The organism is Pseudomonas sp. NFACC13-1, assembly GCF_900104425.1.
Lineage (GTDB): Bacteria > Pseudomonadota > Gammaproteobacteria > Pseudomonadales > Pseudomonadaceae > Aquipseudomonas > Aquipseudomonas fluorescens_AA.
This window is the reverse complement of record NZ_FMXV01000017.1, coordinates 57,672-115,342: the sequence shown is the minus strand read 5'-3', so window position 1 is coordinate 115,342 and position 57,671 is coordinate 57,672. Positions and strand designations below refer to the sequence as shown.

The 57,671-nt window shown below is 62.3% G+C and carries 46 protein-coding genes and 1 pseudogene (2 of these 47 cut by a window edge); 27 read left to right on the top strand and 20 right to left on the bottom strand.

The window, feature by feature from the left end; genetic code table 11:
* On the bottom strand, positions 1-616 hold the beginning of the coding sequence (locus tag BLQ55_RS20415; RefSeq protein ID WP_092256396.1) for an acetolactate synthase large subunit. It extends 926 nt beyond the left edge of the window; the window shows 616 of its 1,542 coding nt (coding positions 1-616); its start codon is at positions 614-616; its stop codon lies off the left edge, out of view.
* A gap of 274 nt (positions 617-890) precedes the next feature.
* On the opposite strand from BLQ55_RS20415, the gene BLQ55_RS20410 reads away from it, so the two are divergent.
* Positions 891-1,643 (top strand): IclR family transcriptional regulator, encoded by a 753-nt coding sequence (locus BLQ55_RS20410; RefSeq protein ID WP_092256394.1) that lies wholly within the window; start codon positions 891-893, stop codon positions 1,641-1,643.
* Positions 1,644-1,857: 214 nt separating this feature from the next.
* On the opposite strand, the gene BLQ55_RS20405 is transcribed toward BLQ55_RS20410, so the two are convergent.
* The 4 genes from BLQ55_RS20405 to BLQ55_RS20390 all read right to left on the bottom strand — a co-directional run bounded on the left by BLQ55_RS20405 (position 1,858) and on the right by BLQ55_RS20390 (position 7,579).
* Positions 1,858-3,183, bottom strand: a complete 1,326-nt coding sequence (locus BLQ55_RS20405; RefSeq protein WP_092256389.1) for an alginate export family protein — start codon at positions 3,181-3,183, stop codon at positions 1,858-1,860.
* An 82-nt stretch (positions 3,184-3,265) separates the two neighbouring features.
* Entirely contained in the window at positions 3,266-4,615 is a 1,350-nt protein-coding gene (locus BLQ55_RS20400) for an aminotransferase class III-fold pyridoxal phosphate-dependent enzyme (protein ID WP_092203607.1), read from the bottom strand.
* Between the two features lie 11 nt (positions 4,616-4,626).
* A complete protein-coding gene (locus tag BLQ55_RS20395) occupies positions 4,627-6,048 on the bottom strand; it encodes an aldehyde dehydrogenase family protein (protein ID WP_092256386.1) in 1,422 nt (473 codons plus the stop codon).
* Positions 6,049-6,130: 82 nt separating this feature from the next.
* Entirely contained in the window at positions 6,131-7,579 is a 1,449-nt protein-coding gene (locus BLQ55_RS20390) for an APC family permease (protein ID WP_092256384.1), read from the bottom strand.
* Between the two features lie 370 nt (positions 7,580-7,949).
* Here BLQ55_RS20390 and BLQ55_RS32945 point away from each other — a divergent pair.
* The 4 genes and pseudogenes from BLQ55_RS32945 to BLQ55_RS20375 form a co-directional block, all read left to right on the top strand.
* A pseudogene (locus BLQ55_RS32945) lies at positions 7,950-9,143 on the top strand (HAMP domain-containing protein); the annotation flags it as partial.
* A gap of 102 nt (positions 9,144-9,245) precedes the next feature.
* Positions 9,246-10,001: a methyl-accepting chemotaxis protein gene (locus tag BLQ55_RS32940; RefSeq protein WP_371128546.1), complete on the top strand. Its 756-nt coding sequence runs from the start codon at positions 9,246-9,248 to the stop codon at positions 9,999-10,001.
* Positions 10,002-10,102: 101 nt separating this feature from the next.
* Positions 10,103-11,269, top strand: a complete 1,167-nt coding sequence (locus tag BLQ55_RS20380) for an efflux RND transporter periplasmic adaptor subunit (RefSeq protein ID WP_092256378.1) — start codon at positions 10,103-10,105, stop codon at positions 11,267-11,269.
* A 3-nt stretch (positions 11,270-11,272) separates the two neighbouring features.
* On the top strand, positions 11,273-14,368 hold the full coding sequence (locus tag BLQ55_RS20375) for an efflux RND transporter permease subunit (RefSeq protein ID WP_092256376.1): 3,096 nt from the start codon (positions 11,273-11,275) through the stop codon (positions 14,366-14,368).
* Positions 14,369-14,574: 206 nt separating this feature from the next.
* On the opposite strand, the gene BLQ55_RS20370 is transcribed toward BLQ55_RS20375, so the two are convergent.
* From BLQ55_RS20370 to BLQ55_RS20355, 4 genes are all read right to left on the bottom strand, one after another.
* Positions 14,575-15,423 (bottom strand): ureidoglycolate lyase, encoded by an 849-nt coding sequence (locus BLQ55_RS20370; RefSeq protein WP_092203596.1) that lies wholly within the window; start codon positions 15,421-15,423, stop codon positions 14,575-14,577.
* 30 nt (positions 15,424-15,453) lie between these two features.
* Entirely contained in the window at positions 15,454-16,194 is a 741-nt protein-coding gene (locus BLQ55_RS20365; protein WP_092203594.1) for an SDR family oxidoreductase, read from the bottom strand.
* Positions 16,191-17,570 (bottom strand): MFS transporter, encoded by a 1,380-nt coding sequence (locus BLQ55_RS20360; RefSeq protein WP_092256373.1) that lies wholly within the window; start codon positions 17,568-17,570, stop codon positions 16,191-16,193. Before BLQ55_RS20360 ends, BLQ55_RS20365 begins: the two co-directional genes overlap by 4 nt.
* A 304-nt stretch (positions 17,571-17,874) precedes the next feature.
* On the bottom strand, positions 17,875-18,813 hold the full coding sequence (locus tag BLQ55_RS20355; protein ID WP_092203590.1) for a LysR family transcriptional regulator: 939 nt from the start codon (positions 18,811-18,813) through the stop codon (positions 17,875-17,877).
* A 115-nt stretch (positions 18,814-18,928) separates the two neighbouring features.
* On the opposite strand from BLQ55_RS20355, the gene BLQ55_RS20350 reads away from it, so the two are divergent.
* The 3 genes from BLQ55_RS20350 to BLQ55_RS20340 all read left to right on the top strand — a co-directional run bounded on the left by BLQ55_RS20350 (position 18,929) and on the right by BLQ55_RS20340 (position 22,298).
* Positions 18,929-20,110: a fumarylacetoacetate hydrolase family protein gene (locus tag BLQ55_RS20350; RefSeq protein WP_092256371.1), complete on the top strand. Its 1,182-nt coding sequence runs from the start codon at positions 18,929-18,931 to the stop codon at positions 20,108-20,110.
* 47 nt (positions 20,111-20,157) lie between these two features.
* Complete coding sequence (locus tag BLQ55_RS20345) at positions 20,158-21,942, top strand: IlvD/Edd family dehydratase (RefSeq protein ID WP_092256369.1); 1,785 nt, start codon at positions 20,158-20,160, stop codon at positions 21,940-21,942.
* A gap of 137 nt (positions 21,943-22,079) precedes the next feature.
* Positions 22,080-22,298, top strand: coding sequence for a tautomerase family protein (locus BLQ55_RS20340; RefSeq protein WP_003200762.1), 219 nt, complete (start codon positions 22,080-22,082; stop codon positions 22,296-22,298).
* A 204-nt stretch (positions 22,299-22,502) separates the two neighbouring features.
* Here BLQ55_RS20340 and BLQ55_RS20335 read toward each other — a convergent pair whose 3' ends face one another.
* From BLQ55_RS20335 to BLQ55_RS20325, 3 genes are all read right to left on the bottom strand, one after another.
* Positions 22,503-24,725, bottom strand: coding sequence for a TonB-dependent receptor (locus tag BLQ55_RS20335; RefSeq protein ID WP_092256365.1), 2,223 nt, complete (start codon positions 24,723-24,725; stop codon positions 22,503-22,505).
* Between the two features lie 111 nt (positions 24,726-24,836).
* The gene (locus BLQ55_RS20330; RefSeq protein ID WP_092256362.1) at positions 24,837-25,241 is read right to left on the bottom strand and encodes a ParB N-terminal domain-containing protein; all 405 of its coding nucleotides are present in this window, start codon (positions 25,239-25,241) and stop codon (positions 24,837-24,839) included.
* Between the two features lie 26 nt (positions 25,242-25,267).
* A complete protein-coding gene (locus tag BLQ55_RS20325; RefSeq protein WP_092256359.1) occupies positions 25,268-26,158 on the bottom strand; it encodes an HpcH/HpaI aldolase/citrate lyase family protein in 891 nt (296 codons plus the stop codon).
* A gap of 600 nt (positions 26,159-26,758) precedes the next feature.
* Here BLQ55_RS20325 and BLQ55_RS20320 point away from each other — a divergent pair.
* The 15 genes from BLQ55_RS20320 (at position 26,759) to BLQ55_RS20250 (ending at position 45,325) form a co-directional block, all read left to right on the top strand.
* Complete coding sequence (locus BLQ55_RS20320) at positions 26,759-28,153, top strand: type III PLP-dependent enzyme domain-containing protein (RefSeq protein ID WP_092256356.1); 1,395 nt, start codon at positions 26,759-26,761, stop codon at positions 28,151-28,153.
* A gap of 14 nt (positions 28,154-28,167) precedes the next feature.
* A complete protein-coding gene (locus BLQ55_RS20315) occupies positions 28,168-29,211 on the top strand; it encodes a PLP-dependent cysteine synthase family protein (RefSeq protein WP_092256353.1) in 1,044 nt (347 codons plus the stop codon).
* Positions 29,212-29,239: 28 nt separating this feature from the next.
* Positions 29,240-30,388 carry an NAD/NADP octopine/nopaline dehydrogenase family protein gene (locus tag BLQ55_RS20310; protein ID WP_092256349.1) on the top strand — a complete coding sequence of 383 codons (1,149 nt, stop codon included), beginning with the start codon at positions 29,240-29,242 and terminating at the stop codon, positions 30,386-30,388.
* 45 nt (positions 30,389-30,433) lie between these two features.
* Complete coding sequence (locus tag BLQ55_RS20305; RefSeq protein ID WP_092256347.1) at positions 30,434-32,281, top strand: IucA/IucC family protein; 1,848 nt, start codon at positions 30,434-30,436, stop codon at positions 32,279-32,281.
* A 16-nt stretch (positions 32,282-32,297) separates the two neighbouring features.
* Complete coding sequence (locus BLQ55_RS20300; protein WP_092256343.1) at positions 32,298-33,542, top strand: MFS transporter; 1,245 nt, start codon at positions 32,298-32,300, stop codon at positions 33,540-33,542.
* A gap of 14 nt (positions 33,543-33,556) precedes the next feature.
* Positions 33,557-34,741: an aminotransferase class V-fold PLP-dependent enzyme gene (locus BLQ55_RS20295; RefSeq protein ID WP_092256340.1), complete on the top strand. Its 1,185-nt coding sequence runs from the start codon at positions 33,557-33,559 to the stop codon at positions 34,739-34,741.
* A gap of 456 nt (positions 34,742-35,197) precedes the next feature.
* Entirely contained in the window at positions 35,198-35,713 is a 516-nt protein-coding gene (locus BLQ55_RS20290) for a sigma-70 family RNA polymerase sigma factor (RefSeq protein ID WP_092256337.1), read from the top strand.
* The gene (locus tag BLQ55_RS20285) at positions 35,714-36,691 is read left to right on the top strand and encodes a FecR domain-containing protein (RefSeq protein WP_092256335.1); all 978 of its coding nucleotides are present in this window, start codon (positions 35,714-35,716) and stop codon (positions 36,689-36,691) included. It abuts the gene before it with no gap.
* Between the two features lie 100 nt (positions 36,692-36,791).
* Complete coding sequence (locus tag BLQ55_RS20280; RefSeq protein ID WP_092256332.1) at positions 36,792-39,203, top strand: TonB-dependent receptor; 2,412 nt, start codon at positions 36,792-36,794, stop codon at positions 39,201-39,203.
* A gap of 63 nt (positions 39,204-39,266) precedes the next feature.
* A complete protein-coding gene (locus BLQ55_RS20275; protein ID WP_092256330.1) occupies positions 39,267-40,454 on the top strand; it encodes an ABC transporter substrate-binding protein in 1,188 nt (395 codons plus the stop codon).
* Positions 40,451-41,512, top strand: a complete 1,062-nt coding sequence (locus BLQ55_RS20270) for a FecCD family ABC transporter permease (RefSeq protein WP_092256326.1) — start codon at positions 40,451-40,453, stop codon at positions 41,510-41,512. The genes BLQ55_RS20275 and BLQ55_RS20270 overlap by 4 nt, the downstream gene beginning before the upstream one ends.
* Entirely contained in the window at positions 41,506-42,261 is a 756-nt protein-coding gene (locus BLQ55_RS20265; RefSeq protein WP_092256323.1) for an ABC transporter ATP-binding protein, read from the top strand. Before BLQ55_RS20270 ends, BLQ55_RS20265 begins: the two co-directional genes overlap by 7 nt.
* 217 nt (positions 42,262-42,478) lie before the next feature.
* Positions 42,479-43,276, top strand: a complete 798-nt coding sequence (locus BLQ55_RS20260; protein ID WP_092256320.1) for a MipA/OmpV family protein — start codon at positions 42,479-42,481, stop codon at positions 43,274-43,276.
* Positions 43,276-43,962 (top strand): response regulator transcription factor, encoded by a 687-nt coding sequence (locus BLQ55_RS20255; RefSeq protein WP_092256317.1) that lies wholly within the window; start codon positions 43,276-43,278, stop codon positions 43,960-43,962. Before BLQ55_RS20260 ends, BLQ55_RS20255 begins: the two co-directional genes overlap by 1 nt.
* Positions 43,955-45,325, top strand: a complete 1,371-nt coding sequence (locus BLQ55_RS20250; protein WP_256326621.1) for a sensor histidine kinase — start codon at positions 43,955-43,957, stop codon at positions 45,323-45,325. The genes BLQ55_RS20255 and BLQ55_RS20250 overlap by 8 nt, the downstream gene beginning before the upstream one ends.
* Positions 45,326-45,355: 30 nt before the next feature.
* On the opposite strand, the gene BLQ55_RS20245 is transcribed toward BLQ55_RS20250, so the two are convergent.
* The 5 genes from BLQ55_RS20245 to BLQ55_RS20225 all read right to left on the bottom strand — a co-directional run bounded on the left by BLQ55_RS20245 (position 45,356) and on the right by BLQ55_RS20225 (position 52,063).
* Positions 45,356-46,612, bottom strand: coding sequence for an MFS transporter (locus BLQ55_RS20245; protein WP_092256451.1), 1,257 nt, complete (start codon positions 46,610-46,612; stop codon positions 45,356-45,358).
* A gap of 207 nt (positions 46,613-46,819) precedes the next feature.
* Positions 46,820-48,073 carry an OprD family porin gene (locus BLQ55_RS20240; protein WP_092256311.1) on the bottom strand — a complete coding sequence of 418 codons (1,254 nt, stop codon included), beginning with the start codon at positions 48,071-48,073 and terminating at the stop codon, positions 46,820-46,822.
* Between the two features lie 93 nt (positions 48,074-48,166).
* Positions 48,167-49,471 carry a CitMHS family transporter gene (locus tag BLQ55_RS20235; protein WP_060742757.1) on the bottom strand — a complete coding sequence of 435 codons (1,305 nt, stop codon included), beginning with the start codon at positions 49,469-49,471 and terminating at the stop codon, positions 48,167-48,169.
* A 142-nt stretch (positions 49,472-49,613) separates the two neighbouring features.
* A complete protein-coding gene (gene dctA / locus BLQ55_RS20230; RefSeq protein ID WP_092256308.1) occupies positions 49,614-50,939 on the bottom strand; it encodes a C4-dicarboxylate transporter DctA in 1,326 nt (441 codons plus the stop codon).
* Positions 50,940-50,980: 41 nt separating this feature from the next.
* Entirely contained in the window at positions 50,981-52,063 is a 1,083-nt protein-coding gene (locus BLQ55_RS20225) for a 4-oxalomesaconate tautomerase (RefSeq protein WP_092256305.1), read from the bottom strand.
* A gap of 168 nt (positions 52,064-52,231) precedes the next feature.
* On the opposite strand from BLQ55_RS20225, the gene BLQ55_RS20220 reads away from it, so the two are divergent.
* Positions 52,232-53,122 (top strand): LysR family transcriptional regulator, encoded by an 891-nt coding sequence (locus tag BLQ55_RS20220; protein ID WP_003200706.1) that lies wholly within the window; start codon positions 52,232-52,234, stop codon positions 53,120-53,122.
* Here BLQ55_RS20220 and BLQ55_RS20215 read toward each other — a convergent pair.
* On the bottom strand, positions 53,047-54,453 hold the full coding sequence (locus BLQ55_RS20215) for an MFS transporter (protein WP_371128545.1): 1,407 nt from the start codon (positions 54,451-54,453) through the stop codon (positions 53,047-53,049). The genes BLQ55_RS20220 and BLQ55_RS20215 overlap by 76 nt on opposite strands.
* Before the next feature lie 125 nt (positions 54,454-54,578).
* On the opposite strand from BLQ55_RS20215, the gene BLQ55_RS20210 reads away from it, so the two are divergent.
* Complete coding sequence (locus tag BLQ55_RS20210; protein WP_072405025.1) at positions 54,579-55,037, top strand: winged helix-turn-helix transcriptional regulator; 459 nt, start codon at positions 54,579-54,581, stop codon at positions 55,035-55,037.
* Between the two features lie 7 nt (positions 55,038-55,044).
* On the opposite strand, the gene BLQ55_RS20205 is transcribed toward BLQ55_RS20210, so the two are convergent.
* Positions 55,045-55,920 carry a LysR family transcriptional regulator gene (locus BLQ55_RS20205; RefSeq protein ID WP_092203578.1) on the bottom strand — a complete coding sequence of 292 codons (876 nt, stop codon included), beginning with the start codon at positions 55,918-55,920 and terminating at the stop codon, positions 55,045-55,047.
* Positions 55,921-56,062: 142 nt separating this feature from the next.
* On the opposite strand from BLQ55_RS20205, the gene BLQ55_RS20200 reads away from it, so the two are divergent.
* A complete protein-coding gene (locus tag BLQ55_RS20200) occupies positions 56,063-56,932 on the top strand; it encodes an NmrA/HSCARG family protein (RefSeq protein WP_092256302.1) in 870 nt (289 codons plus the stop codon).
* A 42-nt stretch (positions 56,933-56,974) separates the two neighbouring features.
* On the opposite strand, the gene BLQ55_RS20195 is transcribed toward BLQ55_RS20200, so the two are convergent.
* The gene (locus BLQ55_RS20195) at positions 56,975-57,373 is read right to left on the bottom strand and encodes a YceK/YidQ family lipoprotein (RefSeq protein WP_256326619.1); all 399 of its coding nucleotides are present in this window, start codon (positions 57,371-57,373) and stop codon (positions 56,975-56,977) included.
* 139 nt (positions 57,374-57,512) lie between these two features.
* On the opposite strand from BLQ55_RS20195, the gene msuE reads away from it, so the two are divergent.
* Positions 57,513-57,671, top strand: partial view of an FMN reductase gene (gene msuE / locus BLQ55_RS20190; protein ID WP_092203573.1) — the 5' portion only. Its footprint extends 405 nt past the window's final position; the window shows 159 of its 564 coding nt (coding positions 1-159); its start codon is at positions 57,513-57,515; its stop codon lies beyond the right edge, outside the window.

Below are 57,671 nucleotides of genomic sequence, written 5' to 3'. Positions count from 1 at the left end.
CGATGATAAACACCAGGCGCCGACCATCACGCAGTGCCTGGGCGACCGCCTCGATCCGGTCACCGGCAAAACGCCGGACCGGAGCCTGCAATGCCGTGAAGGTTTTCTCGTGCTGCACGGTGTTGGCTTGCAGGTCCATCGGCAGGATCAGGCTGGCGATCTGGCCGTTGGCTTGCCAGGCGGCACGCACCGCCTCCTGGAAATCCTCACCGACGCCCAACGCCGTGCGCGAGGTCCGTACCCACTTGGAAACGCTGCCGGCCAACGCCTGGATGTCACTGGCCAGCGGTGGATCGTAATTGACGTGCCAGGACGCGTGATCGCCGATGACGTTGACGATCGGGGTGTTGGCGCGACGTGCGTTGTGCAGGTTGGCAATGCCATTGGCAAAGCCTGGGCCGAGGTGAGTCAGGGTCATCGCCGGCTTGCCGGCAATCCGGCCGTAGCCATCCGCCGCACCGGTGCATACCCCTTCGAACAAGGACAACACCGGCTTGAGGGCTGGCGCGCTGGCCATGGCTGCCACCAGGGGAATTTCAGTCGTTCCGGGATTGGCGAAGCAGTATTCGATACCGCTTGCCACCGCCGCCTTCACTATCAGTTGCGCACCATTCATTTCCAGCCCTCTTCATCGAGCGTTTGCAGTGGCTGAGATTTATCACACAGCACAATCGACAAAACAAGCTATTTTTCTGCATTAAAATCATATTTTGAGATTAATGCATATTTTGCGAAGGCAAACGACTGAAAATCCGCTTGTATTTCTCAAGCATTGAGTTACCGTGGCGACGCGCTCCTGAGCGAGTGCGCGGGCTTTTCATCAGCGCCGCGGCTACCTATAGTGCTCACCCAACGACCCCCTACGCGCCATTCCCCCCTTTAGGAGCGAAATGAGCAGTCTGAGCAAAATGCTGAGTGTGCTGGACCTCTTCGGCCCGGCCACATTGAAGATCGACCCCGAGACCATCGCCGAGCGCATGGGCCTCTCACGGGCGACCGTGTACCGCTACGTCAAGGACTTGTGCGATGCCGGCCTGCTGGTGCGGGTGGATGCCGGCAGCTATGGCCTGGGGCCACGCATCATTGAGCTGGACTGGATGATGCGGCAGTACGACCCGATCCTCGTGGCAGGCCGCGAGTTGATGCACGAGCTGTCCGACGCCACTGGCCTGGCGGTGTTCGCCAGCGTTTTCTACGACGGCCGAATCATCAATACCTACATCGCCGAACCCAGTGACACCTACCAGTTCTCATTCGGCCGCGGCCAACCACTGCCGTTTTTTCGCGGTGCGCAATCCAAGGTATTGATCGCCTTCCAGAAGGGTCGGCGCCTGCAACGCCTGTTCGAAGAACACCTGGCCAACGACCCCGACAGCGACCATGACTGGGCAAGCTTTTCCAAGGCCACGAAAAAAATCCGCAAGGATGGCTATTGCATGACCCACGACGAACTCAACCTGGGCCTCACCGGTATCGCCGCGCCGATCGTCAACCCGGAGCTCGACGAGGTGGTGGGCAGCCTTTCGGCCGTGGGCAGCACCCACAGCTTCAAACTGCTGCGCCAGGAAACCGTGGTTGAAATGGTGATGGACACCACCCGGCGGATTGCCGAGCGGATGCATACCCTGCCCGCCGTCGGCTAGAAACCGGAGGTGCAGCCATACCAGTGCCCTACGGCGAGGGAGCTAACCGCTCTGGGCCGATTTTCGGGATGACCGCAGGATTTGAATTCCCCCAAATTCCCTGTGGGAGCGAGCTTGCTCGCGATTGCGGTGGATCAGTTGAGATGGATGTTGATTGGGCCGCCGTCATCGCGAGCAAGCTCGCTCCCACAGGGTTTATCGAACAACTCCTGCCTCAGAACGGCACGGCCACTGTCACCTGGCTGTACACATTGGTGCCATTGCCCGTCACTTGATTGCCCCCCGTCGTCGCATCCCGATCCGGCTTGTAGAGGCCGATCAGCGGTGTGACGATCAGATGCTCGTTGACGGCCCACTCGGCATACACATCCAGCTCACGGGCATCCAGGTTCAGGGCGTTGTCTTTACGTACGGTGTTGTAATCGAAGTACAACGCACCGAGGGTCAGGTTCTCCAACGGCGTGGCTGTCAGGCCGACATGATGAATGCCCGTGTTGCTGTTGAAGGGCCCGGCATAATTGCCCGCGACCTCACCCTGGAACCACGTGCCATAACCCGTGCTTTGCCCGGTGAACAGCGAATCCCACTTCTGCGAATAGCGGGTGTAGCGGTACGTCAGCTTGGGTGCCCAGGCGAGATCGGCAAAGGTGTAGCCGGCCTCGGCGTACCAAGCGTTCTGCGGGCCCGCGTCCTTGTCCTGCCAGGCGTATTCGAATGCCAGGCTGGCGTTCTCGATGCCCGCGTCGCCTTCACCACGAATGCTGTAGACATCCATGCCCTCGCGTTGCTTCTGGAAAGCGCTGGCCCACTGGTCGCTCACATCCAGGCCATGGATCCAGGTCAAGCCCAATGTCCCGGCCTTGGCGGTGTAGTCCAGCGTGCCAGCGGCCAGTTCGGTTTCGGCCTGGGCACGGTTGTCGGACTTGAGCCAGACCGCACTGCCATGCAACCCCTCCTGCCCGCCCAGACGCAATACGGCGGTCTGGTCGAAGGCGTGCCGGGCGGCCAGGTAATAGGCACCCCCGCGATTCAAGCGCCCATCGGCAGGCCCTTTGCCCAGGTTCGGCCCGTCATCGTTGATCAAGAACCCCCTGCCCAGCTTGACCACCTGGCGGCCGCCGGAGATATCGACACCGTCCTGCCCCAGCAAAGGAAACAGATCGGCGGAGCGCCAGCCCAGGTAAGCGTCTTCGATCTTCGTGGTGCGCTCGCTGCCCAGTGTATTGCCGGCCGCGTCGCCATCGCCCCAGGTGGCAGAGCTGACCAGGCTGAACGCACCGTAGGCGCTGCCATGGCCGGCCAGGCCCTGGTCGCCGCTGACGCCATACTTGATGAAGCCTTCGCGCCAAGTTGAACCGCCAGGCCTGCCGTCGTAGTTCTTGCGACTGTTGAAGTGGCCGAACACCGCCAGCATGTCGGCGTTGAGGTGAGTGTCGTCATCGGCATACAACGCATAGGCCTGGACCTGACTCGCGGCGCAGAGCGCCAGCGTACAGGCAAGGCCACTGCCGAAAAATTCCATACGCGACAGGTTCCGCATGGCGGGAGCTCCTTGTGGTGCGCCTTTGAAGGCTGTCTTTATATTCAGGAGCCGGCGCAGCACGCTGCGCCGGCGGGCCGGGCTAGCGGCAATCGGCGAGCGCGCCGTCCAACGCAGCGACCATCATGGCGGCCTCGTCGGAGGTGAGGGTCAGCGGTGGCGACATCACGATTTTGTTGCCTATCGGGCGCACCAGTACGCCGGCGCGGCGCGCCTGCTCGGCGATGCGCGAGGCCAGGCCGTTGGCCGGGTCCAGCGGCTCGCGGGTGACCTTGTCCGCCACCAGGTCCACGGCGATCATCAAGCCCTTGCCGCGCACTTCGCCCACCACCGCATAACGCTCGGTCAGCGGCTGCAGTTGCTCCAGCAATTGGGCACCGACTTTCCCGGCATTGCCCGGCAAGTCCTCGGCTTCGACGATGTCCAGCACCGCCAGGGCCGCCGCACACGCCGTCGGGTGACCGCTGTAGGTGTAGCCATGCATGATCACGCTGCTGAAACCCGGACCGTTCTCGATGGCATCGGCGATACGCTGGTTGAACACCGTCGCACCCATGGGGATGTAGCCGGCGGTGATGCCCTTGGCCAGGCACAGCACATCGGGCGCGACGCCCCAGCCCCGGCTGCCGAGCATGCAGCCGGTGCGGCCGAACCCCGTGACCACTTCATCAGCGATCAACAAGATGCCGTGGCGATCACAGACTTCACGCAGCCTCTTCCAGTAATGCGCCGGCGGCACGATCACGCCACCGGCACCTTGCACCGGCTCGGCGACCAACGCGGCAATGGTCTGCGGACCCAGCAGCGCGATCTGGTCTTCCAACTGACGAATGCAGTGAACGGTCAACTCCTCCGGATCGCGGCAGTCCCATGGGTTGCGGTACAGCCACGGCGTATCGAGCAGATGACAGCCGGCCAACAGTGGCCCGTGGTTGTAGTGATAGACCCCGTTGCCGCCCACGGAGGTGCCGCCCACGTGCACGCCATGGTAGCCATTGCGCAACGACAGGAAACGCGTGCGCCCTGGCTCGCCGCTGGCGATCCAGTATTGGCGGGCCATTTTCAGGGCCGTCTCGACCGCATCGGAACCGCCGGAACTGAACAGCACCCGCGCCATGTTTTCCTGGGCGAACATCGACGTCAGCCGCTCGGCCAGGTCGAACACCCGCGGATGGGCGATGCCGTCGAAGGTCTGGTAATAAGCCAGTTCGTCCAGTTGCGCGGCGATGGCCGCCTTCACCGAAGGCCGGTTATGGCCCACGTTCACGTTCCAGAGGCCGCCCACACCATCGAGCATGCGATGGCCCTCGATATCGGTGATGTAGTTGCCGTCGCCACGGGCGATGATCAAGGTCTTGGAGCGGTTGGCTGGCGCCGAAGAACTCATCGGGTGCCAGAACTTTTTCTGTGCTGTCTTGTAGTGCTCGTACATGGTTTCAGTCCTCACTCTGTTTCACGCTTGCGTACGTACAACAGCTGCTGGCCGGTAAACTCCAGCAGCCCTTCAAGGCCGAACTCGACGCCGAACCCGGACATCTTGCTGCCACCAAACGGCGTGTTCGGCTGGATCTGCGCATGGCAATTGACCCAGGCCATGCCACATTCCAAGCGACTGGCCAATGCCTGTGCCTGCTCGCTGTCGCTGCCCCAGACCGACCCGCCCAGGCCCATGTCGCCGGCATTGGCGCGGCGCAGGACATCCTCGACATCCTGATAGGCGATCATGGGCAACACCGGACCGAACTGTTCCTCGTCCACCAGGCGCTGTCCGTCGGTCACATCGGCGACCAGCGTCGGCGGATAGAAAAAGCCCGGGCGGTCCAGACGGGCACCGCCGCACAACACCCGCGAGCCCTGGGCACGGGCGTCCGCCACCAGTTCCTCAACCAGCGTCAGCTGTTCGAGGTTCTGCACCGGGCCAAACGTCACCCCAGGCGCCAGGCCATCACCCACCACCTGGCGCCTGGCGATAACGGCCAGGGCCTCGGCAAAGGCCTCGTACTGGGATTGGTGGATGTACAGACGCTTGAGGGCGGCGCAGGTCTGTCCCATGTTGAGGAAGGCCGCCTGAAAAATGTCTTCGGCCACTGCCTCGACCGGCGTGCCGGGCAGCACGATGGCGGCATCGTTACCGCCCAGCTCCAGGGTCAGGCGCTTGAGGTTGCCCGCGGCGCCGCGCATCACGCTTTGGCCGGTGGCGGTCGAGCCGGTGAAGACGATCTTCTGGATGCCGGCGTGGGCAGTGATCGCACTGCCGAAACCTTGTTCGCCGGTCACGCTATTGATCACGCCCCGAGGGACATGCCGCGCGATGATCTCCACCAGGCGCAACGTGCTCAGAGGGGTCAGGCTCGACGGTTTGCTGATCACGCAGTTGCCGGCCCGCAACGCCGGCATGATGTGCCAGACGGCGATCATGAATGGCCAGTTCCAGGGCGTGATCGATGCGACGACGCCCAACGGCTTGCGGTGCAATTCAATACGCTGGCTCGGGGTCTCCTCCACCAACTCCACAGGGATCTGTTGTTCGGCGGCGTAACGCGTCCAGGCCACCGCGCCCATCACTTCGGAGAACGCCAGTTCCAGCGGCTTGCCCTGCTCCAGGACAATCAGCCGGGCCAACGACTCGGCGTCCTGCTCGATGTCCGCCGCGATGCTCAGCAGGCGCTGGCGGCGATCTTCATGGCTGCTGTATCGCCACTCGATAAAGGCCGACTGCGCCGCTTCGACGGCAAGGTCCAACTGGGCCAGGGAACCGGCCGCGCAACGGGCGAACACGGTGCCGGTCGCCGGATTGAGCACATCGAAGTGGCCGTTTTCGCCGTCGACCCGGGCCCCATCGATGAGCATTTGATAATCGTGCATAGCATCTTCCTTTCACGCGCTGCCGGACCGTCCCGAACGACAGCGCAGTTTTTTGTGTGGTTTGACGTGGTCGCGTGGCGCCCTAGAGCTTGTGGCTGCCCAACGCCATGAACCGCTCCGGCGAGCACTTGCGCAATCGGGCGGCGAGGAACACGCCGACAATCAGCGCGACGGGAATGACGGCGCAAAGGCCGTAGGACAACAGCTGACTGGCGCCGGTCAGCACGTCGAAATGCATCACTGCAAGGACCAGGACCGCCAGCAATGCCAGGCACGAGAAACCCGGAAGAATCCGACCGCGCCAGAGCCCCAGCTTCAACTCCGGGTGCGAGCGGAAATAGGCCCATACCGCCGCCGAGGTCAGGGCCATGAGCAAGATCACGCACAACGTGGCCAGGTTGGAGAACCAGGCGAACAATTGCAGGATCGGATCGGCGTCCAGCGCGGCGAAGATCAGCACCACCACCGCTGCGATCAGGCTCTGCAGGACCGAGCCCATGTGCGGACTCTGATGCACGCGGTGGGTGGTGCCCAACCGGCTGTGCAGCAAACCGTCACGCCCGATGGCATAGAAGTAACGCGCCGCGGCGTTGTGGAACGCCAGCAGGCCGGCGTAGATGCTGACCATGAACAGCACACGGATGACCTGGGTCAGGTGCGGGCCGACAAAGTGATCGGACATGCCATAGATGAACGTGGTGGGATCCTGGAGCGCCTGCAAGGTCGGTACGATCTTGTCCGCGCCTACGCCAACCACCATCGCCCAGACCGACAGGGCATAGAAACCACCGATCAACAGCACCGAGCTGTAGGTGGCGATGGGAATCGTACGGTGCGGGTTCCTGGCCTCCTCGCCGTAGATGGTGGTGGCCTCGAAGCCGATGAACGCCGCGAAGCAGAACAGCAAGCCGATGGACGGCGTGCCGCTGAACACATGGCTGCGATCGAACGAATCGAGATTGATACCGCTGTCGCCGCCGGTCTTGAGGATGGCGAAATCCAGCGTCAGGATCGCCAGGTACTCGGCAATGACCACCACCGACAGCACCCGGGCCGACAGGTCGATCTTGCGATAACCGAGAATCGCGACGCTCGCCATCGCCAGGAGCGAATACGTCCACCACGGCAAATCCAGGCCAAAGACACTGGCCATCGTGCCGCTGACCACGCCGCCGAACATGCCGTACAGCCCGACCTGGAGAATGTTGTAGGCGAACATCGCCAACACCCCCGCCGCGCCACCGGCCAGGCCACCCAAACCGCGAGAGGTGAAGGCATAGAAACCACCGGCGTTGGTCACGTGCCGGGACATGGCCGTGTAGCCCGCCGAGAAGGCCAGCAACACCAACAGCGCCAGGAGCAGCAACGCTGGCGTACCCGCGCCGTTGCCCAGCATGATGCCGATGGGGAAACCGCCGGCGATGACGCTCAAGGGGCTCGCCGCCGAAATCACAAAGAAGATGATGAAGCCGACGCCCAGGGCGCCGCGCTTCAACTCCGTCGAGCTGCTGATCGGGAAAGATACACTCATTGTTCTTGACCTTATTGTATGAGGCAGTTGTTGCTGGATCGGAGACGGCCAGTTTCGCCGACGTCCAAAAGCTTATTGTTCTGCTTGCACGCTGGATTCGATGCTAGGCCCTTGCCAAAACCCTTCGCTATCCCAAAACGGCAGCATCCGAGGCGGCGCCCCAAAACAGGTCAGCCTCTGTGGCGAGGGGATTGATCCCCTCGCCACAGGGACGTCGTCGCCCTAAGTGACTCGCATTAGCCCAATGCCTGCAAAAGCTGCCGATTCGGGATAACCGGCAGACGCTTCCTGCCGCAAGATAGCCTTGCCCGTCGTTCAAACAGTGCTGGGCACAGAACAATAAAATCCCTAAGCGCAGGAAAATCTCGGCATGTTCTTCGCTCGTCTCTCTATCCAATGGCGGATCACGCTCCTGAGTGGGCTGTGCCTGCTGGCCGTCGTCGGGGCATTGACCGGTGCCTCCCTGTATCAGAACCAGCAAGGCGCAACGCTGCTCAAGCAGCAAAGCAGCCAACTGCTCGGACGCTCGGCCCTGGAAGGCCTGCAGGCACAGGGCCTGGCACACGGTCAGCGGGTGGAGCGCTTTTTCAGCGAAACCGCGATCTATGGGGAAGGTTTTGCCCAGCAGGTCCTGCAACTGCGTGCCCAGGCGTGGAACGGACGACTGACGCCAGGGCAACTGCGCCGCGACCTGATCGCCGCGACCCGCCAAGCCCTCCAGAACCGCGAAAAAGTCCTCGGTTTCTACGTCGTGCTGTTCCCCGACGCGCTGGTCGGTGAAGATGCCGGTTTCATTGGCCAACGCGATCTGGCCGGCAATGAAAAAGGTCGCTTCGCCTTGTACTGGTCGCAAAGCCAACCCGGCCACCTGGTGCAGGAGGTGCTCAGCGAAGCCCAGATCAGCGCCAACACCGCACCACCGGGCAGCGAGCCGGCCAACGCCTGGTACGTCTGCCCGCAGACCCTGGGGCGCACCTGCGTGACAGAGCCCTACGCGATCGAGGTCGAAGGCCAGAAGACGTTGATGAGCAGCATCTCCATACCGCTGCTGGACCAGGGCAACGTCATCGGTGTGGTAGGCATGGACATCAGCCTCGATACCCTCCAGCAACTGGCCGCCAGCCTGGCCAACGACCTGTATCCCGGCCACAGCGAGATCAACATTCTTTCCCCGTCAGGGCAAGTTGCCGGCCATAGCGGCACGGTTGACGGCACCTCGGTCGACGTTCGGCAAGCCGTGCAAACCGCTCCCGACAATAGCCCCTGGCAATTGCAGATACGCGTACCTGAAGCGCTTGTGCAAGCGCCAGCCCTGCACATGCAGGCGCAGTTGGACGACAAGCATCGCCAGGCCAACTGGCTCAACCTCAGCCTGGGCTTGCTGGCTGCCGGCTTGGGACTGTCGCTCATCTGGCTCACCGCTTACGGCGTGACCCGGCCGCTGCTGAGGGTGGCGCATATGCTCGATGCGATTGTCGAAGGCGACGGCGATCTCACCCGGCGCCTGCCCAACGATCGCCACGATGAATTGGGCCATCTGGCCAGGGGCTTCAACCGCTTTCTCGACAAGTTGCAGCCCATTATCCGCGATATCCAGCAAGCCTCCCTGGACACCCGCAACACCGCCGATACGTCGGCGCGGGTGGCCCGGGAAGTCAGCGCCGGCATGCACACGCAGTACCGGGAAGTCGAGCTGGCAGCGACCGCCTTGCATGAAATGAGCACCAGCGCCCAGGAAGTGGCTCGCCATTCCCACCAGGCGGCCGATGCCGCCACCGTTGCCGAAAACGCCAGCCGATCGGGGCGGGAATTATTCGCCAGCGCGGTCACCAGCATTGACAACCTCGACCGGCGCCTGGAAACCACGCTCGGGCAAGTGCAGGCGCTGGCCGGCAACAGCCAACACATTGGCCAGGTGCTGGACGTAATTTGTGCCATTGCCCAACAGACCAACCTGCTGGCCTTGAATGCCGCCATCGAAGCGGCCAGGGCCGGCGAACAGGGGCGCGGCTTTGCCGTGGTGGCCGACGAAGTTCGCCATCTGGCCAGCAACACCCAGAACTCGGTCGAGCAGATACGCGAGGTGATCGAAGCGTTGCAACAGCTGAGCCAGGAGGTCGTGCACAGCACCCAACTGAGCCGCGAACAGGCCAGGGACAGCGTCGCCCAAGTCGAAAAGACCCATGTGGCGCTGCAACACATCACCGACGCCGTGGAAGTGATCGAACACATGAACCAACAGATCGCCAGTGCCGCCCTGGAGCAAAGCACTGTCGTGGAAGACATCAGCCATCGCGTCAGCGACATTCGCGCAATCAGCGAAACCTTGACCAGCCGGATGCAAGAAGCGTCGCAGGCGAGCCACTCGTTGCATGCCATGGCCAACCATCAACAGCAGTTGGTGGGGCATTTTCGGATCTAGTGGCCTGTGTGCTTACACAATTTCACAGAGCGCCTACAAAGCTTCACCCCTGGCATTGGCCTCGATCCCTACCATGGGCGGCTCAATATTGGGGAAGCACCATGTCCAAGATTCCTTTCGTCACACTGGGCCTGTTGGTCGGCGCGCTGCTCAGTGGCTGTGATAGCGCCTCGAACCCGCAAGCCTCCGCCCCGCTGGCAAGCGTGCGTGTCGAAACGGTCCAGGCCCGGCCACTGTCGATCAGCAACGAGCTGAGCGGCCGGATCGCCGCGCCACGGGTCGCCGAAGTCCGGGCGCGGGTCGCCGGCGTGGTCTTGCAGCGGGTGTTTCACGAAGGCCGCGACGTCAAACAGGGCGAGGTGCTGTTTCGCATCGATCCGGCGCCGTTCAAGGCCGACCTGGACAGTGCCGAGGCGGCGTTGCGCAAGGCCGAGGCCAATGCGTTCCAGGCCCGCTTGCAGGCACAACGTTACGCCCAGCTGATCGATGACAAGGCGATCAGTGGCCAGGACTACGACAACGCCAGGGCCAACGTGCGCCAGACCGCGGCGGACGTCGCCGCCAACAAGGCCGCGGTGGAACGGGCGAAACTGAACCTCGGGTATGCCACGGTGACCGCGCCGATATCCGGGCGCATCGGCCGCGCCCTGGTGACGGAAGGTGCCTTGGTCGGGCAGAACGAAAGCACGCCGTTGGCGTTGATCCAGCAACTGGACCCGATCCACGCGGACCTCACGCAATCGACCCGCGAACTCAATGACCTGCGCCGCGCCTTTCGCGCAGGGCAACTGCAGGCGGTCGGCCAGGGCCAGGCCAAGGCCACCTTGATCCAGGACGACGGCAGCCCTTATCCGCTGCCCGGCAGGTTGCTGTTCACCGACCTCAGCGTCGACCCGAGCACCGGCCAGATCACCCTGCGCAGCGAGTTCCCCAACCCCGACCTGGACCTGCTGCCGGGCAGTTTCATTCGCGTGCGCCTGGAACAGGCGGTCAACAGCCAGGGCATCACCGTGCCGCAACGGGCCATCTTGCGCGACAGCGCCGGCATCGCCCAGGTGTTGCTGCTGGACGCCGAGCAGAAGGTCAGCCAGCAACCGGTGCAACTGGGCGCCGCGCAAAACGATCGCTGGGTCGTCACCCACGGTTTGAAACCCGGCGACCGCATCGTCATCGAAGGCCTGCAACACGCCCGTCCTGGCGAGCACGTCCGGATCGACGACTCTCCACTCCCCCTCGCCCAGGTTCCCGGGCCACAGGCAGGACACTAAGCCATGCCGCAATTTTTCATCGACCGTCCGGTATTCGCCTGGGTCGTCGCTTTGTTCATCCTGTTGTCCGGTGTCCTGGCCATCCCACAACTGCCGGTGGCGCAATACCCGGTGGTGGCCCCGCCACAGATCGAGATCTACACCGTCTACCCGGGCGCCTCGGCGCAAACCGTGGACGAAAGCGTGGTCAGCCTGATCGAGGAAGAACTCAACGGCGCCGACAACCTGTTGTATTTCGAATCCCAGAGCAGCCTGGGCAGCGCCACCATCACCGCGACCTTCCAACCCGGTACCAACCCGGAACTGGCCCAGGTCGACGTGCAGAACCGTCTCAAGGCGGTGGAGTCGCGCCTGCCGCAAGCGGTCACGCAACAGGGCTTGCAAGTGGACAAAGTCTCCGCCGGCTTCCTGCTGCTGATCACCCTCACCTCCAGCGACGGCAAGCTCGACGACGTGGCCCTCAGCGATTACCTGGCGCGCAACGTGATGAACGAGATCAAGCGCCTGGACGGTGTCGGCAAGGCCCAGCTGTACGGGGCCGAGCGAGCCATGCGGATCTGGATCGACCCGCAGAAACTCGTCGGCTTCAACCTGACCCCGGCCGATGTCAATGCCGCCATCGCGGCGCAGAACGCCCAGGTGTCGGCAGGTAGCCTGGGGGAATTGCCGAGCCGTAGCACCCAGGAAATCACCGCGACCATCGTCGTCAAAGGCCAGCTCAACACGCCACAAGAGTTCGCCGACATTGTGCTCAAGGCCAATCCCGATGGCTCGACGGTGCGCATCGCCGACGTGGCACGGGTGGAGATCGGCAGCCAGGAATACCAGTTTTCCACGCGCCTGAACGGCAAGCCGTCCACCGCGGTGGCGGTGCAACTGTCGCCGGGCGCCAATGCCTTGAACACCGCGACCCTGGTGCGCAACAAGATGGACGAGCTGTCGCGCTATTTCCCGGCCGGCGTGGAGTACAAGATCCCCTACGACACCTCGCCGTTCGTCAAGGTCTCGATCACCAAGGTGATCTATACCCTCGGCGAGGCGATGTTGCTGGTGTTCGCGGTGATGTTCCTGTTCCTGCAGAACATCCGCTACACCTTGATCCCGACCCTGGTGGTGCCGGTGGCATTGATGGGCACCTTCGCGACGATGCTCGCGCTGGGGTTCTCGATCAACGTGCTGACCATGTTCGGCATGGTGCTGGCCATCGGTATCCTGGTGGACGACGCCATCGTCGTGGTGGAGAACGTCGAGCGGATCATGGCCCAGGAAGGCTTGTCGCCCAAGGAGGCCACGCGCAAGGCCATGGGGCAGATCACCGGTGCGATCATCGGCATCACGCTGGTGCTGGTGGCGGTGTTCATTCCGATGGCGTTCATGCAGGGCTCGGTGGGGGTGATCTACCAGCAATTCTCGCTGTCGATGGCGACGTCGATCCTGTTCTCGGCCTTTCTCGCCCTGACCTTGACCCCAGCGCTTTGCGCGACCTTGCTCAAGCCGATCGCCCAAGGCGATCACCACGCCAAAAGCGGTTTCTTCGGCTGGTTCAACCGTGGCTTCGACCGCTTCGGCGACCGCTACCAGGGGTGGGTGGCCTATGCGGTGAAACGCAGCGGCCGTTATCTGCTGATCTACGGCGTGCTGCTGGTGGGCATGGGCCTGTTGTTCAGTCGCTTGCCCTCCTCGTTCCTGCCGGTGGAAGACCAGGGCTATACCATCACCGACATCCAGCTGCCGCCGGGTGCGAGCAAAAACCGGACGGTGCAGGTGGTGGAGCAGATCGAAGCCCACAACGCCGGTGAGCCGGGGGTCGGCGACAGCACGGTCATTCTCGGTTTCAGCTTTTCCGGCAGCGGGCAGAACGCCGCCCTGGCCTTCACCACCCTCAAGGACTGGTCGCAACGCGGCGCCGAGGATTCGGCGGCGTCGATTGCCGACCGCGCCAACCTGGCCCTGGGTCGAATCAAGGATGCCATGGCGTTCTCAGTGCTGCCGCCGCCCGTGGATGGCCTGGGCACCTCCAGCGGTTTCGAGTTCCGTTTGCAGGACCGTGGCGGACTCGGCCATGCCACCTTGATGCAGGCCCGCAGCGAACTGCTCGCCGCCGCCGAAAAAAGCCCGATGCTGATAAATGTGCGCGAAAGCGCCCTGGCGGAAGCGCCGCAGGTGCAACTGGAGGTCGACCGCAAGCAGGCCAATGCCCTGGGCATTTCCTTTGCCGATGTCGGCAGCGTGTTGTCCACGGCGGTGGGTTCGGCCTACATCAACGACTTCCCCAACCAGGGGCGGATGCAGCGGGTGGTGGTCCAGGCCGAGGGCGACCAGCGCAGCCAGGTCGAGGACCTGCTGAAAATCCACGTGCGCAACAACAGCGGGAAAATGGTCCCGTTGTCGGCATTCGTCCAGGCCCGCTGGACCCAGGGGCCGGCGCAGTTGACCCGCTATAACGGTTATCCGGCGGTGAGCATTTCCGGCGAACCGGCACCGGGCTACAGCACCGGCCAAGCCATGGCCGAAATCGAACGGCTGGTGGCCCTGGGGCCGACGGGCCTGGGCCAGGAATGGACCGGGTTGTCCTTGCAGGAACGCTTGTCCGGCAGCCAGGCACCGATCCTGTTGGGCCTGTCGTTGCTCGTGGTGTTCCTGTGCCTGGCGGCGCTGTACGAGAGCTGGTCGATCCCGACCTCGGTGCTGCTGGTGGTGCCACTGGGTGTGCTTGGCGCGGTATTGGCCGTGTCGTTGCGCGGCATGCCCAACGATGTGTTCTTCAAGATCGGGTTGATCACCATCATCGGCCTGTCGGCGAAGAACGCGATCCTGATCATCGAGTTCGCCAAGAGCCTGTACGACGAAGGCCACGACCTGATCGATGCCACGCTCCAGGCCGCACGCCTGCGCCTGCGACCGATCATCATGACCTCGCTGGCGTTCATCCTCGGGGTGGTACCGCTGGCGATTGCCACCGGTGCCAGCTCGGCGAGCCAGCAGGCCATCGGCACCGGGGTGATCGGCGGGATGATCACCGCCACGCTGGCGGTGGTGTTCGTGCCGGTGTTTTTCGTGGTGGTGATGAAGCGTGTCAAGCGTGTTGATCCGAAGTGAGGCCAGGCCGGACCACCGCTATCGCGAGCAAGCTCGCTCCCACAGGGGTATTAGTAAGGCATCAATATGTGTAGCACCTCGGAACAGTGTGGGAGCGAGCTTGCTCGCGATGGCGTCAGGTCAGTTGAATGGATACCGGCAGACACACCGCTATCGCGAGCAAGCTCGCTCCCACAGGGCCCTGAGCGGGCAGCGAGCCCAGCCCATCAGTCCGCCTGCACCGTGACCTGACGCTGTTCGCCCAAGCCCTCGATCCCCAGGCGAATGGTCTGGCCCGGCCGCAGGAACACCGGGTCGGGCTTGATGCCCAGGCCGACGCCGGGCGGCGTGCCGGTGGAGATCACATCCCCCGGTTGCAGGCTCATGCAGCGACTGAGGTAGGCAATCAGTTGCGGCACGCTGAAGATCAGCGTTCGGGTATTGCCGTTCTGATAGCGGTGTCCGTCAACCTCCAGCCACAGATCCAGCGTATGCGGGTCGGCGATTTCATCCCGGGTCACCAGCCAGGGGCCAAGTGGACCGAAGGTGTCGAAGCCCTTGCCCTTGTCCCAGGTGCCGCCGCGCTCCAGTTGCCACTCGCGCTCGGACACATCGTTGATGACGCAGTAGCCAGCGACATGCTCCATGGCATTGGCTTCGTCGATGTAGCGCCCGCCTTTACCGATGACCACGCCCAACTCGACTTCCCAATCAGTCTTGAGCGAGCCGCGCGGGATCTGAATGTCGTCGTTCGGCCCGCAGATGGCACTGGTCCATTTGTTGAAGATGATCGGCTCTTTCGGCACCGCCATGTTCGACTCGGCCGCATGATCGGCGTAGTTCAGGCCGATGCAGATGAATTTGCCGACCTGGCCGACGCAGGCACCGATGCGCGGCTGGCCGGCAACGAGCGGCAGGCTGCGCGGGTCGAGGGCGGCGAGCGCTGCCAGGCTGTCCGCGCCCAGGACCTGACCGGCGATGTCCGGCACATGGCCGGAGAGATCGCGTAGCTGATTGTCGCTATCCAACAGCCCGGGTTTTTCCGAGCCTTTTTCGCCGTAGCGCAATAGTTTCATGTCGTGCTCCTGCTCAAGTGAAGACCGGGTTCAGAGGCTCATGCCACCGTCGATGACGTGAATGGCACCCGTGGTGTAGGCCGATGCATCGCTGCCCAGGTACACCGCCAACTGGGCGATCTCTTCGGTGCTGCCGATGCGTCCCATGGGCTGACGGTCGAGGAATTGCCGATAGACCTGCGCCTCATCGACGCCCTGTTGCACGGCCTGGGCGGCGATGCGCTGGCGCAGCGAAGGCGAGTCCACGGTGCCCGGGCATATCGCGTTGCAGCGGATGCCCTGGTTGACGAAGTCGATGGCGACAGCCTTGGTCAGGCCCACCACCGCCGCCTTGCTGGTGGCATAGGCGAAGCGATTGGGCACGCCCTTGACGCTGGAGGCCACCGACGACATGTTGATGATCGAGCCGCCGCCCCGGGCCAGCATGCCCGGCAGGAAAGCGTAGATCATCCGATACATGGCCGTGACATTGAGGTCCATCGAACGCGCCCAGGCCGCTTCATCGCATTGCAGTATGTTGCCGCTGTGCACGTAGCCTGCGCAGTTGAACAGCACATCCAGCCCGCCGATGCGCTCGCAGGCGGCACCAATGGCAGCGGTCGAAGTGACATCCAGGGGCATGGCGGTGACCTCTTCGAGGCCCGCCAATGCATGGATATCGATGTCCGTGGCGATCACCTCGGCACCGGCCCTGGCGAAGGCAATGGCGCTGGCCAAGCCAATGCCCTGCCCCGCTGCCGTCACCAGCACGCGCTTGTTCTGCAGGTTCATGCGGTCTCCAGTTGCGCTGCCGTGGCGGCGTGCTTGGGGGTCCTGCCGAGCATCGAAGCGGGGATGGCCAGGATCAGCCCGCCGCTGACCAAAAGACACAAGGCCAGCACATAAGTGCCGTTGTTGATGTTGCCCGTGAGGGTTTCGGCCACGGCAGTGATCATCGAGCCGGTGAAGCCCGACAGGTTGCCGATGGCGTTGATCATGCCGATGCCGGCTGCCGCGGCGACCCCCGACAGCACGGTGCCTGGCAGGGTCCAGAAAATCGGCATCAGGCTGAGGATCCCCGAAGCGGAGACGCTGAGAAAGAGCACGGACAACACCAGGTTGTCAGCGAAGAAGGCGCTGAGGATCAGGCCGACGCCGCCAATGAACGCCGGGATCGCCGCATGCAAGCGCCGCTCACCGGTGCGGTTGGAGTGCCGGGCGTTGAGCAGCATCGCCACCACCGCCACCGAATACGGGATGGCGGTGAGCAAACCGATGTGCAAGCTGTTGGTGATGCCGGTGCTCTTGATGATCGAAGGCATCCAGAACGCCAGGCCGTAGAAACCGGTGTTGAAGGTCAGCAGGATCAATACCAGCAACCACACCCGCGGGTTGAAGAACACTTCGCTCAAGCCCGTGGCCTTGCCTTGGTTGTCGGTTTGCAGGTTGGCCTTGAGCAGGGCTTTTTCCGCGACCGTCAGCCATTTGGCCTTGTCGATGTTGTCGGCCAGGCAGACGATCACGACGAACGCCATGATGATCGACGGGATGCCTTCGATGAGCAGCATCCATTGCCAGCCAGACAGGCCATGCACCCCTTGCATGCTGTTCATCAGCCAGCCGGAAAGTATGCCGCCCAGGGTCAGGCTGACGGGCAGCGCCAGCAGGAACCCGGACATCACCCGGCTCTGCCGGTGGGTCGGAAACCAGTAGTTGAGGTAGAGGATCACCCCAGGGAAAAAACCCGCTTCGCAGATGCCCAACAGGAAGCGCAGCACATAGAACATCGTGCTCGATTCGATGTGGAAGAAAGCCGCCAGCGGCACGGTGTAGGCCACGGCCATGGAGATCACCGCCCAACTGAGCATGATCCGGGCGATCCAGAACCGTGCGCCAAAGCGATGCAGCAACAGGTTGCTGGGCACTTCGAAGAGGAAATAGCCCCAGAAAAACATACTGGCGCCCAAGGCATACACCGTGTTGCTGAATTGCAGCTCGTTGAGCATGTCGAGCTTGGCGAACCCGATGTTCACCCGATCGAGGTACGCCGCCATGTAGCACAACAGCAACACGGGCAGGATCCGCCAGATCACCTTGCGGTAGGTCCGGTCTTCGAAATCCGGTTCGCAGGCTGCCTGGGCGGGCAACGGCTCGGAGATGGTTTGCATGAGGTAACCCCTGATTGTTTTTATTGGGTCACGTCGAATGAGTGACTCATCCGGCGGTTGAACGAGGACTCTACTGTCGGGGATCGATTCTTTCCCAATGGCATTTTTGGATTAGTCGATAACGTATTGTTATCGAGGCTTGGTTTGGCAAGCGGGACTGCTGTGTACTCGCCATAGGGTTCAGTGCAGGCTGATGCGCCGCCATCGCGAGCAAGCTCGCTCCCACAGGGGCGGGAGTGTCGCGGATCTTTCAGTCAACACCAAACAACTGTGAGCGAGCTTGCTCGCGATGGCGGCGGCACATTCAACCGCTCAAACGGGCGTTGTCCTTGAGAATCTCGGCGAACTCCAGCGCCGCGCCTACCAGCGGTTCGTCCTTTCGCGTGAGAATGCCGTAGTCCTGCGGCACCAGGTGCAGTGGGGTATCGAGGGTCTTGAGCTGGCCGCTTTCGAGCAGCGGATCGACCATGGCATTGGGCAACATGCCGATCATGGGCCCGCGTTGCAGCACCTGGAGAAAGGTCTGCATGGAAATGGTGTCGATGGTATTGCGTGGCATCCCCACCCCGGCCTCGGCGAAGGCCAGTTCCATGCGTGCACGGATCGGCGTGCCGACCGGGTAGAGAATCCATGGCAGGTCCACCAGTTGCTGCAGGGATGTCGGCCCGGCGTTCGCCAAGGGATGGCGGTCATTGACCACGATGCAGAACGGTTCCGGGGCCAGGGGTTGGAAGTCGTAGCGCTGTTGCTGGCTTTGCTCGGTAAACCGGGCCACCGCCAGGTCGAGTTTTTTCTCTTCAAGCATTTTCATCAAATGGTTGCTGGTCTGCTCCACCACCTCGATGGACAGCAAGGGCCAGCGTTGCTTGATCTGCAGGATCGCCTCGGGCAAGGCCACCGCCGTCGCGGCAAAGATACCGCCGACCTTGAGGTAGCCATGGCCGCCTTCGCGCAGGCTGCTGATTTGCTCGACGAACGAACGTGCATCGTTCAAGGCGATCTGCGCGTAACGCAGCACAGGTTCGCCCAACGCGGTGGGCGGCATGCTCCGGGGGCGGCGCTCGAACAGGGCGAAGCCGAGCAGGCTTTCGATTTCCTTGAGCATCTTGCTCACGGCGGGCTGGCTGAGGTTCATCTGCTCGGCCGCCAGATGCATGTTGCAGGTGCGCCCCAAAGTATCGATCAACAGCAGATGGCGGAATTTGAGCCAGCCGCAGAAGCTGGAAAAAGACAGATCGGACATGGGCAATCCTCGGCGTTGCAATAACCGGACGTTATCAGATACTGAATATATCTCATTGGAGTTCATCAACCGCGCGCCCTAGCTTGAAAGCTTTACGAACTCAGGAAAACTGCCCATGTCGCTGATGCTTACTCCCGAGAACACCCTGCCAGTGGATGGCGTCGCCGGCACCCTGATCGGTCGTGCCTGGGTGCCTGGCCGTGTCGCCGGGCCTTCGCCCGTCGTGCTGCGCAGTGATGGGGTGTTCGACCTGTCGGATCGTTTCGCGACCTTGAGCGATGTGCTGGAAACGTCCTCGCCGTTGGCGGCGGTCAGGCAAACGCCCGGCACTTTCATCGCCAGCGTCGAAGCGCTGCTGGCCAACACCGGCCTTCATGCCGACCCGGCCAAGCCGTTTCTGTTGCCGCCGCTGGACTTGCAAGTGATCAAGGCCGCCGGCGTGACCTTCGCCGCCAGCATGATCGAGCGGGTGATCGAGGAACAGGCAGGCGGCGACGCGGCAAGGGCCGAGGCGGTACGCGCCACCGTGCACAACGTGATCGGCGATAACCTGCGGGCGATCGTGCCGGGCTCCGAACAAGCCATGCGCCTGAAAGCCTTGCTCATCGAACAGGGCATGTGGTCGCAGTACCTGGAAGTCGGCATCGGCCCGGATGCGGAGATTTTCACCAAGGCACCGGTCCTGGCCGCCGTGGGCAGCGGCAGCCAAATCGGTGTTCATCCGGTATCGCAATGGAACAACCCGGAACCGGAAGTGGTGCTGGCGGTAAACAGCCGTGGCCAGATCCACGGTGCCACCCTGGGCAACGACGTCAACCTGCGCGACATCGAAGGTCGCAGCGCACTGTTGCTGAGCAAGGCCAAGGACAATAACGCGTCCTGCGCCATCGGGCCGTTCATTCGTCTGTTCGACGAACGATTCAGCCTGGATGACGTACGCGCCTGCGTGGTCGACCTCCAGGTACAAGGCGAAGATGGCTACCGCCTGCACGGTTCGAGCTCCATGAGCCAGATCAGCCGTGACCCGCAGGACCTGGCAAGCCAGACACTCAACGCCAACCACCAATATCCGGATGGTTTTGTGCTATTTCTCGGTACCCTGTTCGCCCCCACCGAAGACCGCGACCATCCCGGCAGCGGTTTCACCCACAAGCGCGGGGACCGGGTCAGCATCAGCAGCCCCTTGCTCGGCAGCCTGCATAATCAGGTGACCCACAGCTGCGACGCCGCCCCCTGGACCTTTGGCGTCAGCGCCTTGTTGCGCAACCTCGCCGCCCGCGGACTGCTGGGCCGCTGACGCTACGACCGTGACCGATTCATCCAATTACAAGAGAGACATGAATCATGAGTGACACGCCTGAACGCCGCCTGCGCAGCGAGCAATGGTTCAATGACCCGGCTCACGCGGACATGACCGCCCTGTATGTCGAACGCTACATGAACTACGGCATGACCCGCGAAGAGCTGCAATCGGGACGCCCGATCATCGGCATCGCCCAGACCGGCAGCGACCTGACCCCCTGCAACCGTCATCACCTGGAACTGGCCCAACGGGTCAAGGCCGGCATCCGCGACGCCGGTGGCATCCCCATGGAATTCCCGGTGCACCCGATCGCCGAACAGTCACGGCGCCCCACCGCTGCCCTGGACCGCAACCTGGCCTACCTGGGGCTGGTGGAAATCCTCCACGGCTACCCGTTGGACGGCGTGGTGCTCACCACCGGTTGCGACAAGACCACGCCCGCTTGCCTGATGGCGGCGGCGACCACCGACTTGCCCGCCATTGTCTTGTCCGGCGGGCCGATGCTCGACGGCCATCACAAGGGCGAGCTGATCGGCTCGGGCACCGTGCTCTGGCATGCGCGCAACCTGATGGCCGCCGGCGAGATCGATTACGAAGGCTTCATGGAAATGACCACCGCGGCATCGCCTTCGGTGGGTCACTGCAACACCATGGGCACCGCCCTGTCGATGAACGCCCTGGCCGAAGCCCTGGGCATGTCGCTGCCCGGTTGCGCGAGTATTCCGGCGCCCTATCGCGAGCGTGGGCAAATGGCCTATGCCACCGGCAAACGCATCTGCGAGCTGGTACTGCAAGACATTCGTCCGTCACAGATCATGACCCGCCAGGCCTTCGAGAACGCCATCGCCGTCGCCTCGGCCCTGGGTGCTTCGAGTAACTGCCCGCCGCACCTGATCGCCATCGCCCGGCACATGGGCGTCGAACTGAGTCTGGATGACTGGCAGCGGATTGGCGAGGACGTGCCGCTGCTGGTCAATTGCATGCCCGCCGGCAAGTATCTGGGTGAAGGTTTCCATCGGGCCGGCGGTGTGCCCTCGGTCATGCATGAGCTGCAAAAAGCCGGACGCCTGCACGAAGACTGCGCCACGGTCAGCGGCAGGACCATCGGCGAAATCGTCAGCGGCAGCCTGACCAGCAACGCCGACGTGATCTATCCCTTCGACACGCCTCTCAAGCACCGTGCCGGCTTCATCGTGCTCAGCGGCAATTTCTTCGACAGCGCGATCATGAAGATGTCGGTGGTGGGCGAAGCGTTTCGCAAGACCTACCTCTCCGAGCCCGGCGCCGAGAACAGTTTCGAAGCCCGGGCCATCGTGTTCGAAGGACCGGAGGATTACCACGCCCGCATCGATGATCCGGCGCTGGACATCGATGAGCGCTGCATCCTCGTCATTCGCGGTGTCGGCACCGTGGGCTATCCCGGCAGTGCCGAGGTGGTGAACATGGCCCCACCGGCCGCGCTGATCAAAAAAGGCATCGACTCCCTGCCCTGCCTGGGCGACGGGCGCCAGAGCGGCACCTCGGCGAGCCCATCGATCCTCAACATGTCCCCTGAAGCAGCCGTGGGCGGCGGCCTGGCGTTGCTGCAGACCAACGACCGGCTGAAAGTGGACCTGAACGCCCGCACCGTGAACCTGCTGATCGACGACGAAGAAATGGCCCGGCGCCGATTCGAATGGACACCGAACATCCCACCGTCGCAAACGCCCTGGCAGGAACTGTACCGGCAACTGGTCGGGCAATTGTCCACCGGGGGCTGCCTGGAGCCTGCCACGCTGCATCTGCGCGTGATCGCCCGCAGTGGCGAGCCGCGTCATTCGCACTGAGTCCAAGCGGCCGATTGTTCACGCCCGTTGAATTCAGATGCCAATCCAGAAGGGTTTATTCCACGGACTTAAAGGAGAAAGATGCGCGCCAGGGGCCGTCGCCCCTGCCGAATCTTTCACACCCACGGAGTCGATCCATGCCATTTGCCAACTACAAATTTCCCGAAGGAATCCTGGACCACGCCCGCAAGGAAGAGATCATCCATCGCACCACGGAAATGTTCGTCGAATACTTCGGCGAAGGGGTGCGTCCATTCACCATGGTCCTGGTCGAAGAGGTGGCAGACGGTGGCTGGGGGCGCGCCGATGAAACGCTGACGCTGGCGAAGATGGGGTTGCCTGCCAAAGGCCAATAACGCTGTTGACTTCAGGCTTGCCTGCCCCCGTGGCCGAAGCTTGCTCCCGCTCGAGTGCGAAGCGCCCACAAAAAGCGACTGCTACGCAGTCGAGCGAGCCACAGGTTCATCGTTTCTCTTGAGTGAATAGGCTTACTTATATAGAAGAGATCAGGAAAGAAGAGTGCCAAGGATGACCCTGCGCCTGGTCACCCTCGCCATGCCTCAGAAATCCACCGTGGCCGACAACTGCAATGTGCGCGGCGAGCCTGGGGAGAAAGCACCATACGAGGCGACCCCCGACCAGTACTCGCGGTCAAAGACGTTCTGGACCGTGGCTCGGAAAGTTGTCGGTCGACCTTCGATCTTGGTGGCGTAACGAGCGCCCGCATCGAAGCGGGTCCAGGCATCCAGTTCCTGGGTGTTGGCCTGGTTCACGTATTGGCTGCTGGTGTAGATCGCGCCGCTGGTGAGGGTAAAGCCTTCCACCCACGGGGTGTCCCATTCAGCCCACAGGTTGGCTTGTACGTCTGGCACGCCCACCGGCCTATTGCCACGGTTGGCCGCTGTGGCGGAATCCGTCAGCTCACCATCGAGCAATGTCACGCCACCCATCAAGCGAGTGCCGGGGGCCACTTCGCCGAACACGCTCAGCTCCACGCCACGGTTGCGCTGTTCAGCCTGTACAGAGAAAACATTGTTCGCACCGATTTCGCCACTGGGCTTCTCGATCTGGAACAGCGCCAGGGTGGTCATGAACGTGCCGTGCTCGTACTTGACCCCAACCTCATGCTGTTTGGACTCATAAGGTGCAAACGTTTCGCCGGCATTGCTCGCATTACCTGGCGCGACGTCACCTTTGCTCAGCCCCTCGACATAGTTGTAGTAGAGCGACACGTCCTCCCAGGGCTTGACCACCACGCCGACCATCGGGGTCGTTGCGCTGTCGTCATAGCGGGAACTGACCGAGCCGCTGGCGTTGTAGTTGCGCGACTCGATATTTTGCCGACGCAGCCCCAGGGTCAGTTGCAGACGGTCATCCAGGACCGACAAGGTGTCGGTCAAGGCGAAGCCGGACAACTGCGACTCGGAGACCCGCAGCACCTTGGGCGCATTGATGGCCGGCTTGGGCACGTCCACCGGGTGATAGATGTTCGAGCGGACCTCCGGCCCGTTGTTGATCCCCCGGGACAGTTCATCCTGGTAGGTGGTCGCCATCAGCGTGGTCGTGTGGCTGACAGGGCCGGTGTCGAACACCCCACGAACCCCCACATCGGCTGTCGAACGGTCTACGTTGAATTTGTAATACCCCGGCGTGTTGCTGATATCGCCGGCGTTGTTGAGGATTCTTGGTACCTGGTCGGACATCCGCTTGACGTCCGAGCGACCGCCACCGGCGTGGGCAAACACCGTGACCGCGTCCGTCAGGTCGTATTCGCCACCCAGCAAGGCCGACTGCTCCTTGGTGTCGGACCAACCCCATTTCTGTGACGCATTGGTACGACCGTTGGGGGCCGATGGGATTTCAACGCCAGGCGCGACGGTGAAAGGTCGCGAGGCGCCGTCAAAGCTTTCTTTCTGGCTGATGAAGTCGAGGTTCAAGCGCAAACGCTCGCCTCGATAATCCAGGGCGATAGCACCGATGTCGAGTTCGCGTTTCTGGTCGTCGATGGCCGTGTCGCCCCCCTCGAGGCTGCCGTTGAAGCGCACGCCGAACTGGTTTTCCGAGCCGAATCGACGGCTGACATCCAGGTGCCCGCCCACTTGGGAATCGGACGCGTAGCTGCCGGTAAAGCGCGTCAGGTCTTCGTCCAACGGACGCTTGGGAACGATATTGATCACCCCGCCCACCCCGCTGTTCGGAGAAATGCCGTACATCAGCGCACCCGGCCCCTTGAGCACTTCGACCCGTTCGGCGTAGTCGGTGAACACCCGATAGTTGGGTGCCACGCCGTATACACCGTCGTAGGCCAACTCGCCGAGGTTACCCTCGCCGATGGGAAAACCACGGATGAAAAACGAATCGACGATGCCGCCCACCTGCCCAGTCGAGCGCACCGAAGGGTCTCGTTGCAGGGCGTCGGCCACGGTCACGGTTTGCAGGTCGGCCAGGGTCTTTTCGGTGTAGCTGGTCACGCTGAACGGTGTGTCCATCACGTCCTTGTTGCCCATCATCCCCAAGCGTGCACCGCGCGCCACCTGACCGCCGGCCAGCGCCGGCGGCAGTGCGCCTGGGTCGTTGTGGGTGCCGCTGATGGTGGTGGCGTCAAGGGTCAAGCCTTGCCCGTTGTCCTTGGAGACGTCCAGGGTTTTATCGGCGGCAGGCGCCTGTTCGGGAGTTGCCGCCCAGGCGGTGGCGCTTCCTGCGACCAGAATGAAACTCAGCGTGGCGCTCCGAATCGCGAGGGATAACGCAGACTCACCACAAGGTCGACGTGCAACAGACATGGCTTAAGGATCCTTTCCAAGGAGAGAAAATGGTAATCACTCCTATTGCCAGTCGACCTGCGGAAAAGTATCACCTCCCGGGGATTATTTTTTCAGAGTGCGCCGGATCCCTCAGGCGTACAGGCGTTCCAGCGGTATCGCGACGACGGGCAGGGCCGGGTCGAATGCGTGCCGCGTGGTCTTGTAGGGGAACAGCTCGCCCCGGGCGATGGTGCTGAAAATCCGCGCCACCTCGAACGCCTGGCCGGTCTGCCAATGCCGCACACGCACCCGCGGGTCCGCATAGTCGAGCTGGATGCACGGGACCCGCTTCAAGCCCAATTGCAACGCCGCGTTGAAGCGATGGTTGCCGTCCATCACGATGCCTCGCGAACGCTCGACGATGATCGGTTCCAGCCAATGCCCGGCACGGACGATCGATTCCCGCAGCCATTGCACATTGGCCGGATCGACATGCTCCGATTGCAGCACTTCGCAAAGCGGTCGCAGCGCAATCTGATAACCCTGGTGTTCCATGGCGAATCTCCTGGTCGGCAGCGGGTTCAGCAGGCGTCCGCCTTGGCGGGCACTGCGTAAAGGCTGGCCACGTCCAGCAAGCGCTGGGCATGTTCGATGAGCGGCAGATCCACCATTTCGCCGTCCACCTGCACCGCATGGGAGCCGCTGGCCACGGCCCGCATCACGCGATCGGCCCAGGCCAGTTGCCCCGCATTGGGCAGGAAGGCCCGCTGGACCGTGTTCAATTGCGCGGGATGGATACACAGCTTGGCGCCAAAGCCCAGGGACCTTGCGTAATGCGCATCGTGGTTGACCATCGCCAGGTCGCTGATGGCCGGTGTCACACCATCGATCGGCGCAGGCAAACCGGCCGTGCGCGATGCCAGCACGATCCGATTGCGGGCGAACAGAAACGCCTCGGGCACCTGGCTGCAGTTGATGTCGAGGGAAAAATCCAGCGAACCGAACGCCAGGCGCGACAGCCCGGCAATGCCGGCAATCGCCTCGACCTGCTGCAAGCCCTTGGCCGTCTCGATGATGGCGACGATCTGCAACCCGGGCTGCCACGCCAACAACTGCTCGACCATTTGGCACAAGGCCTCGCCGTACTGCGCCTTGGGCAAGAAAATCCCCGCGCAACGCTCGGGATAGCGCATGTCTCCCAGCCATGTCAGGTCTTGGCGCAGGAAGGTGCTGGCAACGCTGTTCAGGCGGATGTAGCGCTGGCAAGCAACACTCGGCACGCTTTCCTGCCAAGCCCAAATGGCCGCTCGGGCCGCGGCTTTGCTGTCGGGATGAACGGCATCCTCGAGGTCGAGAATGATCGCGTCTGGCGTCGCGTCGACCGCCTTGGCGAACCGTTCGGGGCGGTTGCCGGGAACGAACAGGTAGCTGATGGGAAGCGTGGCGCCGGTATGGGGACGTTCAGTTGTCATGGAGCTCTCCTGGGGGTGCGTCAATGGTGATCAGCGAAAATTTCATGTACCTCAGGCAGGGAAATCCCGGTCTCGGCTGCGGCCTGTTCCAGCGCTCCTTAATTCCTTTTCCATCAAGGCATTAAGGTATTTCTTCTACTGCGCAAGAACGCTTACAAGCACCTGCAAACAAGCGTTTATGCACGCTCGTTCAGCGAGTAAATATTTAAAATTTTTGAAAACCTTACTTGATAATCGTTCGCGTTAGCAATATGGTTCTCGCCATCGAGCTGATGCAAGCCAATCTTCAAAGGAAGTTTTCGTCATCACAGGAAGTGCATAGCAATGATGTCATTTGAATGCCAGTGATTGGCTGTTTAAACGGACCCGCCATCCGTCGATGGCGGCTATTCCGCTCTTCGGACAAACCTTAGGGAATGGGTTTCTTATGCCGTATTTCGTGAAATATTTATTACGTCCGGCCTGATGAATTTATCGTCAGGCTTGGTTTGGTTTACACCGCCAAACACTGAAATTTCTTACGCCTGAAATTTACATCTGCCTCGACAACAGCGGTTGTCTAACTATGAAAAATGGCATGTTCGACGCCAGGGGTTAACGATGCCTAATGTTTCTACACCAACATCCAACAACCGAACCAAAGTGCATCAACCCAGACTGTTGACGCCCCTCCTCGACCCGGCGATCGAACAATTCATTCATGATCATTCACAAAGACTTGTAGAACTTGTTTCACAACATGGATCACCCCTCAACCTGATGTGGCCCCACGCATTTAAAGCCAATACGGTGGCGCTAAAGAGTGTGTTGAAGAGATATGACGTGGATCACCTCATCTTCTATGGCGCCAAAGCCAACAAGTCCCAGTGCCTGCTTCGCGCGGCAGAGGATTTGGGCATCGGCGTCGATGTGTCGAGTATTCACGAACTGAACGCAGCCCGGCGCGCCGGCACGGCGGGAGCGCTTTTGTGCGCAACGGGACCGGCCAAAACGACTGTTTTCCACCGGGCACTGGTGGAGGCCGGTTCACTGATTTGTGTGGATTCACTGGAAGAATTCGCTCATCTCAAAACGCTGGTAAAAAACACGCGCCCTCCCCTACAGGCCAGGGTTTTACTGCGGTACCGGCCGCTGAGCTGCCTGGCGAGCCGTTTCGGAATGGGCACCGATGACTTGCTGGAGTGCCTGCGACAATTGACCGAAGAAGGCGAACATTTTCACTTCGAAGGTTTCCATTTCCATCTGGGCGGCTACGGGTACGAAACCCGGGTACAGGCCTTCAGTGAGGTGACCGCCTTTGTCGAGGCGGCGCACGAAATGGGCTTGAATCCCAGCATGATCGACATAGGTGGAGGGCTGCCTATTCGTTATGTCGATCCCGAGATCTATAACAGTTTTCTGCAGAACGACAATAAACCCGGTCATTACTACAACCATTCAGTGCCCGAGTCGTTTTATCCCTATGGCGGCAGTTTGACAGCCAGCCAGTGGTTGGAACTTTTCCTGGAATCCGATCATTCATCCGGGCGTTCCATAGCGAATTACTTAAAGTCGCGCAATATCACTTTATCGTTGCAACCCGGTCGAAGCCTGGTGGATCAAGCCGCCATCTCGGTATTTCGAGTGACCCGCACCAAAAAGCTGGCCGACAATAAAACCGTGATCTTCGTCGAGGGCAGTAGTTTCAGCGCGTGTGAAACCTGGTTCGCGTCTGAATATCTGGTCGATCCCATCTTGATAAGCGCAACGCAATCGCCCCATAACCCGACTCAGGCATACATCGCCGGCCATAGTTGCCTGGATGATGACGTCATCAGTTATCGCCTTATCAACTTCGAATATTTACCCCAGCCCGGCGACTTATTGATCTACGCCAATACCGCCGGTTATCAGATGGATTTGCTGGAAAACGAATTCCATCGCCACCCCCTACCCCGTCGATTAATGGCGACTTGTTGTACACAAGGCCACTACGCGTTTTCACCTGACTGCTAAAGGGAGTACTTCACATGATACTTAATAAAGTTTCCGATCTGATCGGTAATACCCCCATGCTGGGCATTGATATACCCGACACTCATGCCAGGCTGTTGCTCAAGATTGAAAAGAACAACCCCGGCGGCAGCATCAAGGACCGCATGGCGCGGAACATGGTACTGGCCGCGCTCAAGTCCGGACGCTTGAAGCCCGGCGGCGTGGTCGTAGAGTCCTCTTCCGGCAACACCGGCATCGGCCTGGCCATGGCCGCTGTCGAATTCGGCCTGCATTTTATCGCCGTGGTCGACCACCACGCCGCCCAGGACAAGATCGCCATCATGAAAGCGCTGGGCGCCGACGTTCGATTTGTCGCCGGCCACTATCGCGAGGATGAAGTTGCGGTAGTCGAGCGCCAACGTATGGCTGCCGAACTCGCGGAACAGATCCCGGGAGCGGTGTTCATGAACCAGTCGGACAATGCTGCCAATGCCGGCGGCTACAGCGACTTCGTGCGCGAAACCATTGCCCAGGTGGAAGGCAAGGTTGGTGCCTATGTCGGTTGTGTCGGCACCGGCGGCTCGATGACCGGCATCGCCCGCGGGCTGAAACTGCACAACCCCGACACCGTGACCGTCGCCGTGGAACCCGCCGGTTCCATTGTCTTCGGTCATCCCGGCTACCCGTACTATCAATCCGGCACCGGTACCCCGGCCGGCGACACCGTGGGCCTGGTGCTCGACTACAGCTGCATCGACCTGGGCGTCCAGGTCACCGATTCCCAAGCCTTCGAAACCGCCCGCTATATCGCGCGCAACCTCGGGCTGCTGGTGGGCGGCTCGACCGGCGGGGCGATTTTCAAGGCTCTGGAATTCATTCACAAAGGTGTGCTGACCGGCAATGTCGTGGTCCCGATCGCCGACGGCGGCGAGAAGTACCTGCACACCGTGTTCGACGATCAATGGCTGCAAGAGCGCGACTTGCTCGACCCTGGCGTCGCCGTGCAACTGGACGGCTGGCTGGGCAAGACCCAATGGCTGGAATCCAGTTCTGCGCCGCTGCAATTGAGTGTCGCATGATCCTCCACCCACACAGGAACGCCTCTTCATGAACGTGCTGAAAGTCGCCATTTGCGGCGGTGGCAGAACCGGCCATCTCAATGCCGTCCTGTTCAAGCAATTACCTGATGTCCAGGTGTCGCTGCTCACCAGCAACCAGGACATCCTCGACCTCCATGCCGGCCAATCTCCCATGCAGGCGTTGATGCCTGATGGCTCGACGCTGAGCGCACGGCCGGACCGGGTAACCACCGAGGCAAAAATCGCCGTCGAGGACGCCGACCTCGTCATCATCACGGTGCCGGCCCATGCCCGGCCGCAGGTCCTGCAGGAGATCGCACCGCACCTGAGCACAACCAAGCCGGTGTACGTCGGCGCCATTCCAGGCTTCTGCGGTTTCGACTGGCTGGCCCAAGCCACACTGGCGGATAAACCGAACCTGGTGATCTGGGGCATGAAGGACGTCCCGCACACGGCGTTCGACCTGAAACCCGGACGCTCGGTAAAGATGGGCGGTGGCAAAAGCCAGCTATATGTCGCCACCCACGCCCGGGAAACCCAGGCGTCGCGCCAGCAGCTCCAACAGATGCTCAGCAGGCTGTACGGCCCTTGCGTGACCCTGCTCGACCATTACCTGGAGATCACCCTGACCCCGGGCAATCCGATCATGCACAGCTCGGTGATCTACGGCCTGATCGGCCCTTACGGCCAGTGGCATCGCAAGATCTTCCCGCAACGCCTGTGCTGGTGGACCGAGTGCCCGGAACTGGGCGCCTATTTCCTCGAGCGCATGGATGAAGAAAGCCAGAACCTGTGCGCAGTCATCAGCCAACGCATGGGCGTGGACCTGTCCTCGGTCAAGTCCTTGAAACAGGAGATCGTCGAGGCCTACGGCGAGCAGATCCGCGACCGCAGCAGCATGCTTTCGATCCTGCGCACCAACCGGGCCTACAACGACATCCTGGCGCCCATGGTGCCGGCCGACGGCAACCGCCCGGGCTATGTGATCGAGCGCCAGAGCCGAGCCTTCAATGAAGACGTCGCCTATGGCCTGGTCCTGCTGGTGGAAATGGCCAGGCGTTTCGAACTGAAAGTCCCCTACATCGAGGAAGTCCTGCAGTGGAGCATCGCCTACATGGAAGGCTTGCGCGACTCGGCACTGGACTACTTCCCGACCCACTGGCCGCGTTCGGCCTGAACCGGGCTTCACCCTCTTATTATTCATCGACGAGCAGATACCGCTATGGATGACTTCAAGACACTGGTCACTTATTCACGCAAAAACGCCATGCGACGCTTGGTTCGCTGCCTGTTTGCCGAGAACATCCTGGACCGTTCGGCCCTGAGCTTTTCCGCGGACGGCAGCGAGGCGACCTACCCGTTGAAAAATGCCCGGGCCCAGCTGTTTTTCTCGCAGATTACCCTGGCCCCCGCCGACACCTTGATCAGTGACGGCGACGTGGTCCTGCTGACCGACGAAGGCGTACGCCAAGTCATTCACAGCCATCAGGACTTGCTGGACGTGCTGCGCGACAGCTTCGACTTCGAACCCAGCGACGAAGGCGTGGCCGGCCTCAAGTCGGACATGGAAAACAGCCTGATGAACGATGCCCACGCCCGCCAGCATCGCCAGCAATGGAACGCGCGCCTAGCCCAGGCCGCCGAAAGCCACGGGCTCGCCAGCCTGACCGACTACCTGCGCCGACACACCAGCACCAAGGACGCCGCGATCCTGTTGGACCAATGGGGGTCGCTTGAAGGCCATCCGTATTATCCGACCTGGAAATCCCGTCCTGGCCTCAGCGATGCGGAGGTCGAACAACTGTCCCCCGAGTTCAACGCCCAGGTCCCCCTGCGCATCGCCGCATTGCGCGCCGACATGGCCAAAAGTGAAAGCATGCCCCACGTCACCAGCTACCACCGTTGGTTCGCCAGCAATTTCCCGGCGCAATGGGCGCAATGGACCGCCGCGCTCAATGCCAAGGGCCTGGACGAAAACCAATGGCTGCCGCTGCCCATCCATGCCTGGCATCTCCAGGCCTACGTGCTCAAGACCTTTGCCGCGGAAATCGAAGCCGGCATCCTGATCACCGAGGGCCCCGACCTCCAGACCCTGCCGACCATGTCCTATCGGACCATGATGCCGGTGCTGGACGAGACCGCGCCGCTGATCAAGTTGCCCATCGCCGTGTGGATGACCAGCGAGCTGCGCAGCCTACAAGCCAAGTCGATCCACATGGGCCCGCGGATCAGCACGGTGATCACGAAAATCCTCGCCGCCGAAAACGGCTTCCACCAGCGCCTGGAGATCTTCCCGGAAGAGATCGGCGTGCGGTACCGCAACGCGATCACCCAGGACGATGCCCCCGGACGGCACCTGTCAGTGGTCTATCGCGCCAGCCGGGCGGCGTTCGAACGCAACGACGATTGCCTGCCCATTACCGTGGCCTCGTTGTTCACCCGCCTGCCCGGCGGTCGCCCGCTGTTTACCGACCTGATAGAGCGCGATGGGGTTCGGGCCGATGCCCAGGGTGTTGAAGACTGGTTCCGGCAGTACGCCGCCGTGGTCACCCGCCCAGTGGTCGCGATCTACCTGATGTACGGCATCGGCCTCGAAGCCCATCAGCAAAACACCATGGTGCTGTTTGCCCCCGATGGCGAAGCGCGTAGCCTGTTGATCCGCGATTTCGGCGACGGCAGGACCTACGCGCCCCTGCTGGAAGAACGCGGGTACACCTTGCAACCTCATGTGCAGCCGGGCATCTTGCCGACCGTGTTCGTGGAAGATATCGAGCCGGTGCGTATGTTCGTGCTCGACGCGGCATTCCTTACCCACCTGCACGAGATCGCCTTGTGGCTGACACGGGAATACGGCTTGGGCGACACGCGACTGTGGAGGGTACTGCGGGAGGAAACCGAGGCGGCGTTCGAAGCCGTGCGCGAGCGTGTCGCCGCGCCATTGTGGGAGGCTGAACGCCAGGCGTTCATCCAGGCCCCGTGGCCGACCCGGTCGTTGTTGCGCATGCACCTGTTGCAGTACTCCAACTATCGTTTACAGCACACGCTGACCAACCCGCTTGCGAGCGTTTAATTACTGAGGCTGAGTCATGTCCCACGCAGGTGCCATCCAGGGTTCGAACGTCAGGATCCTGATTTACCTTCTATTCGCGATCCAGCTCATCTCCATGGGCGCGATGGAAATGAGCGGGCCGTTCTGGCCGGTCCACCTGCGCGGGCTGACGTCCTCGGAGTCGGTCTTCAGCTTCGCCAGCATCGCCGTGTATGTCGGGCCGATGCTGGGCATCATCCTGACCAGTGCCTTCTGGGGTCGTATCGGTGATCGCTACGGTCATAAGTTGATGATGATCCGCGCCCTGGCGGGCTTGTCATTGACTCAGCTCGGGCTAGCGCTGTGCAGCGACATCTGGATCATCCTGGTGCTGCGCTTCCTGCAGGGCGCCTTTGCCGGGTACATCGCCCCAGCCCAGGCCTATGGCGTCAGCATCGAGGACCCTTCGCGACGGGCGCGTCTGTTCGCGATCCTGCAAATATCCACCAACGTCGGCTCATTGCTCGGCGCGGTGGTCGGGGGCCTGATCCTCGACTACGCCACTTTCTTCTGGATCAACATCATCGCCTCGGCTTTGTGCGCGGTATGCACGGTGGTGGCCGCCGTGACCTTGCCGGACGTGCCACCGGTGAAAAAAACCGCGACCAGCCAGGCCCCGACGATAGCGAGCCGTACCGACAGCGTCTGGCAAGGAACGCCATTGCTGTCATTGCTGTGGGTCATGGGCATCCTGCTGTTGGCACGGATGCTGCCACAGACCTCATTCTCCTTGTATGTGAGCTCGGTATTCGATGTCAGCAACTCGGTGGTCGGCCTATGCTACGGCTTGCTGGCGCTGGGCTTCATCCTCTCGGCCACCGCCTGGTCGCGCTATTTCGAGCACCGTACCCAGCAGGACACCTTGCACCGCATCATCTACGTCGTGCTCGGTTGCATCGCCCTGACCGCCCTGGCGGGGGTCACGCGCAATGCCATCGTCTTTGTCGTCGTCTACTTCATCTGGGGAGTGCTGCTGGGGGCTACCACACCGGTGCTGATGGCGTTGATCTCGAAATCCGCCGACAGCGCGCGCCAAGGCCAAGTGCTGGGCATTGCCCAGGGCACCGCGCAGTTCGCCTCGATCGCGGGCATCTCGGCCGGTGGATTGCTCAGCCAGGTCTACGGTTTGCAATACACCTACCTGTTCGTTTGCCTGGCCTATGTGTTGGCCCTGGTTCCCATCGTCGCCTTGCGGTACTGGCCCGCGAGCCTGCAAGCCAGCCCCGCCCCGCCCGGGGAATGATCAAGGAGTTTGCTTTGAACATTGAACAACTGCGTGCCGATACGCCCGGTGTCGCGCACCTGGTCCATTTCAACAACGCCGGTGCGGCACTGATGCCTGAACCGGTGATCGAGGCCGTGACCAACCACCTGCAACGGGAGACGCGCCTCGGTGGTTACGAGGCTGCCGGGCAACAGGCCGCGGCGCTGGACAATGTCTACAACGCCATTGGCCGCCTGATCAACGCCCAGCCCGATGAAATCGCGGTGATCGAAAACGCCACCCGTGCCTGGGACATGGCCTTCTATTCATTGCCGCTGCGGCCCGGCGATGTGGTCCTGACGTCCACCACCGAATACGCCGGCAACTACATCCCCTACCTGCAACTGAAAAAACTCCGCGGTATCGAGCTGCGGATCATCCCCAACGATGAGCACGGCCAGGTGTCGCTGCCAGCCCTCAAGACGCTGCTGGAGGATGATCGCGTTGCCTTGGTGTCTTTGCCGGTGATCGCCACCAACGGCGGACCGGTCCAACCCGTCGAACAGATCGGCGCCCTGGTACGGGCCGCCGGGGTGCTGTTTCTGCTCGATGCCTGCCAAGGGGTCGGGCAAATGCCGATCGATGTGAAACGCATCGGCTGCCACATGCTCGCCGCGACCAGCCGTAAGTACTTGCGTGGCCCCAGGGGCATGGGTTTTCTCTATGTCGAAAAGGCCCTGTGCCAGAACCTTGAGCCGGTTTTTCTCGACCTGCATGCCGCCTCGCTGCAAACACCTGACACGTTCAGCCTGCGTGGCGATGCCAAGCGTTTCGAGAATTGGGAATGCAACGTGGCGGCCAAGCTGGGGCTCGGCGCGGCGGTGGACTATGCACTGGCCCAAGGCATCGAGCCGATGTGGCAGCGCATCCAACACCTGGCCAGCCATTTGCGCGAACGCCTGGCGGTGATTCCGACGGTCACGCTTCAAGACCAGGGCACGCTCCAATCCGGCATCGTCACATTCACCCACCGCCACGGCAGCGCGACCCAGGTCCAGCAATGGCTGGCGGGCCAGGCCAAACGGATCAACGTCAGCACCTCGACGTTCCGCTCGACGATGCTCGACATGCAGCAACGCGACTTGCTGGAAGTCAGCCGCGCCTCCGTACACGCCTACAATACCGAAGCTGAAATCGACACGCTGGCGGCCGCGCTGACGCACCTGTCGCGCGCCTGAGAGATGGTTCAGGGCTTTGCTCAAAACGATGGGAGCGAGCCTGCTCGCGATGGAGCCGGCACAGTCAACATCCCCGCAAGCTGACACATCGCTATCGCGAGCAAGCTCGCTCCCACAGGGGATTCAGTGTGTATCTCAAATCTCATCATCCCGGAAAACGGTGGGAGCGAGCTTGCTCGCGATGGCGCTGGCACAGTCAACATCCCCGCAAGCTGACACACCGCTATCGCGAGCAGGCTCGCTCCCGCAGGGGATTCAGTGTGTATCTCAAATCTCATAATCATCCCCGAAAACTGTGGGAGCGAGCTTGCTCGCGATGGCGTCGGCACAGTCAACATCTCCGCGAGCTGACACACCGCTATCGCGAGCAAGCTCGCTCCCAGTCGATGCCGCTTGCGTCGCGGGCAAGTTGTCCTTTAGCATTGGGAATACTTCTCAATTGCAAAAAACGCAACCATGAGCGAAACCCTGCCCGCGAACAACGACCAGCATCTGCGCGTGATCGAAGACCTGTACGCCGGCCATCACAGCTGGCTGTACAACACGCTGAAGAAGAAGCTGGGCAACGCCATGGATGCGGCGGACCTGGCGCAAGACACCTTCACGCGCATTCTCGCCTCCCAAGTCACGGCCATTGACCAGCCCCGGGCCTACCTGAGCTGCGTGGCCAAGGGCATTCTCATCAACTGGTATCAACGCAAGGCCCTGGAACGTGCCTACCTGGAGGCGCTCGCGCATTTGCCGGCCCAGGAAGTGCCGTCCCCTGAATTGCGCTTTCTGGTGCTGGAAACCCTGCACGAAATCGACGCCATGCTCGACACCCTCCCGGCGCCGGTCAAGCGGGCATTCCTGCTGTCGCAGATCGGCGGCCTGAAATACGACGACATCGCCCAACAGTTGAACGTCTCGCTGATCACGGTCAAGCGCTACATGAAGCAGGCATTCGTACAGTGCTTGATGCTGGTGGAATGAATGCTCACTCGTCGCCGTGAGCCGCCGCTCGACCCCAAGGTCCTCGAAGAAGCCGCCGAGTGGCTGATGCGCTTGAGCGAAAGCGACCTCAGTGACACCGAGCGCGTCGAATGGGAATGTTGGCGGGCCAGCAGCCCCGAGCGCGGTCGGGCCTGGTCTCGTGCGCAATTGCTGCAAAGCAAGCTCGGCGGCTTGCCACGCGCGTTGGCGATGTCGGCGCTGGATCGCCCAAGCAGCCCCGAACGGCGCGCGGCCCTCGGCAAACTGGCGTTGCTGCTGGCAGCGGTGCCTGTCGGTTGGGGCAGTTGGAAACTGGCGCAATCGCAGCAATGGTCCGCCGACTACCGCACCGCCATCGGCGAGCGCCGCGAGTTGACCCTGGCCGACGGCTCTCACCTCACCCTCAATACCGGCACGGCCCTCGACGTGCTGTTCGACACCCGACAGCGGCTCCTCCATGTGCGCGAAGGGGAAGTCCTGGTGCAGACCGCGCCGGATGCCTCACCACAGGCCCGACCGTTCCTGGTCAGCACCCGCGAGGGCCGGATGCAAGCCCTGGGTACGCGGTTCATCGTGCGCCAGCTGCCATCGCGCACCCATCTGGCGGTACTCGAAGGCGCGGTGCGGATTGAATTGACCGAGGCTCGCCAGGCCGCGCCGCTCATCGTCAACGCCGGACAGCGCACCGACTTCTCCTCCCAGGCCTTCGGCCCGTTGACCCCGACAGATCGCAACGCCAGCGCCTGGACCCAAGGCATGCTGATGGCCGACAGGATGCGCCTGGCGGATTTCGTCGCCGAACTGGCGCGCTATCGCCGGGGCTTCGTGCGTTGCGACCCGGCCATTGCCGAGCTGCGGGTGTCCGGCGCGTTTCCCATCAGCGATACCCAGCGCACGCTCAACATGCTGGTGCAAACCTACCCGGTCCTGGTCACCGGTCATTTGAGCGGTTACTGGGTGACGCTCTCCCCAGCCTGACCCCACAAAAAATTATTTGCTGCTCGGGTGATACTTTTTTTGATCTCAACTGGCAAAGAAAGGAATAACCATTTCATCTCGTCCATAGGGTCATCCATCCATGCTCGTTGCACGGCCCCTGCGTCCGGATCGTCCGTCCAAGCCCGTCATGCGCAGTGTGCTGTTGAGCCTTGCGTTGAGCGGGGTCACCGGGCCGTTCGCCTTCGCCGCCGCGCCCGCGCAACTGGAAACCGTCGCCCCCCGCGCCTATGACATCGCCCCGGGCCCGCTCGGCCCTGCCCTGTCGCGCTTTGCGGTGACCGCCGGCATTGCCCTGTCGTTCCAGCCCTCGATCACTGAGGGCCTGGTCAGCCCTGGGCTTTCCGGCACGTATCCGGCAGCGCAAGCACTCACCCGTCTGCTGGCCGACAGCGGCGTGGAGATGGTTGCCCGCGACGATGGCAGCTACACACTGGTGCTGCGCCAGGTGTCCCTGCCGCAGATCAGCGTCGATGCCGCCGGCAGACGCAGCACCGACCTGCCACCTGCCGACGCCAACGACCAGGTCGCCCGCGGCGCACGCCTCGGCCTGCTGGGCAACGCCGATGTGATGGATGCACCCTTCAGCGTCAGCAGCTACACCTCGACGATGATCAGGGATCAACAGGCGATCACCGTGGGCGACTTGCTGGAACGCGACGCTTCGGTGCGCTCCACTGGCCAGGCGGGCGGCATCGTCGACTCGTTCTTCATCCGCGGTTTTCCGCTGGGGGAAGGCAACCTCGGGGAGTTGGCTTTCGACGGTGTGTATGGCGTGGCATCCAATTACCGGGTGTTCACCGATTACGCCGAGCGCATCGAACTGGTCAAGGGGCCCGCCGCGCTGCTGTATGGCATGTCGCCCAACAGCGCCGTGGGCGGCGTGATCAACGTGGTCCCCAAGCGCGCCCTCGACGAGGACCTGACCCGATTCACCAGCCGCTACGCCACGGACTCGCAACTGGGCGGCCACCTCGACATCAGTCGGCGCTTTGGCGAAGACCGCCGGTTCGGGATCAGGCTCAACGGTAGCCTGCAGCAGGGTGACACGGCCATCGACAAGCAGTCCCGAGACGTCGGTACCGGCGCCATGGCCCTGGATTACCAAGGTGATAGCCTGCGCATGACCCTGGACCTGATCAGCCAGGATGAAAAATTCGACGCCGCCTCACGCCCTTTTCTGATCGCCCCTGGCGTGCAAATTCCCTCCGCCGCCAACGGCCGCACCAGTGTCAGCCAGGACTGGGGACGCTCCCGGGCCCGGGACAAATCGGCGTTGCTGAGTGGCGAGTACGACCTCAGCGACCAACTGACTCTGTTTGCCCACGCCGGCGGCGGAAAATCCGAGGTTGAGCGCATGTCCGACCAGACCCCGACCATCATCAACGCCGCCGGCGACACGTCATCGGTTCCCGGTTATTACAAATTCAACGTCCAACGCTACACCGTCGATGCCGGCGCGCGCCTGGGCTTCGACACCGGGCCGGTCAGCCACCACGCGGTGCTGCAAGTCAGCCGTTATCGCGATGAATTGTCCCGGGGCATTGTTTCCGGCCCCGCCATCCTCTCGAACATCTATCACCCGGTCGACCGGCCCAGGCCCAACCTCGCCGAACCTCACACGCCAAAAGTCTCCGAAAGCGAACTGTCGGGCGTCGCCCTGGCCGACACCTTGTCGGTGCTCGATGAGCGCCTGCAAGTCACCCTCGGGTTGCGCCGGCAAAACATCCAGTCGGACAACTACAACACCACCGTCGCCACCCCGTCCTACGATAAAAGCAAGACCACCCCACTGCTCGGTATCGTCGCCAAGCCCTGGGACCATGTCGCGCTGTACTACAACTACATCGAAGGCCTGAGCAAGGGCGACATCGCGCCGTCTGCCGCCACGAACGCCGAAGAGGTTTTTTCACCCTACATCTCCCGCCAGCAGGAGATCGGGGTCAAGGTCGACTACGAACGTTTCATGGCCACGCTGGCGCTGTTCCAGATCAAGAAACCCAGCGGTGAATTGTCGTCCGGGGTGTTTTCGGTCCAGGCCCAGCAACGCAACCGTGGCGTGGAACTGAACCTGTCCGGCGAGATTGCCCGGGGCACGCGCCTGCTCGGTGGCGTGACGCTACTCGACGGGGAACTGACCCGTACCAGCGTGGCCGCCAACCGCGGCAATACACCGGTGGGCGTGCCCAAGGTCCAGGCCAACCTCTGGGCCGAGTGGGACACCCCGGGCATCGATGGGCTGACCCTGACCAGCGGTGCGATCTACACCGCCAGCCAGTACGTCGACCAGGCCAACACCCAGGAGCTGGACGCCTGGACCCGCTTCGATGTCGGTGCCCGTTATGTCACGCGCATTGCCGAGCGGCCCACGACATTTCGCGCCACGGTGCAGAACGTCTTTGACCGCGCCTATTGGTCGGGGGTCGCGTCCTATGGCGCGTTTTCCCAAGGCGCACCGCGCACGCTGTTGTTATCCGCCACCGTTGATTTCTGAAACCTGCGGGCCGGGCGGCGACTTGCGCCGTTGTCCGGTCCGGCTTTTGTAAAGGCCTGAACCATGGTTACTGCTTTTCGCCGCCCGCACACCCTCGCCGCCCTGCTGTTCGCCGGGCTGCTCGGTGTGTCGTTTCTCTCGCTGACGCCCCACGATGCCTTGGCCGCCGAGGCGGACCCTGCCCTGGGCAGCGTGACCGACCTGCTCGGGCGCCAGGTCAAGGTCCACCTCCCGGTCAGACGGGTGATCCTCGGCGAAGGCCGCCAGTTGTACCTGGTGGCGGCGCTGGACACGCAAAATCCCATCGAACGCATCGTCGGCTGGCGCAAGGACCTGATCCAGTCGGATCCGGACACCTACGGCGCCTACCTGCGCAAATTTCCCGACATTGCCAAGATCCCGACCTTCGGCGGGTTCGAGGACGGCACCTTCGACATTGAACAAGCCATCTCCCAGCGTCCGGATGTGATCATCCTCAATATCGAAGCCCAGCACGCCACCGAGGATGCGCGCTACATCGAGAAGCTCGACGCCTTGGGCATCCCGGTGGTCTACGTGGACTTTCGCAACAACCCGATGCAGAACACCGAGCCGACCATGCGCCTGTTCGGCCAGTTGTTCGGCAAGCAAGCCCGTGCCGAAGCCTTCATCGATTTTCGCAACCAACAGATTCGACGGGTCACCGACGTCATTGAAGCGCGCCACCCTGCCCGGCCAAAGGTCTTCATCGAACGCATCGGCGGCTACACCGATGATTGCTGCCTGAGCTTCGGCAACGAGAACTTCGGCCTGTTCGTCGAAATGGCCGGTGGCGACAACATCGCCAAAGGCATCATCCCCACCACATTCGGCCAGTTGAATGCCGAGCAAGTGGTGGCCGCCAACCCGGCGCAGGTGGTGGTTACCAGTGCCAACTGGGAAGCCTTTGCACCCGGTGGCCATTGGGTAGGCGTCGGCCCCGGGGCGGACATGGCCCAAGCCAGGAAAAAACTGGCGTGGTACACCCAGCGACCGGCCTACGCCGGCATCAAGGCCCAGGACGACCAAGCGTTCCACGCCATTTGGCATCAGTTCTACAACAGCCCCTACCAGTTCGTGGCTATCCAGCAATTGGCCAAGTGGTTTCACCCGACGTTGTTCGCCGACCTGGACCCGGACGCCTCGTTCCGCCAATTGCACGAGCAGTTCCTGCCGGTCCCTTATGAGCCGGGTTACGCCGTCAGCCTGGGCCAGACCGAGGACCAGCCATGATGTCGTTGAACGAGCCCCTGGTCATGCAGCGTGACACCTACCGGCGCCTGGTGCTGCGCAAGCGGCTCATTCTCGGCGGGCTCACGCTGTTGCTGATCAGCAGCGTCCTGCTCGACCTGGCCCTCGGGCCGGCACGCTACAGCCTCGACGAAGTGCTCGGTGCGCTGTTTTCACCGGACAGCGCATCGCCCCAGGTCCGCGTGGTGATGTGGGACATCCGCCTGCCTGTGGCGCTGATGGCCGTTGCGGTCGGCGCCGCGTTGTCATTGGCCGGCGCGCAGATGCAGACGATCCTCAACAACCCGCTGGCCAGCCCGTTCACCCTGGGCATTTCCGCCGCCGCCAGTTTCGGTGCGGCCATGGGACTGGCGTTTGGCGTGGCCTTGTTCCCGCTGGCGGCGCAGTACATGGTGCCGGTGAACGCGTTCATCATGGCCATGCTGTCGGCATTGCTGATCCACTTCCTGAGCCTGCGCCGCGGTGTCACCGCCGAAACCATCGTGCTGCTCGGCATCGCCCTGGTGTTCACCTTCAACGCGTTACTGGCGCTGGTGCAATTCTTCGCCACCGAGCAAGCCGTGGCCGCCGTGGTGTTCTGGACGATGGGCAGCCTGACCAAAGCCACCTGGCCCAAACTCGGGGTGATCTGCCTGGTGATCCTGGTCACCCTGCCGATTTTCGCCCGGCGCGCCTGGGCCTTGACCGCGCTGCGGCTGGGGGACGACAAGGCCGCGAGTTTCGGCATCAACGTGCGCAGCCTGCGCTTTCAGACGCTGATCATGGTCAGCCTGCTCGCCTCGTTCCCGGTGGCGTTCGTCGGCACGATCGGCTTCATCGGCCTGGTCGGCCCGCACATCGCGCGGATGCTGATCGGTGAGGACCAACGGTTCTTCCTGCCGGCGTCCTTGTTGACCGGCGCACTGATTCTGTCCGCCAGTTCAGTGATCAGCAAAACCCTGATCCCTGGGGCCATTTTCCCCATCGGCGTGGTGACGTCGCTGATCGGCGTGCCCTTCTTCATCTCCTTGATTCTCGGCGGGAAGAAAAACTCATGGTAACGATCCGGCTGGAGAATCTCGGGGCCCGCTATGGCCAGCGCACGGTCATTCACGGCGTGACCACGGCAGCTTTTGTCGGCGGCCAGGTGGTGGCGGTAGTCGGCCCCAACGCGGCGGGCAAATCCACCTTGTTCAAGCGCATGGCCGGGTTGATCGACGGCCCCGGACAGGTGGTCCTGGAGGGCTCGAAAAAGGGACCGCTGGGGATCAGCTACATGCCCCAGGGCTTGAACGCCAGCGCCCGGCTGACGGTGTACGAGTCGGTGCTGCTGGCGCGCAAGCAGCTCACACCGGGCTGGGTCGTCCATGATGATGAATTGAAGCGGGTGGACGACATTCTCGCCGCGCTGGGCATCACTGAGTTGTCGTTCCGTAATCTCGGAGAGCTTAGCGGCGGACAGCAGCAACTGGTGTCGATCGCCCAGACCCTGGTGCGCGAACCGGAGATCCTGTTGATGGATGAGCCGACCAGCGCCCTGGACATGCATCGGCAAGTCCAGGTGCTGAATTTCATGCGGGCCCTGGCGCGCAAGCGCCAGGTCATTGTGTTCATCGCCATCCATGACCTGAACCAGGCGCTGCGCTTTGCCGACCAAGTGCTGATCATCGCCGACAGCACCGCCCAGGGCAGCGGCCCGAGCGCCGAGGTGATTACCGAGTCGATGCTGCGCCAGGTCTACAAGGTCGAAGCGCGGATCGAACAATGCAGCCGCGGCGAGCGCCACATCCTGATCGACGATATCGTTTGAGCGTACACCCGGGCCTTGCACCAAAGGCCCGGGACTTACCTGGATAACCAAGCCAACGATCTCATTCACGTTACGATTGATGTCCTCGGACACCGCGTTCTGCTCTTCGGCTGTACAGGCCTCGAGGTCAAGCTTTCGACAAATAACCGTAAGTATCCCGTAAGGGAAAACGCTCAACGATAGACGCGCATTTCATCCTGTCCCGTTGGAGCACCCCATGCATTTGCTGCGCTTAGCCGTTTCAACCATCCCGAACCTGATCATGCTCACTGCGCCCCCTTCAGCGCTGGCCGCACAGTCCTCCGAACCTGAAACTGCCGAACCGTCTTCGTCCTGGGGGCTGGGGGTCGGCGCAATCAGCAGCCAGCAGCCCTATACCGGCATCGATCGTGACAACAAGGCGATACCGCTGATCTACTTCGAGAACGAATACCTGCGGGTGTTCGGCCCAAACGCCGAGGTCAAGCTGTCGCAGCTCGAGATCAACGACGCCCAGCACATCGATTTCAGCCTCGTGGGCCAGTACGATTTCAGTGGCTATGATGCCGATGACTCGCGGGTTTTCGATGGCATGAACGACCGTAAAAACAGCTTCTGGGCCGGAGCCAAAGTGCAGTGGAACACCGCCTGGGTGGACGCCCACGCCGAGTGGCTGGCGGATGTATCGGGCAACAGCAAGGGACAGCGCTTCAACCTTGGCCTGGAGCGGACCTGGCGGTTCGACGATCGCATCACCCTCACGCCCCACGTGACGGCGATGTGGCAGGACAAGAAATACGTCGATTATTATTTTGGCGTGCGCGACAGTGAAGCCCGCATCGATCGCGCGGCCTATGATGGCAAGTCTGCCCTCAATACCGAATTTGGCGTCCGGGGAAACTACATGTTCGATAAGCACCACTCTGTGTTCCTCGATATCAAGGCGACCCGCTTCGCCAGCGAGATCAAGGACAGCCCGCTGGTAGATCGTTCTACCGAAAACAGCGCGCTGTTCGGCTACCTGTACCGCTTCTGATGAGCCGTATTCTGTTGGTCGAGGACCACGAACGCTTGGCCCGACTGGTCAGCACGGGATTGACGAACGCCGGGATCGCCGTCGATGTGATCAACCGCATGGACGGTGCCTGGGCGGCCATCCAGCGGGTGCCCTACCAGGCGCTGATCCTCGATCGCGGCTTGCCGGACGGCGACGGGCTGGTCTTGTTGAAGCGCCTGCGCAGCGCCGGGCTTGGCCTGCCGTGCCTGGTGCTCACGGCACGGGATGCCCTCCATGATCGGGTCCAGGGGCTCGATGCCGGTGCCGATGACTATCTGCCCAAGCCGTTTGCCATGGATGAAATGGTTGCCCGGGTGCGGGCTTTGCTGCGGCGCCCCGTGGACTGTCGGCCACTGGCCCCCAGCCACGGTGACCTGAGCCTGCAACCCGATACCGGCACTATGTGTTGTGCGAATGAAAGCATTACCCTGGCGCCGGCGGAAATGCAGATCATGTTGCTGCTGTTGCGCAAGCCTGGGGAAGTCGTCCGCCGCCCCAACATAGAGGCGGCGGGCTGGGGCTTGAGCGAGGCGGTCACGCCGAACGCCCTGGACGTGGCCCTGCACCGTATCCGCCGCAAGCTGCTTGCCATCGGCTCCCGCCAACGCATTGTCAACCTGCGAGGTCTCGGTTATGCGCTCCGCCAGGTCGACGTGGTTGAGTAGCCTCAGGTTCAAGGTGCTGCTGGCCTATATTGCCGGCGTGGCGCTGAGCATTCTGTTGATCGTGTCGGCGGCATTGGCCCTGGTCAGCTCACAGAGCGACATCCTGTCGGTCATGAACATGGCCGAGCGCACCCAGGAGCTGGCGGAGAAACTCCAGTTCAATGCTGGCGGGCGTCCGGCCGGATTCGATCCCAGCGAGGCGGATCGAATCTGGACCTTTGACAGCATGGGACAGGAGATCGGCTACCGTGTGCTGGATGCCTCGGCAAACGTGGCCCTGGCGTCCACCGACGCGACCTTCTGGCCGGCGAGTGCCTCGCTGCGCCTTTTGGAGCATGAACCGTTCAAGTTCGAGCGCCAGGGCATCTTGATGTACGGTGCCACCGCGCCAGTCGAACACGACGGCCAGACCTGGTTCCTGCAGCTTGCCGTCAGCGAACGGTTGATGGACCTCTTTCACGGGGCCTTCGCGCTGCCCTTCATGGGGGCCGGCATCGCCCTGTTCAGCCTGGTACTACTCTTCGTCTTTGGCGCCTGCGCCTATGTCATCCTGGGTTATACGCTCAAGCCCTTGCGCGAAGTGTCCGAGTCGGCCGCGGCCATTTCGCCTCGCTCGCTGCATTCGCGCTTGCAGGTCAGCAGCGTCCCGTCCGAAATCGTGCCACTGGTGGACAGTTTCAATCGGGTCCTCCAGCGCCTGGAAAATGGCTACCGGATCCAGCAGGAGTTTCTGGCGACAGCGGCGCACGAGCTGAAGACACCGCTGGCGCTGATACGCGCGCAGATCGAATTGATGGCAGACAGTCCTGGTCGCAACGCGCTGCTCAACGACGTGGCACACATGACCCGCCAAGCCCAGCAACTGCTGCTGTTGACCGAAGCCAGCGAGGCCCAGAACTATCGGTTTGCCGCGGTCGAACTGGCCGATGTCGCGAAGGAAGCCGCCGACTATCTACAGCGCATGGCCGAAGCCGTCGACGTGCGCCTGGTACTGGCCGAGGATTGCACGGGCGTTGCCCCCTGGCAGGCTGATCGCAGCGCCCTCTTCACCTTGCTGAAAAACCTGCTGGAGAACGCCCTTCAACACGCCCCTCGAGGCACCGAGGTGCGGGTGGAGATCGGCAGGGATCACCTGAGCGTACGCGATTGGGGCCCCGGCGTTGATCGGGAGCAACTGCCCCAACTGTTCGTGCGCTTCTGGCGCGGGGCCCATCGCCGCGACCATGGCGCCGGCCTGGGCCTGACGATCTGCCAGGAAATCACCCAGGCCCATGGCTGGACGCTTTCAGCCATGAGAGCGGAACCAGGCTTGCTGCTTCAGCTGTCTCGACGGGAGCACGCCAACGACCCCGCCCGGGCTTGAACAGCGCTGGGGTGAACCGGGTATCCGGCCTCAGGCGACCCCGCCGTCGGGCACCGCAAGGGGGTCGGCCTGGGACACGCGGCTTGGTCTGAAGGTCTCCGGCATCGCCAACAACAGGCCGAATGCCAGCGCGGCAATCGCCGCCAGGGTCAGGAACGCCGCGCTGTAGCCAGCCCCTTGCACCACGAAGCCGGCCAGGCTGTTGCTCAACGCGGCGCCGAGCCCGAACACCGTCGACAACACCCCGAGGCTGACGTTGAAGCGCCCGGTGCCCTGGGTCAGGTCCTTGACCACCAGGGGAAACAGCGCGCCAAACAGCCCGGCACCGATACCGTCCAGCAGTTGCACCGCCACCAACCAGTAGGGGTCGTCCGAGAGCACGTACAACACACCGCGGATGGGCAGGATCAGGAAGCCGGCCAACAGCAACGGCTTGCGGCCCCAGGCATCGGCCTTGACGCCCACCAGCCACGCCATGGGCACCATGACCAGTTGCGCCGCAACGATACAAGCCGACGTCAACGGCGTGGCCAGGTGCACATTGGCCTGGGCGAGCTTCTGGCTGACCAGCGGGAGCATCGCCGCGTTTGCCAGGTGGAACAGCCCGCAGCAAATGGCGAACAACAGCAGCGTACGGTTATCCAGCAGGACCCGCAGCGTCGAGGGTACAGGGCCGTGAACCAACTGCCCCGCCTCCAGGCCCCGGGCCACATCATGGTCGATGGCCTCGGCGGACACGCAACCGACCGCCACGATGCTGGCCAATGCCATGGCGGCCATCAGGTAGAACACCGCGATGGGACCGAACAGCCAGGCGAACCCACCCGCCAGCAGCGCGGCGCAGGCATTGCCCGCGTGATTGAATGTTTCATTGCGCCCCGTACGCCGTGTAAAAGCCTTGGCGCCGGTAATGCCCAGGGAAATCGCCGCGATAGCCGGCGCAAAGACTGACGCTGCCACGGCGCCGATGGCCTGGGTCAATGCCACCAGGCCAAAGGACGACGTGAACGGAAGTATCAGGCAACCCAGCGTCACCACCAAGGCGGCCACGGCCACCATGGCACGCTTGCCGCGCACCCGGTCGATCAGTGCGCCGGCGGGCGCCTGGGCGACGAGCCCGGCCATGGCCGCGACCGTCATCACCACGCCAATGCTGGCCGGGTCCCAGTGATGCACCGCCAGCAGGTAGATCGCCAGGTAAGGCCCCAAACCATCGCGCACATCCGCGAGGAAAAAATTCAGGCCATCCAGGGAAAGGTTGTTACGTCGCTCTCGGTTTCGATCCACAGCGGCCTCGACGGGGGCTTTGCCCAAAGGTGATTAGCGCCAAGGTGTGCGGCCACACAAGACGACACGGTCTGTTCCGTCCGCCACCCACGCGTCGTGACGGGACGCGTCATGATGTCGCAAAGCATCGATCCGAGCCACTGCGATGACCGCGGGGCCAAGGCGCTTGCCCCGTGGGATCAGGCAGCGGCGGCGGCGAGAAGTGCCCTACCAAAGAGCGATGTCGTAGGTAAAGTAGATCCGGTTGCTGTCACGGCCACGGGAAAAGTCCGAGCGATAGACGTAGTTTCGCAACTTCACCCCCAGCCCCTTGAACGTACCCTGCTGCACCACATAAGCGATCTCTGCGTCACGTTCCCACTCTTTGACCGTGGTGTTGGACTTACCGTCGTTACCGCTCAGGTAGCGGGTGGAGAACGTCAGGCCGGGCACACCGAGGCGAGCGAAATCGTAGCCATAACCGAGCATCCAGGTCTTCTCGTCTTCCTCGATGAACTTGCCGATCCCGACGTTGCTGAAGGAGTACACCGTGGCGCCGCTGATGTAAGGCAGGCCCGCCACGCCGCTGAGGGTCTGGTAACCGGCGCTCAGTGTGTGGCCGACCACGGCGTAGGACAGCGACCCGCTGAGCATGTCGTTGTCGACCTTGCCGCCGTAGGCCGACCCCGAATCGACGCTGTTGAAGTAGCGCAGGTCGCTGGTCAATACCCCGGCGCCCAGGGGCAGATCATGCTGGATGCCCACAAAGTTCTGTCGATAGAAATTCTCCAGCTCGCCATAGAAGTAGCTCAGGCGGATCTGCTTGCCCAGCTTGTAGTCGGCACCGGCATAGCTGAAGTCACCGGACTTATCGCCGCCGTAGCCGTCCGGCACGATGGGCATGCTGTCGCTCGAATCCCGCAGCTTGAAACGCTCCAGGTGCCCGCCGGTGACGGTGAGGTTGTCAATGTCATTGCTGCTGATCTGGGTGCCTTGGTAAGTCTGGGGCAACAGCCGCGCATCGTTGTAGACCAGCACCGGGGTCTTGGGCAGCAAGGTGCCGTATTTGAGCGTGGTCTTGGCCAACCGGGCCTTGGCGGTCATGCCCGCACTGGCGAACTCGTCGGCGGCGCGACCGTCGTCATGCACCGGCAGCAGGCCGGTGCCGCTGCGGCCACGCCCGGAGTCGAGCTTGACCCCGAGCAGGCCCAGGGCATCGATCCCGAAGCCGAGGGTGCCCGGCGTAAAGCCTGACTGGTAATCCAGCAGGAAGCCCTGGGCCCATTCGGTGCGCTCACTCTTGGCGGTCCTTGCCGCCCGGGCGCTCATACCGTGCTCGTCGCGGAAATTTTCGTTGAAGTAGACGTTGCGCAATTGCAGCTTCAGCTTGCTGTCATCGATGAAACCTTCGGCGCTGGCCGTGGCCAGGGGCAACAGGCCAAGGATTGGAAACAAAGCCCCGCGGGTCAGCAAAATGGTCATGTCTGGCTACTCGTTGTTGTTATTGGACGCGCACGCCTGCGCCCCCCCGCTTGCGGGGGCGTGCCAGGCAGGAAAACAAGGTTGTCGGGTGAATCAGGAAAACAGCGTCAGTGCCCCGGTCAGCAGGGCCAACGCGGTAATCACCAGGGAGGTGAGCACCGCCCATTTGACGGTGGCTTTCTGGAAGTCGCCCAAGTCGCGGTCGACCATGCCCACCAGCAACAGGGTCGAGGCCACCAGCGGGCTCATCAGGTGCACCGGCTGGCCGAGAATGGAGGCCCGGGCAATTTCCACCGGATCGATCCCGTAGGCAGCCGCGGCATTGGCCAGGATTGGCACGACACCGAAGTAGTAGGCATCGTTGGACAATACGAAGGTCAGCGGCATGCTGGTAATCGCCACCACCAGCGGGAACAGATGGCCCCAGGAAGGCGGAATCCAATCGACCAGGGTCTGTGCCAGGGCATCGACCATTTTCGTTCCGGAGAAGATCCCGGCGAAGATGCCCGCGGCAAACACCAGCAGGACCACGGTCATGGCGTTGCCCGAATGGGCGAGAATGCGTTCCTTCTGAATATCCAGCTGCGGATAGTTGATCATCAGCGCCAGGACGAAACCGATCAGGAACAGAATCGCCGAGTGCATGAGCCCCATCACCAGCGCGACCATCACCGCGACCACCAGCAGCAGGTTGACGTAGGCCAGTTTCGGGCGCTTGTGTGGCGTGTCCTCGATGATCGCGTTGATGTAGCAGTCACCGCCACCGCTTTGCAGCTGGACGTTGCCGATACGCTTGCGCTCGGCACGGCCCAGCAGGAAGGCCGTGAACACCACCCACATCGCACCGCCGATCATGGTCGGCAGCAACGGTACGAAATACTCACCGGCATCCAGGCCCAGCGCTGCGATCGCACGGGTCGCCGGGCCGCCCCAAGGGGTCATGCCGCTCATGATGCTCAAGGAGAGCATGGAAATGGTCGCCAGGATCATCGGGTTCATGCCGATGCGCTTGTACAGCGGCAGCATCGCGGCACAGGTGATCATGTAGGTCGTCGTACCGTCACCGTCCAGCGCCACCAACAGCGACAGCAGCGCGGTGCCCACGGCGATCTTCATCGGGTCGCCATTGACCCGTTTGAGGATCTTGCGGATCAGCGGGTCGAACAGACCGGCGTCGATCATCAGGCCGAAAAACAGGATCGCGAACAACAGCAGTGCCGCCGAGGGCGCAACCATTTTCAGGCCGTCCAGCATCATCTTGCCGGTGGTCCCGCCAAAGCCGCCGAGCACGGCGAAGACGATGGGCACTACCGTCAGGGCGACGATCGGGGACAAGCGTTTGGTCATTATCAGGAAGGTGAAGACCACCACCATGGCCAAGCCAAGTAAAGCGAGCATATGTCAGATCTCTTGTTGTTATGAGTAGCTTGGCAGACACCCAGGCGCACGCCCTCCCACCCGCCAGGCAACACGCTGAAGTGTGCCTGGCGCAGAGGTATCGAGTGAGCTTGCGCGGTGCTGTCGAGTCAGCCGTGAGCGGCTAGATGTGTTTGACGACCTTTGTGCCGTCCCAGCTCGAGTCCGTTGCCGGGGTCTGTGTCAGGACGGGTTTGCCGTCCAGGGTCTGCAACAGCACTTCGCGGTCACAGGCATTCTCCGAGAGGGAGATCACCACGGTGGCGACGGCATTGCTCGCCAGGCTGGTCAACGCCCGCGCTTCGGACATGAATCGGTCGATCCCGATCAATAGGGCCAGGCCCGCCAGGGGAATGTCGTGGATGACCGTCAAGGTCGAGGCCAGGGCGACAAACCCGCTGCCGGTCACACCCGCGGCCCCCTTTGACGACAGCAGCATGATCGCCAGCATGGTGATGACCTGGGTCAGCGTCAGGTCGATGTTGCAGGCCTGGGCAATGAAGATCGCCGCCAGCGACAGATAGATCGCCGTGCCGTCGAGGTTGAACGAGTAACCGGTCGGCAGCACCAGCCCCACGACCCCTTTCTTGCACCCCAGGGCCTGGAGTTTTTCCAACATCCGCGGCATTACCGGTTCGGTCGAGGACGTGCCGAGCACCACCAGGAACTCTTCACGCAGGTAACGCAACAGCTTCCACAGGCTGAAACCGTGGGCGCGGCAAAGGCTGCCCAACACCACGAAGACGAAGAAAGCGCAGGCGATGTACAAGGTCATGATCAACTTGGCCAGCGAGCCCAGCGACGTGATGCCGTACTGCCCTACCGTGAAGGCCAAGGCCCCGAAAGCGCCAATCGGAGCGAAACGCATCAGGTAGGAGAAAATCTTGAACACCATGTGCGAAGCCGATTCCAGGACCTCCAGCATAGGCTTGCCGCGCTCGCCCAGGGACGACAGGGCAAAACCGCAGAGCACCGCGATAAACAGCACCGGCAGCACCTCGCCTTTATTGAAGGCGCCGATGAAGGTGTCGGGAATGATGTGCATGAAGAAGTCCACCACGCTCAGTTTCGCGGCGGACTCGGTGTACTGCGACAACCCCTGGGTGCTCAACTGCGTCGGGTCGATGTTCATGCCCGCGCCGGGCTTGAACAGGTAGACCGACACCAGGCCGATGATCAGGCTAATCACCGTCAGCGCCAGGAACAACAGCAGGGTCTTGCTCAACAAGCGCCCCAGCGAGCGCTTGTCGCTCATACCGGCGATGCCCGTGACAATGGTGCAGAACACCACCGGCGCGATCATCATCTTGATCAGCTTGATGAAGGCATCGCCCAGCGGCTTCAAGGCAATTGCCTGTTGCGACCAGAAGTGCCCGACGACCACGCCCAGCAGCACGGCGCAGATGATCTGGAAGTAGAGCGATTTAACAACTTTCATGGCATCACCCATTTTTAGAATTGTTCTGATGCAAAAGACCCTGGCGGCCAGGGCTATCCGGCCAGACGTTGGGACGCCGTGGCGTAGACGTAACCCGAGAAAAGCCGGCGCGCGGTACGTACTACCGAAGCCCGGATGGTCTCACCCTTTTCACCGGTGTAGGACAGTACGACATCAATACCGCCGCTTGGGTGTTCGATCCGAACCTGTTGCAAGCGCGGTTTACTGACGTTGCCGAGCAACTGTGCAACGACGCTGCCTTCGGTTACGCACGCCGTGGCCAGGCCGATGGAGCCGGTGATCGCCAGGGCGCGGTGACAGTTGTGCGGCATGAAGTAGCGCACCTGGATCGTCCCACCAGACTTGGCCGGAGACACCAGCACCGGCTTGGGAATGACCTTGTCGCTGACATCACCCAGGCCCATCGCCAGGCCGGCTTTCAGCCGCAAGGACTCCAGCCGCTGCAGGAAGGCTTTATCGGCGTCCAGTTCGGCAGGGCTTTCGTCACCGCGTTTGCCGAGCTGGCTGGCCTCGACGATCATCATCGGCATCGCCATGTCGATGCAGGTCACCGGGATACCGTCGATCAGGTCCTGGGTCTGCCCGGTCGGGAAGAGTTTCCCCGTCTTGCTGCCCGCCGCATCGAGAAACGTCAGTTGTACCGGAGCGGCGGTGCCAGGCACGCCGTCGATGGCGGTATCGCCTTCATAGCTGACCTTGCCTTGCGGGGTTTGCACTTCGGCATTCACGAACGTCCCGGTGTTGAGGTTGCGAATGCGCACCCGGGTCAGGTCGCCGGAAGGCTTGACCAGCCCCTGCTCGATGGCAAAGGGGCCGACGGCGCAGAGCATGTTGCCGCAGTTGGGGGCGGTATCGACCCGACGCTGGGAAACCATGACCTGGACGAACAAATAATCGACATCCGCGTCTGGGTGCAGCGATGGGCTGACGATCGCCACTTTGCTGGTTTGTGGGCTGCCACCACCGATGCCGTCGATTTCCAGCTCGTGGCCGGAGCCCATCAGGTTGAGCAGCAGCTCGTCACGTTCGGCGATGGCGACCGGCAGATCCCAGGCGAGGAACACCGGGCCTTTGGACGTACCGCCGCGCATTAGCACACAAGGAATTCGCTGCATGTTCACTAACTCTTGTTGATCAATCTGAATAATTGATGCTCTGGACACAAGAGTGGCAAAATTTGAAAAGTGTTTCCAATGCAAAGATCAGAGAGATTATTGCGTTTCACAAATGAATTAATTTACGATGATTTGCACCGCGCATCCCCCTCTCCGGTGAGGTAGAACATGGAATATGAGCTCCAGGACATACGATCTTTCGTGAAAATCGCCGAACTGGGCAGTTTCCACGAAGCTGCCGATGCGCTGCATCTGTCACAACCGGCCCTGAGCCGACGGATGAAAAAACTCGAGGAAGGCCTGGGAACCGCTTTGCTTGATCGCACGACCCGCAAGGTCAGCCTGACGAGTGTCGGCCGTGACTTCCTGCCCAAGGCGCGGCGCCTGCTGGATGATTTCGACGACTCGATTCTCAACATCCGCGAGCTGGCGGAGCGACAGATCGGCCGGGTGACCTTGGCGTGCATCCCCACGGCGGCGTTCTATTTCCTGCCTTCGGTGATCCGCCTCTACAACGAGCGCTACCCGAAAATCCGCATCCGCCTGCTCGACCTCAGCGCCAACGAAGGGCTCGAAGCCGTGCTGCGCGGCGAAGCCGACTTCGGCATCAATATGATGAGCGGCCAGCACCCGGACATCGAATTCGTGCCCCTGGTCAACGAACCCTTTGTGCTGGCCTGCCGACGCGACCATGAACTGGCTGAACGCAGTGCGGTCACCTGGTCGGAACTCAGCGACTACCGGCTGATCGGGGTCGGGCGCCTGAGCGGCAACCGCATGCTGCTGGACCACGCGCTGTCGGGCCTGAGCTGGCGCCCGCAGTGGTTCTACGAAGTGCAGCACTTGTCTACGTCGCTGGGACTGGTAGAGGCCGGCCTGGGCGTGTCGGCGATGCCCAGCCTGGCCATGCCGGCCGGGGATCATCCAACCCTGGTCAGCGTGCCGCTGATCGAGCCGGTGGTAAACCGCTCCCTGGGCCTGGTTTACCGCCGGGGCGCATCGCTCTCCCCGGCCGCGGAGAAATTCGTCTCGATCCTGCTTGAGCAGTGGCCGCAATGAAGCGAGCGTCTCCAGGCCACCAACGCGGCGAGGCTGATCGAGGCGCCCAGCAGGCTGACTGCCATCCAGCCCCACAGCGCATAGACCTGGGTCGCGGCGGCCGCTCCCAGCGCGCTACCCACCGAGTAGAAACACATGTACGCACCGACCATGCGACTCTGGGCGTCGGGCCTCGCGGCGAAAATCAGGCTCTGGTTGGTGACGTGCACGGCTTGTACGGCGAAGTCGAGTAGCACCACGCCGCAGACCAGTGCGATCAGGGAGCTCTCGGTAAATGCGATGGGCAGCCAAGAGAACGTCAGGAGCCCCAGCGACAAACCGGTCACCCGTTGTCCAAAACCTTGATCGGCCCAACGACCGGCGCTTCTGGCCGCCAGGGCACCGGCGACACCCGCCAGGCCAAACAGGCCGATGGCCGTGTGTGAAAGTGACAGCGGCGCGGCGCTCAACGGCAGCACCATCGCAGTCCACAACACCGAAAAAGCGGCAAAGGTCAGCAAGGCCAGCAGGCCCCTGGTCCGTAGCACCGGCTCGGTCACGAACAGCACGAACAGTGAACGGATAAGCGCCAGGTAGGGCTGCCGGTGACGGGGCGACACAACGGCAGGCACCACGGCCCAGAACACTGCCGCGATGGTCAGCATCAAGCCCGAGGACACGAAATAAACCCCGCGCCAGCCCGCCAGGTCGGCGATCGCCCCGGAGGTAAACCGCGCCAGGAGAATCCCCAGGACAACGCCACTGGTGACGGTGCCCACGGTCTGTCCCCGTTGGGAGGGCGAGGACAGCACGGCGGCATAGGCCACCAGCACTTGGACGACCACCGCCAGCAACCCCATCACGACCATGGCGCCCAGCAAAGCCAACCAATGCTGGGCTGCGCCGACGGCCGCCAGCGCGATGGCAGACAACGCCAATTGCGCGAAAACCAGCCGTTTACGGTCGACCCTGTCCCCCAGCGGGACGATGAACAGCAACCCCAGCGCGTACCCCACCTGCGTGGCCGTCACCACCCCCCCGATCAATCCGGAAGCGACGCCCAAGCTCTCGGCCATCGAGGCAAGCAAGGGCTGGGCAAAGTAGACATTGGCGACGGCCAGTGCGCAGGTCACGGAAAACAATAACGTGAGCGACGGCGAAAGCCCCGATGACCCCGTGTAGGAGCTGCCGAAGGCTGCGATCTTTTGATCTTTCGCTTGGGACTCAAGCGTCGAGGGAAAGATCGTAGCCTCGCTTCGCTCGTCAGCTCCTACAGGCCGGCGAGAGCAAGCTCCCTCGCCACCCTGATTTCCCGAAGGCTGCTGGGTGAAACAGTCGGCCTCTGCTGTCATGCACGTCTCCTTGGCGCTAAACTGGTTTCAATTAAAAACCTGTATGGATTGTTGCTTGATCAGGTTTCAATTTGCAACCACAAAATTCCGGCCAACTTGGCAATGCTTTCCAGAGGGTCAATAAAATGGAAACCGCTTCATCGCAAAACAACGAATGCCCGGTCGCCAGGACACTGGATGTGATGGGTGATCGCTGGTCGCTGATGATCATCCGCGACGCATTCGACGACATCCGTCGATTCAGCGAATTTCAAAAGAGCCTGGGCGTGGCCAAGAACATTCTGGCTTCGCGACTCAAAGCCTTGGTCGAGGCCGGCGTATTCGACATTCGACCCGCCTCGGATGGGAGCGCCTACAAGGAGTACGTCCTGACAGAGAAAGGCCGGGAGATCTTTCCGGTGGTGGTCAGCCTGCGGCAGTGGGGCGAACGTTTCCTGTTCGAGCCGGGGGAAACCCGTTCCGTGCTGTTGGACAACGCGTCCGGGCAAGCGCTCATGCCGATGGAGGTGCGCTCGGCAAGCGGTCAAAAACTCGGGCCGACCGATTGCCACAGGGTGAGGCTCATGACCGACGACCTGACGTGAGCGTTTTTTATCCCTGCAAAACCAGGGACATGTCCGGGTACCTGGCACACATGAAATCGACAAAGGCCCGCACCTTTGGCGCAGCAAGTCGCCGGGACGTGTGCAAGACCCAGAGTTCGGCTTCTTTCCCCGATACCGTGCCCCACTGGACCAATTCGCCACTGGCCAACTGGCTCCATGCCATCGACTGCGGGATAAGGGCCGCCCCTCCACCGGCGATGGCCGCATCGCGGATCATCAGGAACGAAGAGAACCGCAGCCTGGGGATCGGTTCCAGGACCAAGTGGCCGCCGTCCAGTGTCCACTGGGTGGGCTCGAAACCGGACGCCACAATGCCGGGAACCGAGCGGATGGCGCCGGGTGCAGGCATCGGCAGTTCAGGGGCGGCCACCACCACCAGCCGGTCCTTGGCGAAACAGCGACCGACCAAATCGCTGTCCGGGCCGGGGTTGATCCGGATGGCGACATCGAATTGCTCCTCGACGAGATCGACCACGCGGTCCTCCGCAATGACCTCGATCGTGACGTCAGGGTAAGCCGCGCAAAACGCTGCGCCGATGCGTCCCATCGCAAGCTGCGAGAACAGGACCGGAGCCGCGACACGCAAGCGTCCGCGCGGCGTCGATACACCCTCCTTCGCCGCCGCCATGGCTTCGGCCACCTCGGCCAACGGCCCTTCGGCCCTGGCCATCAGCAGCGCACCGGCCTCGGTGAGCTTCAGGCCGCGGGCGCTGCGTTCGATCAGCCGGACCCCCAATTGCTCCTCGAGGTCGGCGATGCGGCGCGACAAGGTCGCCTTGGATATTCCGCTGGCACGGCTTGCCTTGCCCAACCCCTCGTTCGTGGCCACGAGGGTGAAATCGATCAGTGCGTTCAGGTTCATGGTGTTCCACTTTTGCAACGGAGTGTCTACATCCTGGTGTCTTCGATTTATTCCTGCAACACCCTATCGTTTCTCCATCGCAACGGGCCGACAAGGTCCTAGCGGACTTTCTAACTCATCCACCCTTTGCAGGAGATTCAAAATGAGCATTCTCGTTACCGGTGCCACGGGCACCCTCGGTTCACTCATCATTCAACGCCTCGCCAACGCAGGCGCCGAGGTCAAGGCCCTCGTGCGCCAGCCGGGCAAGGGCAGTTTCCCGGTGGGCGTCACTGAAGTCGTCGCCGACCTCACCGACGTCCCTTCGCTGCGCAGCGCACTGGCATCGGTGCGTACGCTGTTCCTGCTCAACGCCGTGACGCCCGACGAGGTGACACAAGCCCTCATCACCTTGAACCTCGCTCGCGAAGCCAGCATCGAGCGCATCGTCTACCTGTCAGTGATCCATGCCGACAAGTTCACCTACGTGCCGCACTTCACCGGCAAGCACACGGTCGAGCGCATGATCGAAAGCCTCGACATCCCGGCGACCATCCTGCGCCCGGCTTACTTCATGCAAAACGAATTCATGGTCCGGCAGACGATTCAGGATTACTCGGTGTACCCGATGCCGATCGGCTCGGCGGGCGTGTCGATGATCGATACCCGGGACATCGCCGATATCGCCGCTGCCGAGTTGCTGCGTCGCGACAAGGCACCTTCGGCCCTGGACCGGGTCACCCTGGAATTGGTCGGCCCGCACGCACTGACCGGTACCGCCGTGGCGAAAATCTGGAGCGCCGCCCTGGGTCGCGAGATCGCCTACGGCGGTGACGATGTGGTCGCCTTCGAAGCACAGTTGGCTGCGCATGGCCCTGCCTGGCTGGCTTATGACATGTGCTTGATGATGTCCGGTATCCAGACGTTTGGCATGCAGGCCGCTGAAGGCACCGTGGAACGGCTCCAGGCGATTCTTGGACGCCCGCTGCGCACCTATGAAGACTTCGTTCGCGAGGCTGTCGCAGGGGTTTAAATCCCTGGGGCGAGGGAGCGGGTTCGAATCATTCAGAGAGGCCTACTCCTCCGCGGGCCTCATATGAAAGATCGTATAGGGCAGAATCAACGTATCGGCCACGACACTGAAAGGCAGGTCAACGATTGCAAACGGTGCCAACGCGCGAGAATACACATCGTTATCGTTCGTCGAGCCCTTGATGATCTCGATATCGGTAGCTGCACCGCAGTACGGATGAAGGCCGCACATTTGCCCCATGCCAAAGGTTTCGTTGGCCGTCGCGCATCCCGCCAGCAGCGCCATCGTCAAAGCCAATACCACGATCCGCATGACGCGCGCTCCCCTGCAAAGACGGGACTGTAGCATCGATGGCGGACGACCTGTAGGGGTGAAGACTGTTGCCACTGAAGACTGTTGCCCCAGAAACAGCGGCTCGGTTGTTGCCTGGGCAACAGCCATTCAACAATTCATCCGCCAGACCAACAGTTACGCCCCCTCCCTTCCCCGCGAAGCCCAGTAAACGCTGGGCTTTTCGCGTTGGTACGGCCCTTGCTCAAGCCTATGTACCTCGATCAACAGTCCAACAGGAACACCTAGGATGAGCACTCCACTGAAAGTCGTCGCCGTCTCCGGCGGTACCGCCCGCCCCTCGCGCACACTGGCATTGACCGAAGCCATCCTGGGCGAGCTCGGTCAGCATCTGGTCATCGACACCCACTTGATCGAACTGGGCAACATCGCCCGTCCGTTGGGCAGT

Excerpts from the sequence above, each read along its gene's own strand:
- BLQ55_RS20410 (WP_092256394.1), top strand. The coding sequence starts at position 891 with ATGAGCAGTCTGAGCAAAATGCTGAGTGTGCTGGACCTCTTCGGCCCG.
- BLQ55_RS20405 (WP_092256389.1), bottom strand. The coding sequence starts at position 3,183 with ATGCGGAACCTGTCGCGTATGGAATTTTTCGGCAGTGGCCTTGCCTGT.
- BLQ55_RS20400 (WP_092203607.1), bottom strand. The coding sequence starts at position 4,615 with ATGTACGAGCACTACAAGACAGCACAGAAAAAGTTCTGGCACCCGATG.
- BLQ55_RS20395 (WP_092256386.1), bottom strand. The coding sequence starts at position 6,048 with ATGCACGATTATCAAATGCTCATCGATGGGGCCCGGGTCGACGGCGAA.
- BLQ55_RS20390 (WP_092256384.1), bottom strand. The coding sequence starts at position 7,579 with ATGAGTGTATCTTTCCCGATCAGCAGCTCGACGGAGTTGAAGCGCGGC.
- BLQ55_RS32940 (WP_371128546.1), top strand. The coding sequence starts at position 9,246 with ATGCACACGCAGTACCGGGAAGTCGAGCTGGCAGCGACCGCCTTGCAT.
- BLQ55_RS20380 (WP_092256378.1), top strand. The coding sequence starts at position 10,103 with ATGTCCAAGATTCCTTTCGTCACACTGGGCCTGTTGGTCGGCGCGCTG.
- BLQ55_RS20375 (WP_092256376.1), top strand. The coding sequence starts at position 11,273 with ATGCCGCAATTTTTCATCGACCGTCCGGTATTCGCCTGGGTCGTCGCT.
- BLQ55_RS20370 (WP_092203596.1), bottom strand. The coding sequence starts at position 15,423 with ATGAAACTATTGCGCTACGGCGAAAAAGGCTCGGAAAAACCCGGGCTG.
- BLQ55_RS20365 (WP_092203594.1), bottom strand. The coding sequence starts at position 16,194 with ATGAACCTGCAGAACAAGCGCGTGCTGGTGACGGCAGCGGGGCAGGGC.
- BLQ55_RS20360 (WP_092256373.1), bottom strand. The coding sequence starts at position 17,570 with ATGCAAACCATCTCCGAGCCGTTGCCCGCCCAGGCAGCCTGCGAACCG.
- BLQ55_RS20355 (WP_092203590.1), bottom strand. The coding sequence starts at position 18,813 with ATGTCCGATCTGTCTTTTTCCAGCTTCTGCGGCTGGCTCAAATTCCGC.
- BLQ55_RS20350 (WP_092256371.1), top strand. The coding sequence starts at position 18,929 with ATGTCGCTGATGCTTACTCCCGAGAACACCCTGCCAGTGGATGGCGTC.
- BLQ55_RS20345 (WP_092256369.1), top strand. The coding sequence starts at position 20,158 with ATGAGTGACACGCCTGAACGCCGCCTGCGCAGCGAGCAATGGTTCAAT.
- BLQ55_RS20340 (WP_003200762.1), top strand. The coding sequence starts at position 22,080 with ATGCCATTTGCCAACTACAAATTTCCCGAAGGAATCCTGGACCACGCC.
- BLQ55_RS20335 (WP_092256365.1), bottom strand. The coding sequence starts at position 24,725 with ATGTCTGTTGCACGTCGACCTTGTGGTGAGTCTGCGTTATCCCTCGCG.
- BLQ55_RS20330 (WP_092256362.1), bottom strand. The coding sequence starts at position 25,241 with ATGGAACACCAGGGTTATCAGATTGCGCTGCGACCGCTTTGCGAAGTG.
- BLQ55_RS20325 (WP_092256359.1), bottom strand. The coding sequence starts at position 26,158 with ATGACAACTGAACGTCCCCATACCGGCGCCACGCTTCCCATCAGCTAC.
- BLQ55_RS20320 (WP_092256356.1), top strand. The coding sequence starts at position 26,759 with ATGCCTAATGTTTCTACACCAACATCCAACAACCGAACCAAAGTGCAT.
- BLQ55_RS20315 (WP_092256353.1), top strand. The coding sequence starts at position 28,168 with ATGATACTTAATAAAGTTTCCGATCTGATCGGTAATACCCCCATGCTG.
- BLQ55_RS20310 (WP_092256349.1), top strand. The coding sequence starts at position 29,240 with ATGAACGTGCTGAAAGTCGCCATTTGCGGCGGTGGCAGAACCGGCCAT.
- BLQ55_RS20305 (WP_092256347.1), top strand. The coding sequence starts at position 30,434 with ATGGATGACTTCAAGACACTGGTCACTTATTCACGCAAAAACGCCATG.
- BLQ55_RS20300 (WP_092256343.1), top strand. The coding sequence starts at position 32,298 with ATGTCCCACGCAGGTGCCATCCAGGGTTCGAACGTCAGGATCCTGATT.
- BLQ55_RS20290 (WP_092256337.1), top strand. The coding sequence starts at position 35,198 with ATGAGCGAAACCCTGCCCGCGAACAACGACCAGCATCTGCGCGTGATC.
- BLQ55_RS20285 (WP_092256335.1), top strand. The coding sequence starts at position 35,714 with ATGCTCACTCGTCGCCGTGAGCCGCCGCTCGACCCCAAGGTCCTCGAA.
- BLQ55_RS20280 (WP_092256332.1), top strand. The coding sequence starts at position 36,792 with ATGCTCGTTGCACGGCCCCTGCGTCCGGATCGTCCGTCCAAGCCCGTC.
- BLQ55_RS20275 (WP_092256330.1), top strand. The coding sequence starts at position 39,267 with ATGGTTACTGCTTTTCGCCGCCCGCACACCCTCGCCGCCCTGCTGTTC.
- BLQ55_RS20270 (WP_092256326.1), top strand. The coding sequence starts at position 40,451 with ATGATGTCGTTGAACGAGCCCCTGGTCATGCAGCGTGACACCTACCGG.
- BLQ55_RS20265 (WP_092256323.1), top strand. The coding sequence starts at position 41,506 with ATGGTAACGATCCGGCTGGAGAATCTCGGGGCCCGCTATGGCCAGCGC.
- BLQ55_RS20260 (WP_092256320.1), top strand. The coding sequence starts at position 42,479 with ATGCATTTGCTGCGCTTAGCCGTTTCAACCATCCCGAACCTGATCATG.
- BLQ55_RS20255 (WP_092256317.1), top strand. The coding sequence starts at position 43,276 with ATGAGCCGTATTCTGTTGGTCGAGGACCACGAACGCTTGGCCCGACTG.
- BLQ55_RS20240 (WP_092256311.1), bottom strand. The coding sequence starts at position 48,073 with ATGACCATTTTGCTGACCCGCGGGGCTTTGTTTCCAATCCTTGGCCTG.
- BLQ55_RS20235 (WP_060742757.1), bottom strand. The coding sequence starts at position 49,471 with ATGCTCGCTTTACTTGGCTTGGCCATGGTGGTGGTCTTCACCTTCCTG.
- dctA (WP_092256308.1), bottom strand. The coding sequence starts at position 50,939 with ATGGGTGATGCCATGAAAGTTGTTAAATCGCTCTACTTCCAGATCATC.
- BLQ55_RS20225 (WP_092256305.1), bottom strand. The coding sequence starts at position 52,063 with ATGCAGCGAATTCCTTGTGTGCTAATGCGCGGCGGTACGTCCAAAGGC.
- BLQ55_RS20220 (WP_003200706.1), top strand. The coding sequence starts at position 52,232 with ATGGAATATGAGCTCCAGGACATACGATCTTTCGTGAAAATCGCCGAA.
- BLQ55_RS20215 (WP_371128545.1), bottom strand. The coding sequence starts at position 54,453 with ATGACAGCAGAGGCCGACTGTTTCACCCAGCAGCCTTCGGGAAATCAG.
- BLQ55_RS20210 (WP_072405025.1), top strand. The coding sequence starts at position 54,579 with ATGGAAACCGCTTCATCGCAAAACAACGAATGCCCGGTCGCCAGGACA.
- BLQ55_RS20205 (WP_092203578.1), bottom strand. The coding sequence starts at position 55,920 with ATGAACCTGAACGCACTGATCGATTTCACCCTCGTGGCCACGAACGAG.
- BLQ55_RS20200 (WP_092256302.1), top strand. The coding sequence starts at position 56,063 with ATGAGCATTCTCGTTACCGGTGCCACGGGCACCCTCGGTTCACTCATC.
- BLQ55_RS20195 (WP_256326619.1), bottom strand. The coding sequence starts at position 57,373 with ATGGCTGTTGCCCAGGCAACAACCGAGCCGCTGTTTCTGGGGCAACAG.